Source organism: Enterococcus sp. XAF26B05_ASV22 (genome assembly GCF_056727285.1).
Genome location: NZ_CM161538.1, coordinates 1,614,329 through 1,671,999, shown reverse-complemented (window position 1 = coordinate 1,671,999; position 57,671 = coordinate 1,614,329). Strand labels below are relative to the sequence as shown.

Annotated in this window: 58 protein-coding genes, 3 pseudogenes and 1 riboswitch (2 of these 62 running past the window's edge); of the genes and pseudogenes, 14 read left to right on the top strand and 47 right to left on the bottom strand. The window is 36.4% G+C overall.

What is annotated here, in order from left to right:
• Positions 1-826, bottom strand: partial view of a ribosome biogenesis GTPase Der gene (gene der, locus AC1PU0_RS08335; protein ID WP_069654882.1) — the 5' portion only. 485 nt of this gene lie to the left of the window's left edge; the window shows 826 of its 1,311 coding nt (coding positions 1-826); it begins with the start codon at positions 824-826; the stop codon falls past the left edge of the window.
• A gap of 179 nt (positions 827-1,005) precedes the next feature.
• Positions 1,006-2,346, bottom strand: coding sequence for an aldehyde dehydrogenase family protein (locus AC1PU0_RS08330; protein WP_206850078.1), 1,341 nt, complete (start codon positions 2,344-2,346; stop codon positions 1,006-1,008).
• Positions 2,347-2,574: 228 nt separating this feature from the next.
• On the opposite strand from AC1PU0_RS08330, the gene AC1PU0_RS08325 reads away from it, so the two are divergent.
• The gene (locus tag AC1PU0_RS08325) at positions 2,575-3,351 is read left to right on the top strand and encodes a helix-turn-helix domain-containing protein (RefSeq protein ID WP_111247891.1); all 777 of its coding nucleotides are present in this window, start codon (positions 2,575-2,577) and stop codon (positions 3,349-3,351) included.
• A 98-nt stretch (positions 3,352-3,449) separates the two neighbouring features.
• On the opposite strand, the gene rpsA is transcribed toward AC1PU0_RS08325, so the two are convergent.
• The 5 genes from rpsA to AC1PU0_RS08300 form a co-directional block, all read right to left on the bottom strand.
• Positions 3,450-4,661 carry a 30S ribosomal protein S1 gene (gene rpsA / locus AC1PU0_RS08320; RefSeq protein ID WP_206850079.1) on the bottom strand — a complete coding sequence of 404 codons (1,212 nt, stop codon included), beginning with the start codon at positions 4,659-4,661 and terminating at the stop codon, positions 3,450-3,452.
• Positions 4,662-4,874: 213 nt separating this feature from the next.
• Entirely contained in the window at positions 4,875-5,543 is a 669-nt protein-coding gene (gene cmk / locus AC1PU0_RS08315) for a (d)CMP kinase (protein WP_111247893.1), read from the bottom strand.
• Positions 5,544-5,657: 114 nt separating this feature from the next.
• The gene (locus tag AC1PU0_RS08310; RefSeq protein ID WP_206850080.1) at positions 5,658-6,206 is read right to left on the bottom strand and encodes an SAG1386/EF1546 family surface-associated protein; all 549 of its coding nucleotides are present in this window, start codon (positions 6,204-6,206) and stop codon (positions 5,658-5,660) included.
• Positions 6,207-6,285: 79 nt separating this feature from the next.
• Positions 6,286-7,728, bottom strand: a complete 1,443-nt coding sequence (locus tag AC1PU0_RS08305) for a RecQ family ATP-dependent DNA helicase (RefSeq protein WP_206850081.1) — start codon at positions 7,726-7,728, stop codon at positions 6,286-6,288.
• Positions 7,725-8,756, bottom strand: a complete 1,032-nt coding sequence (locus AC1PU0_RS08300) for a YpbB family protein (protein ID WP_206850082.1) — start codon at positions 8,754-8,756, stop codon at positions 7,725-7,727. The genes AC1PU0_RS08305 and AC1PU0_RS08300 overlap by 4 nt, the downstream gene beginning before the upstream one ends.
• A gap of 39 nt (positions 8,757-8,795) precedes the next feature.
• Here AC1PU0_RS08300 and AC1PU0_RS08295 point away from each other — a divergent pair, with 39 nt between their 5' ends.
• Positions 8,796-9,008, top strand: coding sequence for a ferredoxin (locus tag AC1PU0_RS08295; protein WP_069654874.1), 213 nt, complete (start codon positions 8,796-8,798; stop codon positions 9,006-9,008).
• 81 nt (positions 9,009-9,089) lie between these two features.
• On the opposite strand, the gene AC1PU0_RS08290 is transcribed toward AC1PU0_RS08295, so the two are convergent.
• The 9 genes from AC1PU0_RS08290 to AC1PU0_RS08250 form a co-directional block, all read right to left on the bottom strand.
• Positions 9,090-9,812 (bottom strand): alpha/beta hydrolase, encoded by a 723-nt coding sequence (locus tag AC1PU0_RS08290; RefSeq protein WP_069654873.1) that lies wholly within the window; start codon positions 9,810-9,812, stop codon positions 9,090-9,092.
• 135 nt (positions 9,813-9,947) lie between these two features.
• Entirely contained in the window at positions 9,948-10,556 is a 609-nt protein-coding gene (locus AC1PU0_RS08285) for an ECF transporter S component (protein ID WP_206850084.1), read from the bottom strand.
• 501 nt (positions 10,557-11,057) lie between these two features.
• Positions 11,058-11,182: riboswitch (FMN riboswitch) on the bottom strand.
• Between the two features lie 147 nt (positions 11,183-11,329).
• A complete protein-coding gene (locus AC1PU0_RS08280; RefSeq protein ID WP_206850086.1) occupies positions 11,330-12,046 on the bottom strand; it encodes a pseudouridine synthase in 717 nt (238 codons plus the stop codon).
• Positions 12,047-12,664, bottom strand: coding sequence for an SMC-Scp complex subunit ScpB (scpB, locus tag AC1PU0_RS08275; RefSeq protein ID WP_069654870.1), 618 nt, complete (start codon positions 12,662-12,664; stop codon positions 12,047-12,049).
• Positions 12,661-13,440, bottom strand: a complete 780-nt coding sequence (locus AC1PU0_RS08270; RefSeq protein ID WP_069654869.1) for a segregation/condensation protein A — start codon at positions 13,438-13,440, stop codon at positions 12,661-12,663. Before AC1PU0_RS08270 ends, scpB begins: the two co-directional genes overlap by 4 nt.
• A gap of 44 nt (positions 13,441-13,484) precedes the next feature.
• The gene (locus AC1PU0_RS08265; protein WP_069654868.1) at positions 13,485-13,847 is read right to left on the bottom strand and encodes a GNAT family N-acetyltransferase; all 363 of its coding nucleotides are present in this window, start codon (positions 13,845-13,847) and stop codon (positions 13,485-13,487) included.
• Between the two features lie 24 nt (positions 13,848-13,871).
• Complete coding sequence (gene xerD / locus AC1PU0_RS08260; protein WP_206850088.1) at positions 13,872-14,762, bottom strand: site-specific tyrosine recombinase XerD; 891 nt, start codon at positions 14,760-14,762, stop codon at positions 13,872-13,874.
• A 160-nt stretch (positions 14,763-14,922) separates the two neighbouring features.
• Positions 14,923-15,855, bottom strand: coding sequence for an alpha/beta hydrolase (locus tag AC1PU0_RS08255; protein ID WP_206850090.1), 933 nt, complete (start codon positions 15,853-15,855; stop codon positions 14,923-14,925).
• A 263-nt stretch (positions 15,856-16,118) separates the two neighbouring features.
• Positions 16,119-17,210 (bottom strand): DUF871 domain-containing protein, encoded by a 1,092-nt coding sequence (locus tag AC1PU0_RS08250; protein ID WP_206850092.1) that lies wholly within the window; start codon positions 17,208-17,210, stop codon positions 16,119-16,121.
• Between the two features lie 177 nt (positions 17,211-17,387).
• On the opposite strand from AC1PU0_RS08250, the gene AC1PU0_RS08245 reads away from it, so the two are divergent.
• Positions 17,388-18,146, top strand: coding sequence for a peptidylprolyl isomerase (locus tag AC1PU0_RS08245; protein ID WP_069654864.1), 759 nt, complete (start codon positions 17,388-17,390; stop codon positions 18,144-18,146).
• Positions 18,147-18,353: 207 nt separating this feature from the next.
• Positions 18,354-18,569 (top strand): hypothetical protein, encoded by a 216-nt coding sequence (locus tag AC1PU0_RS08240; protein ID WP_069654863.1) that lies wholly within the window; start codon positions 18,354-18,356, stop codon positions 18,567-18,569.
• Between the two features lie 95 nt (positions 18,570-18,664).
• Here the strand turns inward: AC1PU0_RS08240 and AC1PU0_RS08235 are convergent, their stop codons facing one another.
• Both AC1PU0_RS08235 and AC1PU0_RS08230 read right to left on the bottom strand, forming a co-directional pair.
• On the bottom strand, positions 18,665-19,039 hold the full coding sequence (locus tag AC1PU0_RS08235) for a YxeA family protein (protein WP_069654862.1): 375 nt from the start codon (positions 19,037-19,039) through the stop codon (positions 18,665-18,667).
• A 124-nt stretch (positions 19,040-19,163) separates the two neighbouring features.
• Positions 19,164-19,712 (bottom strand): TetR/AcrR family transcriptional regulator, encoded by a 549-nt coding sequence (locus AC1PU0_RS08230; RefSeq protein ID WP_206850094.1) that lies wholly within the window; start codon positions 19,710-19,712, stop codon positions 19,164-19,166.
• A gap of 296 nt (positions 19,713-20,008) precedes the next feature.
• On the opposite strand from AC1PU0_RS08230, the gene AC1PU0_RS08225 reads away from it, so the two are divergent.
• Together AC1PU0_RS08225 and AC1PU0_RS08220 are read left to right on the top strand one after the other, a co-directional pair.
• Positions 20,009-21,337, top strand: coding sequence for a DUF1576 domain-containing protein (locus AC1PU0_RS08225; protein WP_206850096.1), 1,329 nt, complete (start codon positions 20,009-20,011; stop codon positions 21,335-21,337).
• A complete protein-coding gene (locus AC1PU0_RS08220; RefSeq protein WP_069654859.1) occupies positions 21,315-21,653 on the top strand; it encodes a hypothetical protein in 339 nt (112 codons plus the stop codon). The genes AC1PU0_RS08225 and AC1PU0_RS08220 overlap by 23 nt, the downstream gene beginning before the upstream one ends.
• 47 nt (positions 21,654-21,700) lie before the next feature.
• Here the strand turns inward: AC1PU0_RS08220 and AC1PU0_RS08215 are convergent, their stop codons facing one another.
• Positions 21,701-21,946: a KH domain-containing protein gene (locus AC1PU0_RS08215; protein ID WP_069654858.1), complete on the bottom strand. Its 246-nt coding sequence runs from the start codon at positions 21,944-21,946 to the stop codon at positions 21,701-21,703.
• A gap of 11 nt (positions 21,947-21,957) precedes the next feature.
• Positions 21,958-22,233 carry a 30S ribosomal protein S16 gene (gene rpsP / locus AC1PU0_RS08210; protein ID WP_010761445.1) on the bottom strand — a complete coding sequence of 92 codons (276 nt, stop codon included), beginning with the start codon at positions 22,231-22,233 and terminating at the stop codon, positions 21,958-21,960.
• A 250-nt stretch (positions 22,234-22,483) separates the two neighbouring features.
• Between rpsP and AC1PU0_RS08205 the strand changes: the two genes are divergently transcribed.
• Positions 22,484-23,035 carry an NADPH-dependent FMN reductase gene (locus AC1PU0_RS08205; RefSeq protein WP_111247906.1) on the top strand — a complete coding sequence of 184 codons (552 nt, stop codon included), beginning with the start codon at positions 22,484-22,486 and terminating at the stop codon, positions 23,033-23,035.
• Between the two features lie 57 nt (positions 23,036-23,092).
• On the opposite strand, the gene ffh is transcribed toward AC1PU0_RS08205, so the two are convergent.
• The 3 genes from ffh to AC1PU0_RS08190 all read right to left on the bottom strand — a co-directional run bounded on the left by ffh (position 23,093) and on the right by AC1PU0_RS08190 (position 25,547).
• A complete protein-coding gene (gene ffh, locus AC1PU0_RS08200; protein ID WP_206850098.1) occupies positions 23,093-24,511 on the bottom strand; it encodes a signal recognition particle protein in 1,419 nt (472 codons plus the stop codon).
• Between the two features lie 4 nt (positions 24,512-24,515).
• On the bottom strand, positions 24,516-24,854 hold the full coding sequence (locus AC1PU0_RS08195; protein ID WP_069654855.1) for a putative DNA-binding protein: 339 nt from the start codon (positions 24,852-24,854) through the stop codon (positions 24,516-24,518).
• A gap of 225 nt (positions 24,855-25,079) precedes the next feature.
• Positions 25,080-25,547 (bottom strand): 2-thiouracil desulfurase family protein, encoded by a 468-nt coding sequence (locus AC1PU0_RS08190; protein WP_206850099.1) that lies wholly within the window; start codon positions 25,545-25,547, stop codon positions 25,080-25,082.
• A 145-nt stretch (positions 25,548-25,692) separates the two neighbouring features.
• Here AC1PU0_RS08190 and AC1PU0_RS08185 point away from each other — a divergent pair, with 145 nt between their 5' ends.
• Together AC1PU0_RS08185 and AC1PU0_RS08180 are read left to right on the top strand one after the other, a co-directional pair.
• Positions 25,693-26,406, top strand: a complete 714-nt coding sequence (locus AC1PU0_RS08185) for a response regulator transcription factor (RefSeq protein WP_069654853.1) — start codon at positions 25,693-25,695, stop codon at positions 26,404-26,406.
• Entirely contained in the window at positions 26,403-28,160 is a 1,758-nt protein-coding gene (locus tag AC1PU0_RS08180) for a sensor histidine kinase (RefSeq protein WP_206850101.1), read from the top strand. The genes AC1PU0_RS08185 and AC1PU0_RS08180 overlap by 4 nt, the downstream gene beginning before the upstream one ends.
• Before the next feature lie 64 nt (positions 28,161-28,224).
• Here AC1PU0_RS08180 and AC1PU0_RS08175 read toward each other — a convergent pair whose 3' ends face one another.
• Both AC1PU0_RS08175 and AC1PU0_RS08170 read right to left on the bottom strand, forming a co-directional pair.
• Positions 28,225-29,133, bottom strand: a complete 909-nt coding sequence (locus tag AC1PU0_RS08175; protein ID WP_206850102.1) for a phosphate ABC transporter substrate-binding protein PstS family protein — start codon at positions 29,131-29,133, stop codon at positions 28,225-28,227.
• Positions 29,134-29,302: 169 nt separating this feature from the next.
• Positions 29,303-30,469 carry a pyridoxal phosphate-dependent aminotransferase gene (locus AC1PU0_RS08170; RefSeq protein WP_111247911.1) on the bottom strand — a complete coding sequence of 389 codons (1,167 nt, stop codon included), beginning with the start codon at positions 30,467-30,469 and terminating at the stop codon, positions 29,303-29,305.
• 227 nt (positions 30,470-30,696) lie between these two features.
• Here AC1PU0_RS08170 and hisC point away from each other — a divergent pair, with 227 nt between their 5' ends.
• The gene (gene hisC / locus AC1PU0_RS08165; protein WP_111247912.1) at positions 30,697-31,755 is read left to right on the top strand and encodes a histidinol-phosphate transaminase; all 1,059 of its coding nucleotides are present in this window, start codon (positions 30,697-30,699) and stop codon (positions 31,753-31,755) included.
• A 114-nt stretch (positions 31,756-31,869) separates the two neighbouring features.
• Here hisC and AC1PU0_RS08160 read toward each other — a convergent pair whose 3' ends face one another.
• From AC1PU0_RS08160 to AC1PU0_RS08085, 16 genes and pseudogenes are all read right to left on the bottom strand, one after another.
• Positions 31,870-32,760 (bottom strand): LysR family transcriptional regulator, encoded by an 891-nt coding sequence (locus AC1PU0_RS08160; protein ID WP_206850103.1) that lies wholly within the window; start codon positions 32,758-32,760, stop codon positions 31,870-31,872.
• A gap of 14 nt (positions 32,761-32,774) precedes the next feature.
• Positions 32,775-33,476: a carbonic anhydrase family protein gene (locus AC1PU0_RS08155; protein ID WP_206850104.1), complete on the bottom strand. Its 702-nt coding sequence runs from the start codon at positions 33,474-33,476 to the stop codon at positions 32,775-32,777.
• A 181-nt stretch (positions 33,477-33,657) separates the two neighbouring features.
• Complete coding sequence (pyrE, locus tag AC1PU0_RS08150; RefSeq protein ID WP_069654846.1) at positions 33,658-34,293, bottom strand: orotate phosphoribosyltransferase; 636 nt, start codon at positions 34,291-34,293, stop codon at positions 33,658-33,660.
• A complete protein-coding gene (gene pyrF, locus AC1PU0_RS08145; RefSeq protein WP_069654845.1) occupies positions 34,293-35,009 on the bottom strand; it encodes an orotidine-5'-phosphate decarboxylase in 717 nt (238 codons plus the stop codon). The genes pyrE and pyrF overlap by 1 nt, the downstream gene beginning before the upstream one ends.
• Positions 35,006-35,935 carry a dihydroorotate dehydrogenase gene (locus AC1PU0_RS08140; RefSeq protein WP_111247916.1) on the bottom strand — a complete coding sequence of 310 codons (930 nt, stop codon included), beginning with the start codon at positions 35,933-35,935 and terminating at the stop codon, positions 35,006-35,008. The genes pyrF and AC1PU0_RS08140 overlap by 4 nt, the downstream gene beginning before the upstream one ends.
• Entirely contained in the window at positions 35,932-36,714 is a 783-nt protein-coding gene (locus AC1PU0_RS08135; protein WP_206836392.1) for a dihydroorotate dehydrogenase electron transfer subunit, read from the bottom strand. The genes AC1PU0_RS08140 and AC1PU0_RS08135 overlap by 4 nt, the downstream gene beginning before the upstream one ends.
• A gap of 82 nt (positions 36,715-36,796) precedes the next feature.
• Entirely contained in the window at positions 36,797-39,976 is a 3,180-nt protein-coding gene (gene carB / locus AC1PU0_RS08130; RefSeq protein WP_206850108.1) for a carbamoyl-phosphate synthase large subunit, read from the bottom strand.
• Entirely contained in the window at positions 39,976-41,055 is a 1,080-nt protein-coding gene (locus AC1PU0_RS08125) for a carbamoyl phosphate synthase small subunit (RefSeq protein WP_206850109.1), read from the bottom strand. Before AC1PU0_RS08125 ends, carB begins: the two co-directional genes overlap by 1 nt.
• 2 nt (positions 41,056-41,057) lie before the next feature.
• Complete coding sequence (locus AC1PU0_RS08120) at positions 41,058-42,341, bottom strand: dihydroorotase (protein ID WP_206850110.1); 1,284 nt, start codon at positions 42,339-42,341, stop codon at positions 41,058-41,060.
• Positions 42,342-42,350: 9 nt separating this feature from the next.
• A complete protein-coding gene (locus tag AC1PU0_RS08115) occupies positions 42,351-43,277 on the bottom strand; it encodes an aspartate carbamoyltransferase catalytic subunit (RefSeq protein ID WP_206850111.1) in 927 nt (308 codons plus the stop codon).
• A 38-nt stretch (positions 43,278-43,315) separates the two neighbouring features.
• Complete coding sequence (locus tag AC1PU0_RS08110; protein ID WP_206850112.1) at positions 43,316-44,602, bottom strand: solute carrier family 23 protein; 1,287 nt, start codon at positions 44,600-44,602, stop codon at positions 43,316-43,318.
• Positions 44,603-44,635: 33 nt separating this feature from the next.
• Entirely contained in the window at positions 44,636-45,193 is a 558-nt protein-coding gene (gene pyrR / locus AC1PU0_RS08105; protein ID WP_069654837.1) for a bifunctional pyr operon transcriptional regulator/uracil phosphoribosyltransferase PyrR, read from the bottom strand.
• A 430-nt stretch (positions 45,194-45,623) separates the two neighbouring features.
• On the bottom strand, positions 45,624-46,529 hold the full coding sequence (locus AC1PU0_RS08100) for an RluA family pseudouridine synthase (RefSeq protein ID WP_069654836.1): 906 nt from the start codon (positions 46,527-46,529) through the stop codon (positions 45,624-45,626).
• Between the two features lie 24 nt (positions 46,530-46,553).
• Positions 46,554-46,991, bottom strand: a pseudogene (gene lspA / locus AC1PU0_RS08095) (signal peptidase II); the annotation flags it as partial.
• A gap of 6 nt (positions 46,992-46,997) precedes the next feature.
• Positions 46,998-47,699 (bottom strand): CBS domain-containing protein, encoded by a 702-nt coding sequence (locus AC1PU0_RS08090; RefSeq protein WP_069654834.1) that lies wholly within the window; start codon positions 47,697-47,699, stop codon positions 46,998-47,000.
• A 220-nt stretch (positions 47,700-47,919) separates the two neighbouring features.
• Complete coding sequence (locus AC1PU0_RS08085; RefSeq protein WP_479998800.1) at positions 47,920-48,081, bottom strand: hypothetical protein; 162 nt, start codon at positions 48,079-48,081, stop codon at positions 47,920-47,922.
• A gap of 361 nt (positions 48,082-48,442) precedes the next feature.
• Here AC1PU0_RS08085 and AC1PU0_RS08080 point away from each other — a divergent pair, with 361 nt between their 5' ends.
• Positions 48,443-48,643, top strand: coding sequence for a cold-shock protein (locus tag AC1PU0_RS08080; protein WP_206850115.1), 201 nt, complete (start codon positions 48,443-48,445; stop codon positions 48,641-48,643).
• A gap of 35 nt (positions 48,644-48,678) precedes the next feature.
• Here AC1PU0_RS08080 and AC1PU0_RS08075 read toward each other — a convergent pair whose 3' ends face one another.
• A complete protein-coding gene (locus AC1PU0_RS08075) occupies positions 48,679-49,122 on the bottom strand; it encodes an EbsA family protein (RefSeq protein WP_206850117.1) in 444 nt (147 codons plus the stop codon).
• A gap of 83 nt (positions 49,123-49,205) precedes the next feature.
• Here AC1PU0_RS08075 and AC1PU0_RS08070 point away from each other — a divergent pair.
• A pseudogene (locus AC1PU0_RS08070) lies at positions 49,206-49,602 on the top strand (ribonuclease HI family protein).
• Between the two features lie 22 nt (positions 49,603-49,624).
• Here the strand turns inward: AC1PU0_RS08070 and ybaK are convergent.
• The 5 genes and pseudogenes from ybaK to AC1PU0_RS08045 form a co-directional block, all read right to left on the bottom strand.
• Positions 49,625-50,112, bottom strand: a pseudogene (ybaK, locus tag AC1PU0_RS08065) (Cys-tRNA(Pro) deacylase).
• Positions 50,113-50,212: 100 nt separating this feature from the next.
• A complete protein-coding gene (gene aroD / locus AC1PU0_RS08060) occupies positions 50,213-50,968 on the bottom strand; it encodes a type I 3-dehydroquinate dehydratase (protein ID WP_206850119.1) in 756 nt (251 codons plus the stop codon).
• 14 nt (positions 50,969-50,982) lie between these two features.
• A complete protein-coding gene (locus AC1PU0_RS08055) occupies positions 50,983-52,185 on the bottom strand; it encodes an MFS transporter (RefSeq protein ID WP_069654828.1) in 1,203 nt (400 codons plus the stop codon).
• Positions 52,186-52,201: 16 nt separating this feature from the next.
• Positions 52,202-53,080 carry a shikimate dehydrogenase gene (locus tag AC1PU0_RS08050; RefSeq protein WP_206850120.1) on the bottom strand — a complete coding sequence of 293 codons (879 nt, stop codon included), beginning with the start codon at positions 53,078-53,080 and terminating at the stop codon, positions 52,202-52,204.
• A gap of 17 nt (positions 53,081-53,097) precedes the next feature.
• Positions 53,098-55,155, bottom strand: coding sequence for an oxidoreductase (locus AC1PU0_RS08045; protein WP_069654826.1), 2,058 nt, complete (start codon positions 55,153-55,155; stop codon positions 53,098-53,100).
• A gap of 312 nt (positions 55,156-55,467) precedes the next feature.
• Here AC1PU0_RS08045 and AC1PU0_RS08040 point away from each other — a divergent pair, with 312 nt between their 5' ends.
• A complete protein-coding gene (locus AC1PU0_RS08040; RefSeq protein ID WP_206850121.1) occupies positions 55,468-56,364 on the top strand; it encodes a LysR family transcriptional regulator in 897 nt (298 codons plus the stop codon).
• A 286-nt stretch (positions 56,365-56,650) separates the two neighbouring features.
• Positions 56,651-57,671: the 5' portion of an IS110 family RNA-guided transposase gene (locus AC1PU0_RS08035; RefSeq protein ID WP_206850122.1), read on the top strand. 164 nt of this gene lie beyond the right edge of the window; the window shows 1,021 of its 1,185 coding nt (coding positions 1-1,021); its start codon is at positions 56,651-56,653; its stop codon lies off the right edge, out of view.

Here is a 57,671-nt window from a genome sequence, read left to right as displayed (position 1 = left end):
TATCTTGTTCACGAATACCTTCTTCAGCATTTAAAACCATTAAAACAATATCTGAACGTTCAATCGCACGCATTGCACGCATAACACTGTATTTTTCAGTTGATTCGTATACTTTGCCTCGTTTGCGCATGCCAGCTGTATCGATCATCAAGAATTTTTGACCATCTTCCGATTCAAAATGTGTATCAATTGCGTCACGAGTCGTTCCTTCAATTTCTGAAACGATGACACGGTCTTCCCCAAGAATCGCATTGATCAAAGAAGATTTCCCAACATTTGGACGCCCAATCAAACTAAATTTGATTGTATCTTCATCGTCCTCTTCGATTTCAGATGAAAAATGTTTAACAGCTTCATCCAAAACATCTCCGATACCTAAACCATGACTTCCAGAGATAGGAAGTGGATCACCTAAGCCTAAAGAATAAAACTCATAAATATCATTTCTCATTTCAGGGTTATCAACTTTATTTACAGCCAGAATTACTGGTTTCTTGCTGCGATATAAAATTCTTGCTACTAATTCGTCAGCATCCGTCACACCTTCTCTGCCACTTGCGACAAAAATAATGACATCCGCTTCTTCAATAGCGATTTCAGCTTGATGCTTGATTTGATCCATAAATGGCTCGTCACTTAGATCAATACCACCTGTATCAATAATACTAAACTCACGGCCTAACCACTCTCCTGTGGTATAAATACGGTCTCTTGTTACACCTGGTGTATCTTCTACTATAGAAATTCTCTCACCAGCTATACGGTTAAAAATTGTCGATTTCCCTACGTTCGGGCGCCCGACAATTGCAATTGTTGGATTTGCCATTCAAATTACCTCCTTGACAAGTTTTCAATCCTTACTAGTTTACCTAAAGCTTGTCTAAGATGCAAGAAAAACTAGTGAAATAAGTGAATTAACCCGCTAAACAGAAAAAATACCCTGTAATTGCACGTATCATAAATCGCAATTACAGGACACTTTATTTTTAAATTAATCGTTTTCTACTATTCAACACCATAAGCAATGCGTTTTATATTCATCAAATGGTGTGCCGTTACATTATCCGTTGTACTACTGCCACCCATCGCACCACAACCTAATGTCATTGAAGGTGCTAGTTTTGTTGTCGCTCCGATTGCACCTAGTGCACCTAATGTATTGACTAAAATACGTGATGCTCTCATCTCTAATCCAAATGTTTCTGCATTAGCATCGGTTGTTGTATGGATAACTGCAGTATGACCAGTTCCTTCATTCGCCAGTAAAGCTTTACATGTTTCTACACCATTCTCAAAAGAATCAACGGTGAATAAACCTAAAATTGGCGTTAATTTTTCTCTTGAATAAGGATTGTGATGACCGATTTCTGTTTGCTCTGAGAGTAAAATCGATGTGTCGTCTGGAACAGAGATACCAACCAATTTTGCAACGTCTGATGCACTTTTACCAACGATATCTGGATTTAGGGTGCCCGTCTCTCTCAAAATAAATTGGCTAACTTTTGCAGATTCCTCTTCATTCATAAAATAAGCTTTTTTTGCTTTTAGCTGTTCGACTACTGCATCTTTCACCGTCTTATCTACAACAAGTGCTTGTTCTGATGCACAGATGATGCCGTTATCAAAGGTTTTACTACTAATGACACAATCGATTGCATGTGCCACATCAGCTGTTGCATCGATTAATACTGGTACATTACCAGGACCTACCCCAATTGCTGGGTTTCCAGAACTGTATGCAGCTTGAACCATTGCTTTACCGCCGGTAGCAAGAATAAGTGAAACATCTACATGCTTCATCAAAGCATTAGTCGCATCCAAAGTCGGTTCCTGAATCACTTGAACCAAGCCAGATGGAGCCCCAGCTTCAATAGCCGCTTTTTCAATAATATCAACTGCCATTAAAATTGATTTTAAGGCTTTTGGATGTGGTGAAAAAACGATTGCATTTCTAGTTTTTAGTGCAATCAATGCCTTGAAGATCACTGTTGCAGTCGGATTTGTTGAAGGGATTAGACCTGCTACTACCCCTAAAGGAATGCCAATTTCAATGATTTTCTCTTCTTTACGGCGGTTGATGACTCCCACTGTCGGTAACTCCTTGATGCTTTCATAGACTTGCTCACTTGCAAAAGTGTTTTTGATTATTTTATCAGAAACTTTTCCAAATCCAGTTTCTCCATGTGCTGACACTGCTAATTTTTCTGCGTTATCAAGCGTTTTTTGATAGACATTTTTCACGATAGCATCTACTTGCTCTTGCGTATAACTTTCGTATTCAGCCTGTGCTTTCTTTGCAGTTTCGACTAGTGTTTCAATTTCTTTCACTCTGATTATTTCAGTCATATTTGAACACTCCTTCTTTTTTTAACGCTTACAACTCAATTTTAATCTATTCTATTCAATTTGTTAGGTACTTTTTTAAGAAGTTTGTGGACAAAATTTACCTATTAACGTATTTTTTCACAAAGAGTTATACTTGAAAGGTTCATTTTTTCAAGGTATCATAAAGTAGTAAAGTATATTTAACAAAGAAAAAGGACATTATCTCATGAAAGAAAAGAGGGGTTATTTATGTGCCGATTATTGATTGTTAGCAATGATACAAAAGAGCAACAAACTCTTCAACACTCTATCAACGATGCATTTATGAACATAAAAGTGTTACCTCCTGCAGAAACAGAACAAGAAGCTCTAAAAATTGCTGATAAACTGCTTCCAGAAATTCTTTTGATTGCTATCGACCATTTAGAAATTGACGGATTTATCGTTAAACGTAAAATAGTACAACAACTACCCAATATTAAAGTCATTATACTGACGGAACGGAATGATTTCCAGAGTATTCATCAGGCTTTACGCGGCGGGGTGATCGACTACTTGTTAAATCCTATTGATTTTAATGAATTAAAATTTGCTATTGATCGCTGTGTTAAATCACTCAACCAGGTTTCTCTAATGGATGTTTTGAATAATAAACCTACTGTTTTAGCAAAAGAACAAATCAATACTATTTTGGATTACATCCATGACCATTATAATGAAGAAATCAATTTGACAACGTTGGCTGATATCATGCATTTAAATCGTCATTATGTCAGTCGATTTTTTAAAGAAGCTGTTGGCATGAATTTTATTGGTTATCTGACTGCTTATCGTATAGAAAAAGCAAAACAATTATTAATGAAAACAGAAAAGTCTATTTCTGAAATTTCTGGAACTGTGGGATATGTCGATTCGACTTACTTTAGTAAACTGTTCAAGAAAAAAGTAGGTCAATCCCCCCATCAATTCCGCAAACACTATCAAGGCGAACATATACCGGCAGATTTACGAATCATTTATAATTGATTGTCTATCTAAAAAGGAGACTTACCATCTCTTTAAGATAGTGAGTCTCTCTTTTTAATAAAAAAAGCGAAGGTTTCCCTCCGCTCGAATCATTATACTTATTCTGAATCAGTATCTTGTGCTTTTAGCGCGTCACCTAAGATATCCCCCATTGTGAAACCAGTATTCTCTTCTGGCAACTCATATTCTTGAACATCTTTTGGTTCTTCTTGAGATTCAGGTTTTGCTTCCAAGGCTTTGATACTTAATGCAATGCGGTGTTCGTCTGGATTAACTTCTAGTACTTTCACTTGAACTGCATCGCCTTCTTTTAATACTTCATGAGGTGTTGCAATATGTTTGTGTGAAATTTGAGAAATGTGCACTAATCCTTCAACTCCTGGGAATACTTCTACAAATGCACCAAAGCTAGTCAGGCGTTTAACCGTTCCATCAAGAACTGAACCAACAGCCGCTTTATTTTCAATATCTTCCCAAGGCCCGGCTAGTGTTTCTTTGATAGATAGAGAAACACGTTCTTCGTCTGGATTGATTGAAAGAATCTTCACTTTTACATCATCGCCAACTGTTAACACATCGCTTGGTTTCCCAACGTGTTGATGCGCAATTTCTGATACGTGAACTAATCCGTCAATTCCGCCTAAATCGATAAACGCACCAAAATCAGTTAAACGAGCAACTTTTCCTTCGACGATGTCTCCATCATGAAGCGTCGCTAAGATATCTTTTTTCTTAGAATTTTTCTCTGCTGCAACAACAGCTTTATGAGATAAAATCAAACGATTTTCAGAAGGCTCGATTTCAATGATTTTAAACGTCAAAGTTTGGCCTTTGTATTCAGAAAAATCATCAACAAAATGGTCTTCTACCATTGAAGCTGGAACAAAACCACGAACACCAACATCAACGACTAAGCCGCCTTTTACAACATTTGTAACTGGGGCTTCAATGATTTTTCCAGCTTGAAAATCTTGTTCGATTTCTTCCCAGACTTTTTTAGCGTCTAAACGACGTTTAGATAGTAAATAACTACCATTTTCTTTATCTTTGCCAATCGAAGTGATGACAACTAAATCTAAGATATCGCCTACTTTAACTAATTCATTGATATCTTCTACTTGAGTCGTAGATAATTCTTTTGCTGGTACTACACCTTCAACGCCAGCATCTTCAATACCAACAATTACTTGTTTGTCCTCGATTGCTAGCACTTCACCTTTAACGATGTCGCCAACATTTACTTCTTTGAAACTGTTCATTGCATCTTCCATTGTTTCATTGCTGTTTTCCACTTTTTTGTCTTCTGTCATGAATACTTATCCTCCTATGCCACCAAAAAATTCGTAAAATCTGACCTACTCCTTTAATAGTACGGGATTTTGCTAAAAAAATAAAGCGATTTCTCTCATTTTCTTTTATTTATTTAAGAGTGAGAAGAAATTTTCTTGTTTCAAGGCAAAGATAGCATAACTTTACCACAGTAATATTATCTTCTTATCTATGTTATGACCAAATTTGAAAGGTTAACTTTTTACTGTGATGACCTCTTCGATTGCTTTTACAACTTCTTCTATGTTCATTCCAGTTGTGTCGATTTTAACAGCATCTTTTGCTTGCTTTAACGGTGACACTTCCCTTGTTGAGTCCAGATAATCCCGGTGTTCGATTTCCTTTTTTAATGTGGTAAAATCGGTTTTAATTCCTTTTTCCTGATTTTCTTTATAACGTCTTTCAGCGCGTTCTTCCACACTTGCCACCAAAAAGATTTTAACTTCAGCATCTGGTAAGACAGCCGTTCCAATATCACGACCGTCCATAACGACACCACCTAGACGTCCGATTGTTTGTTGAAGCTCTACCATTTTTTCACGAACAGAAGCATGTTTCGCAACAATTGAAACTGCATTTGTCACATTCGGTTGTCTGATTTCTTCAGTTACTTCGTTTCCATCAATAAAAACTAATTGTTCTTTTTCTGTTTGCTTGAAAGAAATTGTGTGTGTGAGACATAGATCAACCAAACCATTTTCATTTTCAAAGTCGACATTCTTTTGAATAGCTAAATAGGTTAATGCCCGATACATTGCGCCTGTATCGCAATAAATATAATGTAATTTTTTTGCCAAAATTTTTGCTACTGTACTTTTGCCAGAAGATGCTGGTCCGTCGATCGCAATACTTATCTTTTCCATAATGAACTCCTTTGTTTGTCACATAGTAAAAGAGTCTGGTACAAAACATAAGTTGTTTTGTTTCAGACCCTTAATAACGGGGAGTAGCGCTATTGCTACACTCCGATTTTCTTGTTATTTAACGCGTAAAGATTGCTCAGGTTGTAAAACAGTATCTAAGGAAATACCATTTAATTGTAATAATTCTTCAACAGTAATACCATTTCTTTGAGCGACTTGATCTGGTCCCTCACCACTACGAACTTGATCGTACACAGCCGCTTCACTTGTCGGTGTAGTCTCTTGCGGTACACTGCTACTTTGTCCACCATCGGTTGCTACCTCAGAGGATGAAGCTGGTTGCTCTTGTGAAGAGCTAGAACTTGAAGATGATGATTCTGTCGAACTATTTTTAGTCGATGATTGAACAACCACAGAGGATGAAGGCTGACTAGTCTGCTTGTTGTCACTTGGTTTATCTCGCATCACATAAAGGTATGTTCCTACTGGTAAAGTAATGATCATTAGTAATAAGATAACTAAAATCGTTAGAAAAACTGTGTTCCCTTTTTTTTGTTGACGTTTTTCTGAGCGAGAACCTCCAGCATTCTTATCTGTCTCATAAATTGACTGCTCCCAAGGTTCACGGGCACCTGATTGTTTTTTCTTATCTTTTTTACTCACGTATCGTTCCTCCTAAAATTCTCTCGTTTGCTATTATACCACAGCTTTCTATCAACTGCAGTCTAAAAAAAGATTATTTTTATTCTTTAAATAATCTTATTAAAATGTCCTCCCATTGTTCGGAGATTTCGTTTTCTTCTGGTGATTGTACTATTTGAACTTTGTAGTTGTCAAAAGATAAGTCGCATCGATCACAACAATTTTCTTGGTTTATTTCTGCGATTGTTTCTGAAAAATACTGCTGAATAAACACCCGACGGCATTTTTCTTCATTAATATAGTTTAACATAGCATCCAACTGTTGTTGACGTTCTTTCTCTTTTCTTAATAATCTTTGTTCTAACTCTTCAATCGTGTACTCTTTTTCTAAATAACCTTGTAGCCATTTTTGCTGAATTTCATTTAGTGTAGGTAAAACATTGTTTTGATTGTCTGAGTGTATTTCAGCTAATTCGTTTAACAGCTCTCGGTCAAGCCGACTTTCTGATTGGAAATAATAGTGAATTGATTCATCACCCTTTTGATAGAGTAAAATCGCAACACTAGCCTGACCATCACGACCTGCTCGACCAATTTCTTGTACATAATTTTCTAAACTATCAGGACAATCGTAGTGAATAACAAAGCGCACATCTGGTTTATCGATTCCCATACCAAAAGCATTTGTTGCACATAAAACATCTAATTGGTTTGAGACAAATTGCTGTTGTAATAAACTGCGCTCATTGGCTGTCAGTCCCCCGTGGTAGAATGCTGATTTTAAATTTGTTTGGTCGTTGATGACACGATTCACTCTCTCAGCCATCTTTCTAGTTGCGCAGTAAACAATTCCTCCGTTTGTTAATTGTGTCAAATAGGAAATCAGTGTCTCGTCTTTTTCAGTTGTTTGATTAACAATCAAACCGATATTAGGCCGATTCACAGAAAAAATGACTTCTGAAATTGGTTCACGATGAGAAAAGATTTGTTTCATTATTTCCTTTTTTACAGCTGGTGTTGCCGTGGCAGTTAAGGCTAAGGTCAATGGATAACCACACTCTGTTTGGATTTTAGCTAATTTGGTGTATTCTGGTCTAAAATCGACACCCCACTGGGAAACGCAATGCGCTTCGTCTACCACAAACAAAGCAATAGTTAACTCAGAAATTCTTTTTCGAACCTCTTTTTGGCTTAGCGTTTCAGGACTAATTAAAATAAATTTGTAGTCACTTAGATGATTAAGTACATATTGTTTTTCCATAAAGGACAAACTACTATTCAAGGCGATAACCTTGGCTTCACCTTTTTTCTGAAGTTGGTATACTTGGTCTTCCATTAATGACAGAAGCGGGGAAACAATGATCACTGTGCCGTTAAGTAATTGTCCAACTAATTGATAGCATAATGATTTCCCTGTACCAGTTGGTAAAACAGCTAACGTATCACGTTTCTTTAAAAGCTGCTGGATTACTTCTTTTTGTCCAGGTTTAAACGTACTAAAACCAAAATTTTCCTGCAATATTTGCTCTAAATCGATTGTCATTGTCTAAAGTCTCTTTCTTCCCTAAGTTTTTGAATTTGATATAACCGAAACTCAAAGTAGTCAAGTTCTGGCATTATTTGTTTGATGGAATAATAGACCCAATCTTGATAGGGTTTTGGGTATTCAAGTAAGAATTGATTTGTCTTTTTTGATATAAACTGTTCAAACGGAAAATTTTTCGTTAAAGCTAATTCCATAAGATGATCTTTAATCGTACTTACCTTGACCCTTCTTTGCTGAGCCAATGCCTCTAAAGATAGCTGCGCTTCCAAATATGACCAAGTTTCGCTCATACTCTTATTTTCATTTTGTCTCACTAGCGGTAAAATCAGCTTCTTTAGGAAGCTATCCTCTGGCATTTGACAAATTATATCCAGTAAATGATGGAGTTTTTCTTTTTTACTCAAAAACTGCTCAAAGGGATCCGCTTGATTATCCATTAGTTGAAAAGAAGTTTTACCTATTAGTTGATAGCCGGAAAATTGTTGCGCGAAAAAATTCGCCTCATCTTTTGTTAATTGAGAAAAAAGTTGCATCCATTCTTTTTTTACAGTTCCGATCAATTGTGCTTTCGTTGTTGACTTTAGGAACAGTTTGATTTGTTTCTGATATAGTGGCGACTGTTCTAGAGGAATGTAGTTTTTATGATTGTAGGACAAGTTCGAAACCACTTGCACTGTAAACTGTAAGAATCGCCAAATTATTTCGTCTGTTTTACCAAAACGATAATGATCGATCCAAGAAAAATGATTGCCCTCTTCAAGCACAACCTGCTTCCCTTTTGCGGTTATCTGAACCCTGCTATCTGACATTAAACACAATAATTCTTGCTTAACTAATTCATCTAGTATAGTATTAAATTGCTTTTCAGATAATAATGGAAATAACTGAAAAAAACGTAAATTTTCGTATAGAAAACCATATAGCAATACGGAGCTTGTCCGTTTGCCTTTTAAAAGGTGGTACAAAGTCGAAGTTCGTACCTTGTATCCGTGCTGAAATAACGCTAAAATAAAGTAAGGTTCCATATTTCCACCTCTTTCAATGATAGAATAGGATGTGCTCTTATGTTATGTAAAATTATTCCTGAAAAATGTATCGCTTGCGGATTATGCCAAGTTTATGCACCAGAAATTTTTGATTATAATGATGATGGGATCGTCATTTTAAAGAATGATGGTCAGGCCCAACAAGAATTTGTTCCCAAAAACGAACAAAACAATGCGTTAACAGCGTACCGCAAATGTCCTGTTCGTGCAATAGAGATCATCGAAAAATAATAAATAGTTCCTCACTTTCACACTAGAAATAAAAGAAGGAGAGAATGCTTGTCTAAAGACTATATTCTCTCCTTTTATTCTTTATTTTATTGATTTTAGCCAATCAATTAGTTGATTTGCAACAGCTTCTTGTTGTTCGTCATTATTGATTCCAGCGGGTTTGTCCCCTTTTTGCTCACCGTAGCTACCAAATCCAGCATGATTTCCGCCTTTGATTTCTTGAAAAACAGTTTGTTTGGGTAAATATTTTTTCGCTTGCTCATACGCATCCCAATTTAAAACACCATCTTTAGATCCTGTCAGTGAAAGAACTTGTCCTTTAAAGGATGAAAGACTACCTTTTTCATCAGGATAACTGGCTAAGAAAAATACACCTTTTAATCCACTATTATCTTGTTCGGTTGCAAAGCGACTAGCCATAACGCCACCTAAGGAATGCCCACCGATCACGTAATCTGTTAGATCATTAGAACGTATGATTTGCTCCGCTTTATTTTGACCTAAAACAGCCAAATTTAAGGGTTCTTTTACTAGATAAACCGAATATCCAGCCTCTGCTACTTTCTCAGCCCAGATACTATAGCTGGCACTTTCAACTAAAGCTCCTTGATAAAAAATTAGTGCGGGTTTCTCTTTATCCCCTTTAAAAAACAATACATCCTTCTCATCTGTTGCTTTTTGTGATGCTTCTAAGGCCATTGTCGTCGGAGTATATGTAATGGTTTTTACATAAAATAAACCTACTAAAATCAATGCTATCAATACACCCATAAACCAAAGTAATCGTTTTTGCCATTTTTTCATCGTTGTTCTCCTCTCTTCATCTTTTCTATTTTAACAAAAATTTCCATGGGACTAGAAGAATTTGTATTGACAAACAAAAAAAACACAGAGCAAAACACGTCGTCCTACTCTATGTTTAGAGATTCTATCAATCGTTTATTTCGTTAATGTTTTTTTATCACTCAACTGATATTGTTTTCTAGACAGCCATGGCAAAAGTTTTGCATGAAGGACCAAGAAAACGGCACTCACGATTGCACCTTTTATCAAATTGAATGGAATAATGCCAATCGTAACATATTTTGCTAAAGACATTCCTAAGAATTGCCCAGCTGATACGCCAAATAATTGTAAATAAATTGGTGTGATGACAAAGTAATTCGCTACACCCATAAAAACAGTGAGCGCAATAATTCCTGTAGAAACACCTAAAATTTTGTTTGAACGTTTGTCGCTTCCTCGCTTGAAAAAATAATACATCGGCAAAGTGAAGACAGTGGTTGCAAAAAAGCTGGCGGCATCTCCCACTAAGTTTTGTGGCGATGCTCCTGTCGTAAATAGATGCAATATTGATCTTATGAAAGCAGTACTTATTCCAGCTAGTGGGCCGAACAAAAACATACTGATCATAACGGGAATATCGCTAAAGTCAATCTTTAAAAAGCCTAATGACGGTATAATTGGGAACGCCACATATTGTAAAACCACACCGATTGCTGCTAACATTGCTACACTTACCATTTTTTGTACCTTGTTGTTTCGCATATGAAATCCTCCTGTTTAAGGACCCATCTTCAAACGAACTTTTCTAAACTGACTTTTTCATCGATTACTCTTGATTTGTTGTGTAGTGGTGCTTGGCTGAACAACAGAGTTTGCATCACTATATACTGCTAGGTTATTTCCTAATTTATTGAAAATTTCTTAGCAGTTGTTGAGTGTACAGCAGTATTTCGTTTTAAAAGAGACTCACTCATATTTCATTTTGGTTAAATATAGTGTTTTACAATGAAGGTGACTTCTCTTATTTCACTCGAAAAACACTATTCACCCTCTACTCTGTTGTCCCACGATTCTTCATGGTTTACAACAATAAAACTGAATCGAAGTGTCGTGTTTCAGCATGAAGGAAACGTATCTCACCAAGTACTGTTTACATCTACGTCTGGCAAAGCCAGTCGCAGTGTTTTACAGCAAAAAACTCTATTTTCCAACAGGGAAAATAGAGTAGAGTTATCTTATCTGAAAAATGCCAATTCAAATAAGCCCTATCTTCTTTATCCAGACTTTACTGTCGGTATTGGAATTTCACCAATTCAGCCACCTCAAATGAAGTAGGTCGTGGACTATAACCACCGGTCGGGAATTTCACCCTGCCCCTGAAGACGAACCTTTATTAATTTTTTTGTACAAGTACAGTATACAACCTTTTAAAAAAAAAGCAATATATTTGTTCATAAGGTCACATATACAGCAATTGACCCATTATAAATATGAGTTAAAACTAAATTTAGTTTCAACTCATATTCCTAATAAGATTACTTTGATTGATTCATTAAGACACTGATTTCTTTTTTATTTAAGTTACGGTATTCACCTGGACGTAGTCCTTTTAAGGTCAAGTCACCGTATTTTTCTCTTTTTAATTTTTGAACTGGGTAACCAACTGCTTGCAGCATTTTTTTCACTTGGTGATTACGACCTTCATGAATCGTCAATTCAACAATACTTGTGTTCGTTTTAAGATCAACAGATATGATCTCAAAAGCAGCAGGTGCAGTCTTATAGCCTTCGATTTTCATTCCCTTAGTCAACGGAAGCAAATCATGTTTTTTAGCTAATCCTTTTACTTTTGCTACATACACCTTATCGATTTCATGACTTGGGTGAGTCAATCTTTGAGAAAATTCACCGTCATTTGTTAAAAGCAGCAATCCAGATGTATCATAATCCAATCTTCCAACAGGATAAATTCGTTCTTTGATGTGAGAAAAAAAGTCCGTCACAACTTTTCTGCCTTTGTCATCCGAAACAGCTGAAATAACACCTTTTGGTTTATAAAAAAGATAATAACCATATTCTTCTTTGTAAATCGGTACATCATCTACCTCGACTTTGTCATTTTTCCCTACTTGTGTTCCTAATTCTCGAATAATTTTTCCATTTACTTTTACTCGTCCATTGACGATATATTCTTCTGCTTTTCTGCGTGATGCAATGCCTGCATGCGCAATAACCTTTTGAAGTCTTTCCATTTAGTTTTCTTCCTCCGATTCATTTGTGTCCGTTGGTAATTCTTCTTCATTTAACTCTTTGTAACGGTCGAAAAAGAGGTCTAAAGGTAACTCTTCAGCGATTTCTTCTTCCATTTGATGAATGTCTGGCAGCTCTTCTAAGGATCTTAAACCAAAATAATCCATGAAATAAGCCGTAGTTCCATACAAAATAGCGCGACCGGGCCCGTCTACCCGTCCTTTTTCTTCGATCAATTGACGGGCAACTAGTTTTTGCATTGAACCTGCCGACTGAACACCTCTAATTTCATCTATTTCAACTCTTGAAATTGGTTGTTTATAAGCAACGATCGATAATGTTTCGAGCGCTGCTTGAGACAACGAGTTGGAGATAGGGGATTGCGCATATTTTTTTAATAATGGTGCAAAGACTTTTTTAGTTGAAAGTATGAAGTGATTGCCAACTTCTAAAATATTTAAAGCTGCTTGTTTATCTGATTCATAGCGTTCTTTTAAAGTGGTCAAGGCTTCGTATGTTTTGGCGGTAGATAATTCCAATAAATAAGATAATTCTTCTAATCCAATACCTTCTTCACCAACAACAAATAGAATCGCTTCGATTTGACTTACTGTTGTCACGCTGTTTCCTCCGTATTTGTCTCAATCTCTTCGGACGTATTATAAAGTAAAATAGTACTATAGTTATCCTCTTGTTCTACATGAACAATTCCTTTTTTCATTAATTCCAACAAAGCCATAAAAGTCGTAACGACTTCTTGTTTAGAATATGAAGTGAAAAAAGAGTCAAACTGTATCGGTGTTTTCCGGTCGATCTGACGCATTTTTTGAGTGATTGTTGCAATCTTTTCCTCAATCGAAACATCATCCCCTGCAACCGTCGTTTCAACTGGCTGACGACTTTTTTTCTTTTCTAGCATTGCATGAAAAGCTAGAAAAAGATCGATCGTATTCAATTGATTCGGTTCTAATAAAGGATTGTCTTCTTTGTATTCATCGATATCCATTGGTTCTTTTGTATAATAAAGGCTTCTTTCGGATTCTTTTTCATGCAAAAGACCTGCGGCATATTTAAATTTCCGATATTCAAGTAATTGCGCAACCAACGCGTCTCGAGGATCTTCCCCATCAAGAATCTCATCGTCTTCTGCCATTTCCAACTCTTGTTTAGGTAAAAGCATCTTACTTTTGATTGCCATCAATGTCGCTGCCATCACTAAATATTCGCCAGCAATCTCTAATTCCAAAGTTTTCATTGTATGGATATAGTTCATATACTGTTCTGTTACAGCAGCGATTGGAATATCGTAAATATCAATTTCTAATTTTTGAATCAGATGCAGTAGAAGGTCGAGCGGACCTTCAAATACATCTAATTTAACATTAATTTCCTGCAAGGTCATCCAACTTTCTTTTTCAACGCTTTAGTTTACCATAAAATTCAGGCGTTGTGTTCTTTCCACTTAGATAAATATGAAGATGTAGCTAATGTACCGTAAATTTTTGTATCAGGATACAACTCAGTTAGTTCATTTAACAAAATGAAGCCAAGATTTTCACCTCTAAAAGAAGGGTTGATCGATATATCATGTAAAATCATCCCATCAGCTGTTTCTAACTCTATCCCAATAATTCCTTGAATATTTTGTTCTCCGACTGGTGTCCAAAAAAGTAAATAAAAGTGATCATCAGTTTCATATGTATCTATTTCTTTTAGTAACGAGTGATACTCTGTTAATTTTTGATGGAAACTTAAAAGACCCATTGCAATTTTTCTTTGCTCTTTTCGATAATACGTTAACATGATCTCACCTTCTTTTTTTATTCGTTAAGCCCTTGGGAAGTGCTGCTTATAAACATCCGCCATTCGCTGTTTCGTGATATGAGTATAGATTTGAGTCGTAGAAATATCTGCATGACCTAAGAGTTCTTGTACAATTCTTAAATCAGCCCCGTTTTCTAATAAGTGTGTCGCAAAACTATGACGAAGCGTATGTGGCGTAATCGTTTTATTAATTCCAGCTTCCTGTACAATTTGTTTCAAGTTTTTCCAAACTCCTTGTCTTGACAAGGAGTTCCCGTGATGATTTACAAATAGATGTGTTTCATTTTGATTTTTTTTTATTAAGATTGGCCTAGCTTCTTCTAAATACTTTTCGATCCATTGAATCGCATAATCTCCTAAAGGTATAATCCGTTCTTTATCTCCTTTACCAATCGTCTGTAGTAAGCCGATCGACAAATGTAAATCGCCTATTTTCAAATCAACTAATTCACTTACTCGTAACCCAGTTGCGTACATGACTTCTAAGATCGTTCGGTTTCTTATCCCTAGAGGCTTGGTTGTATCAGGCGTTTCGATTAAAGTCGTCACTTCTTCAATCGACAGTGTGCTCGGAAGCTTTTGCGCTTTTTTCGGCGAATCGATATGCTGCATTGGATCATGATCTGTATAGCGTTCTTGTCTTAAAAATTGATGAAACCCTCTCAGAGTTGAAATCATTCGAATAATGGTAGCAGACGCATTATTTTCATTATGTAAGATTTGTAAATATTCCATAATTGTGTAACGATCAATTACTTGCCAAGTCTCTACCTTTTGCTCTTTTAGAAAAGCAAAATATTTATGTAAGTCACGTTCATAGCTTTTTCTTGTGTTAAGAGATAGCCCACGTTCGATTTGTAAGTTATGCAGATAGTCAATAATTTGTTCTTCCATCTATTTTACCTCATTTCTTTTTATTATCATATCAAAGAATTCTAGTAGATGTATAGTTAAAGTAGCAAGAATCACAATTAATAAGCAGTCATTCTAAATAATGACTACTTTTTGCTTTAAAAAATCGTCACCAGCTGTTCATACTGGATGACGATTTTCATTAATCTACATATTTTTTTAAAAAGCGTTCAACGTTTTCTTTGTAAGCTTTAGGGTCAGCAGAATAGGATTTAGCGTGTTCTGCACCTTTGACAACAAATTTTTCCTTTGGTGCATCTGTGGCTTTGTATACTTCATCTAGCATTTCAAAAGGCACAAATTTGTCTGCATCGCCGTGTATAAACAACATCGGTACTTTATTTTTCTTCAGTTGTGCAATCGAGCTTGCTTCACCAAAGAAATAACCAGCACGAATTTTCGTGATCAAACTTGTAACAGGTACCAACGGAAATGATGGTAAATGAAACATATCTTTTAATTGATACGCTAATTCTTCATTTACTGTGGAATAACCACAGTCTTCAACGATTGCTTTAACATTTTCTGGTAACCTTTCACCACTGGTCATCATGACTGTAGCGCCACCCATACTAATCCCGTATAAGGTGATTTGAGCATCTTTACCATTTTCAACTAATAATTTATCAATCCATTGTAAATAATCTTTTCGCTCTGGCCAACCAAAACCTATATAGTCGCCTTCACTTTCACCATGTCCTCTAGCATCTGGCACCAAAACATTATAGCCCCAATCATGGTACATTTTAGCAAAATTAGCCATCGTCTCTGCACTGCCCATGTAGCCGTGTGCCATGATAACATTTTTATCTGTTTTTCCTTCAGCCGGCAAATAGATTGCCTTTAACTTTAAACCATCTTTGGATGTTACATCCCAATAAGAACGATTACGTTTGTCTTTAAACCATTTTTCTTGAGGTGTTTTCACCTCGGTATTGGTTCCTGGTGTATCTCCAGCTAGAAAATCTTTTTTTGATGGAACAACGGCATAATTATAGAAATACATCCCTGCTCCTGTTAATACGATTACCAACAAAATTACTACAGCTATCAAAAATTTTACAATTCGATTCATCCTAATACTCCCCGTTTAAACGTATCACTCACAAAAACATCTGATTCTTAGACAAAGAATAAATAATACGATTTTTTAAATTCTTAAATAGTATAATGTTTTATTCCAATTTTCGCAATATTAATCATATACAAAAATATATCTTTCAGCTGTAAAAAACTTTCAATATTATACTGACTGGTAGAGTTTAACGAAAAAAGCTCTTTTAAGAAAAAAATAAGATCAAATGAAAGTATTTTACTTCCAGTTTGATCTTATTACTATTAGTTATGTTCAATCAGTTTAAAACTAGACCACGGTTTCAAGAAGTCTAATAGGAATAATTCGTCGTCTGAAATACGCCCAACGACATTCACTCGTCCATCGTTCTTCATTTTTTTCAGAGCAATCTGTGTTTCTCCTTTGTATTGATCATACCCCTCATTGTCGATCAACACGTCGCCTTTCGTCATATTTCTTGTGTTGTGAGCTGGAAATTCACGGTCTTTAAAGTGAATACGCGTCATTGTTGAACGTAAAATATATTCTGAACGATCTCCACGATAACTGTGAAGGCTTGTGAATAAGACTTCTCTTTCATCATCAGTGATATCTTTTTCTACGTCTACTTTTATAGAAGGATATTCTGAATTAAATGCATCCGCCATTGCCTTTAGTTCCGCTTCTGAAGCATAGGCATTCCCCACTAAGATATCATCGATCAACCCCGTCAATACGAGATGTTTCACTTGGGTAGCAATTTCTAAATCACGATGGTCTTCTAACGAACACAATCCATCTTGTGTAGGCCAAGGACCAAAAGTAGCGTCATGTGAATTTACAAAAGCCATTGTATTTAAATTATATTTTCTAAATTTTTCTGAACAAAAAACAAAATGATCATAGCCTAAACCAGAGTAACGATGCGGATAAAAATTGTGAGATCCTAATAAGTTGTCTGTGTTTGGTGAATAACTCATAATATTATCTACGTAGTTTGTTCCTGAACTCATATTGATTTCTATTTTGATTCCATATGGATTTCTTGTCATACGTGCTTCTTCCGCTCCAGTAAATCCAACATCTAAACGCACACCATAAGCACCCATCTCATCAAAAAATGATAAGTCATCATACGAAATTTCTAATTGTTCAAATAAGGCAGGATTAATGTCGACCATAACTTCCATCCCAAGACTATTTGCATAATCAACCACTTTTTTAAACTCTGCTAATACTTTTTCTTTGTCTTCTGTGATTTGAAGTAAACTTGTAAAAACACGTTTGAATCCGTATTTATTTGCTAGGTCTAGATACGCTTTATCCTTTTCAAAAGTTGATCGTTCTGGATAAATAGAAATACCTAATTTTCCCATTATTACTACCTCCTATGATTTGTATTGATTATAATGTATCCATTTTCATTATAGCAGAATAAGAAAAAGTGGTCTACACCTTTTAAGAATCTTAAAAATATTCCATTTTGACTAGCGGTTCTATAACGGATTTGTTATTATGAGATATAACGATTTTTGAAAGGAAGACTTAACTTTATGAAAACCAAAAAAATCATTGCTGCTACAGCTTTATTAACTGCTTTAGCATTGTTTGTAGCATGTGGTCCTAAAAATGAGAAAAAAACAGCAGATTCTTCTGCTACATCTTCAACAGAGACGAAATCATCTGAATCAGTAGATTTAAATTCACTAGAGCTACCTCAGTTATCTGATAAAGTCAGTGAAGATGAAGATTTAGTCGAAATGGTCACAACAGAAGGAACAATTGAAATCAAACTATTTCCTAAACAAGCACCAAAAACAGTCGAAAACTTTATGACACATGCAAAAGATGGGTATTATAATAATGTTACATTCCATCGCGTTATCAAAGATTTCATGATCCAAGGCGGAGATCCTAAAGGTGATGGTACTGGCGGTGAAAGTATCTGGGGTAAGTCGTTTGATGATGAAATCTCTAACCAATTATATAATCTGCGTGGCGCCTTATCGATGGCAAATGCTGGTACAGATGAAAAAGGCAATGGCACAAACGGCAGCCAATTCTTTATTGTTCAGAATGCTGAGGATAAGTCAGATGGCTTGCTAAAAGATGATTATCCAGAAAAAATTATCGATGCTTACAAAAAAGGTGGTACACCTTACCTAGATGGCAAACATACTGTTTTTGGTCAAGTGACTAAAGGAATGGATGTTGTTGATAAAATCGCTTCTGCTGAAACTGGAGAACAAGATAAACCTAAAAAAGACATTCGAATCGAAAAGATCAATATCTTGCAAGAAGCAAAAAAATAAATCGTTGAAAGAATGGTGATTCATCGCCATTCTTTTTTCTTTCAGATGCAAACAAATTAGTTATGTATGATGTAAAGATTTTTTACCTTTCTCGCTCTATTACACTAATATTTGATGAAAATATTTCTTTCTATATCCTCATGCATCAACGAATTACTATCTAATTTAGAAATAAAGTGGTATTGTTAACTAAAGAGGTGAAAACGAATGACGTTTAATCCACAAATCGAAACGCTCATACTTGAGGCTTCCTATCGGAAATCTCCTCATTTTGTAGCAAACGTGATCAATTTCCAGCAATATAACCAAGAAGACGTAAAAGACACTGCACAAAAATTAATTGAGGATGGACAAATTCATGCAACAATCCATTTCTATCATAATGATTTATGTACAATTGACTTTATACCTCAGGCTATTTGAATAAATTGATCAAAGAAACTGCCAGAAATCATCTGACCAAAAAGAGAACTTTACTGTTCCTCTTTTTGGTCAGATGATAATACTCTGGTAGTTTTTTATTTGTGCAGTTGCTTTAGTGCTTTTTCTGGAATATCCTGCTCTGAAACTTCTTCATAAGTCTCTATGTGTGCGCCTTTATTATAAATTTTCAAATAGCGATCTGTTTGTAATTCATGATCTGCTGTAAATATTATCTCTTTTGATTTTCCTTCTTTATCAAAAGATTGTTGTTTATATGTCGTAATGCCGTAACTATTAATACTGTCGGCCTTTTTTGTTTTCACATAAACTTCCCCTTCTGGAACTAACGGGTTTAATTGGTCAATCGTGCCAGAAAGTTCATCTGAATGATTTTGCGTATATAGTTTAGCTCCAAAAAGAGCTACTCCTCCAAGTATTGCTATTACAATGATTGTTTTGATTATTTTCACGATACTTCCTCCAACTTTCACTTGATAAAGTTAGTTTAGCATCAGAATAACAAAAAACAATCAGTCGAATAGACGAAATCAATCTAGTCCTTTTGACTGAGATAGTTCTCGGTCTCTGAATGGTTTAGCTTATTCCACTATTTTTTTCGATAGTTGTAAACAATGCAATCAATTGTCCTTCTGTTTGATTTACTATTCCAGAACCACTTAAAGAAGCGATGCCAGCTGCAACGATCCATATATTCTTATGTAACGTTTCAAGCTGTTCATTTGAAACTGTACGATAGTTGTCATCACTAAGAAGATATTTTTGAAATGAACTGAAAAATAATTTCTGTAATTCTTTCCCATATGAATGAGGTTCCACAAATAAAGAGATATATAATTTTTTGTTTGTTTTTGCTAGATCAATATAATTTAAGGCAAAATTCGCACAATTATTTGACGTTTTTATTTTAGAAAAGAATTCATTTTCTAAAAATACATGGATTGTTTTTAGTAATGTTAATTTTAACTCTTCCATATTTTTAAATTCAAGATAAATAGGTTGTGTTGAAATTTCCATGTGTTTTGCAACATTTCTCGCTGTGATAAATGAAAATCCTTTTTCTAATAATAAATCTTGTGCAGCAGCTAAGATATGTTCTTTTTTATAAATTTTTTTCCTAACCAACAATAGTCCCTCCTTAATTTTTAAAGCAAAATAAACATGTGAAACGACTTAACCTGTGACAGAAAAGAGTGTAATGTCTCACTTCTAAGCTTGATGATAATTTTTAAATTATCTAACTATTTATCTTATTAATATTACAATTTTATTTTACACTCTTTTGGCGGCTGATTTTATCAATATTTATGAATATGTCAGAAAAACATGATAATTTACTCGACTTTACTGAAATGGTATTGACCGATGAAGCTTTTACAAGCTATAGTTATGTTATTAAATAGATAATGGAGGTATTTTTTATGGCTAACAATAATGGCCAGACACTTTTTTTACACACTGATAAAAATCGTTCAGAAATGATCGATAAGAATAGAAACTATTATTTTCTGATTGGCTATTGCTTGATTTTAATTTTGATTGGCGTATTTAGTGAACCTCTTTCGTTTTTGTGGTCTGGTATGCTTCGAATCTTAACTTCACCTAGCAACTTATTAACTGATTATATTGAACTTGGAACATTTGGCAGCGCGTTTGTTAATAGTGGTTTGCTTACACTAATTAGTGTTTTACTTGCTAAAAAAGAAAATATTCCCATCAATGGTCCTATGATCGCTGCTTTGTTTACAGTTTCTGGATGCTCATTTTTCGGAAAAAATATGTATAATTCGATTCCGATCATCATTGGCGGACTTTTTTATGCAAACATTGTAAAGAAACCTTTTTCACAGTTTATCGTTGTCAGCTTATTTGGGAGTGCACTATCTCCTATTATTAGTTACCTCACTTTTGGGATCTCGTTACCTTTGATGTTTTCCATTCCGTTAGGATGTTCAGTGGGTATATTTATTGGGTTGATTTTACCACCTTTAGCCTCGCATATTCTGACCTTCCATAAAGGATTTTCATTATATAATATTGGTTTTACTTCTGGACTTATTGCTATGTTATTTACTGGTATTTTAAGGATGTTCGGCTGGAAGATTGAAGGGAAAAACTTAGTTTCAACTGATTATCATACTAAACTTCTTTTTTTTCTGCTGTTTTTATTTTTCATCATGTTTTTACTTGGGTTTATTGTCAATCATTTTTCGTTGAAGGGATTAAAAGATATCAGTAAAACATCTGGGAAATTGATCACTGATTTTATTTCTATCGCAGGTGTAGGCGCTACTATGATGAATATGGCCCTAATGGGTTTGTTGCTTGTTGGTTATACTCAAATCAGTCATTCAACACTTAATGGACCGATTGTTGGCGCTATTTTATCTGCAGTTGGTTTTAGTGCGTTCGGTAATCATCTTCTCAATAGTCTCCCTTTGTTAGTTAGCGTCTTTTTGACTGCTCAAGTGTCTTCTGTTTTCGAGGTAAACCAAACAACAGTCGTGCTTGCGGGTATTTTCGGTACTGGGTTAGCACCAATTGCTGGATATTATGGCATCACGTTTGGCTTGATCGCCGGATTTTTACATATGTCGTTGGTCACAAATGTCAGTTATCTTCACGGTGGACTAAATCTTTATAATAATGGATTTTCTACTGGTTTTGTGGCAGCGGTCATGGTACCATTACTTGATAATATTTTACAGATCAGAAAGGTGAAACAACATGCAAGAAAGAGACAAAGCTAAGAGAATCATAGATGAATTATTGACTTACTTCTTTTCGAATGACATTGAAGAAATCCGTATTAGTGTTAACTTTACGTCTGAAGGTTTTTCTATTGCTATACAAGGAAATACTGAAGAAGAACCAGAAAATGTCCTGCATTTATTGGATTTATTAAACACACCAAGAGATCTAAGTATTGAGAGTTATTATGATGAATTACTTGGTATCACTCACCATGAAGAAGAAGATTATCACCTACTGGGTCTGATGATTGATGAAGCTGAAATCATTTTTGATGCACCAATTTTTGAGATTAAAGTATTTAGAAAAAAATAATTATTCAACAAAAAAAGCACCCAAAAATTTGGGTGCTTTTTTTTGTGCTATTTGCCATCTACGATATTTAAACGAACTTTTTTAGGTCCTTCTACACGTACACTGTAAACAATTGTACGAATTGCTTTAGCAACACGTCCTTGCTTGCCAATGATACGCCCAATATCTTCAGGCGATACAGTCAAATTGTACTCTATAAAATCATCTGATTCTGCTATTTCCAAGTTGACCAGCTCAGGTTGACTGACTAATGGGCGAACGATAGTTAAGACTAACTCTTTCACATCTGTCATCATCGGTCACCTTATTTCTTTTCAAGTTTAGCTTCGTGGTGTTTTTTCATAACGCCTTCTTTTGAAAGGATGTTACGAACTGTATCTGAAGGCTGAGCGCCTTTAGACAACCAGTCTAAAACTAAATCTTCTTTTAAAACTACTTCTGCAGGATCTTTTAAAGGATTGTATGTTCCAACAGTTTCGATGAAACGTCCATCACGTGGAGAACGAGAATCTGCAACTACAATACGGTAAAAAGGACTCTTCTTAGAACCCATGCGTTTTAAGCGAATTTTAACTGACATTTTATATATTACACCTCCATTAACTTAATCACAAATGTTAGTTTACCAGATTTTCAGCAAGCTGTAAAGAGTTTTTTCTTGACACCTTTAAAAAAGCTTTAAACCGCTTATTATTGACGCTCTTAGTAGCTAGTAATGAATAATGATTGCATACAACGTGTTGATGATTAAATAGTGATTTCTTGCAAAACTACCTTTTTCGAATTAAAATAAAATAAACAATGTTATTCAATGAATGGAGGACTATTTTATGAAGAAAAAAATTGGTTTTTTTGTCGGAAGTTTGAGAAAAGATTCTTATAGTAAAATAATTGCACATGCACTTTCAAGTTTGTTCCCAAAAGAATATGAACCTGTTTTTGTCGATTTACATGAATTAGAAATGTATAATCAAGATTTTGATGATGAACGTACGCCTCCTGCTGCTTGGACGAAATTTAGAGAAGAAGTAAAGTCATTGTCTGGTCTTGTTTTCATCACACCCGAATACAATCGCTCTGTTCCAGGCGTTTTAAAAAATGCTTTAGATGTTGGTTCACGTCCTTACGGTCAAAGTGTTTGGGATGGTAAACCTGGTTTAGTTGTTAGTGTTTCCCCAGGTGCATTAAGTGCTTTCGGTGCAAATCATCATTTACGTCAATCACTTGTTTTCCTAAATGTTCCTACATTGCAACAGCCAGAAGCTTATATCGGCAATGTGGTAAATCTAATTAATGAAGATGGAACTATTGCTGAAAATACTATGAGTTTTTTCAAAACGATTGTTGATGCTTATCTTGTTTTTTTAGAGAAGAATAGTTAAACTAGCGATTTAGCTAAAAGAACTGACTCAGGTCGTCAACCTGAGTCAGTTCTTTTTTTATTTTTTCTTCTTTTTCTTCTTCTTGTTTTTTTTCACCATGCGATTCATGGCCATTTTACCTAATTTGCCCTTGATACCACCACCAAGCATTTGATCCATGCCTGGAATATCCATATTTCCTTTGGACATTTGTTGCATCATTTTTTTGGATTCTTTGAATTGTTTGATCATCCGATTGACTTCAACGACATTATTTCCTGAACCAGCTGCAATTCTGCGACGACGGCTCGGATTCAATAGGTCTGGATTCTCACGTTCGGCTGGCGTCATAGAAAGCACCATTGCTTTTTTACGAGCCACATCTTTGGGATCGACTTTGACATTTTCTAACCCAGGCATATTATTCATACCTGGAATCATTTTTAGCAAGTCCTCGATTGGACCCATACCCATTACTTGATCGAGCTGTTCGATAAAATCATTAAAGTCAAAGCTGTTTTCTTTCATTTTTGTGGCTAATTCTTCAGCTTTTTTCTCATCATAATCTTGTTGGGCTTTTTCAATCAGTGTCAGCATATCTCCCATACCTAAAATACGGCTAGACATACGATCTGGATGGAAAATTTCTAAATCAGTTAGTTTTTCACCAGAACCGATAAATTTGATCGGTGCGCCAGTGACAGAACGAATAGAAAGTGCCGCACCTCCGCGTGTGTCTCCATCAAGTTTGGTGATTACTACACCAGTTATTCCCAATTGTTGATTAAAGCTATCCGCAACATTCACTGCATCTTGCCCGGTCATTGCATCAACAACAAGCAAAATGTCATCTGGTTGCGCTACTTCTTTGATTTGTTTTAGCTCATCCATCAATGCTTCATCGACGTGCAGACGACCTGCCGTATCAATCAAGACATAATCATTTTTCTTTTCTTTAGCTAATGCCATCCCTTGACGAACGATTTCCACAGGACTTGTCTCAGTCCCCATATCGAAAACTGGTACGTCTAATTGTTGACCTAATACTTTTAATTGGTCGATCGCCGCTGGACGATAAACGTCAGCTGCAATCATTAATGGCCGTGCACTTTCAGTCTTAATCAAATGATTCGCTAATTTACCGCCAAAAGTGGTTTTACCAGCCCCTTGTAACCCAACCATCATGATAACAGTCGGAATACGCTCTGACTTATTTAAGCCAACTGTCTCAGTTCCTAATGTCGCGGTTAATTCTTCATCGACGATTTTAACGATTTGTTGGGCTGGCGACAAACTTTCAAGAACTTCCACACCAACTGCTCGGTCACGAACTCTTTTTGTAAAGTCTTTGACAACTTGTAAATTGACATCGGCTTCTAAGAGAGCCAAACGAATCTCTCTCATCATTTCTTTTACGTCAGCTTCAGATACTTTTCCTTTACGACGTAATTTGCTCATTGCCTGTTGCAGGCGGTCTGTTAAACTTTCAAAAGCCATAATCTCATTCCTCTACTTCTTGTATTTGTTCTATATACTGTATGATTGCTGTGTCTTTCGGATAGGTTTCGTTCACGTAACGTTTAAGTGTCTCAAGTAATTCCCCACGTACGATATAGTCAGAAAATAAATGAAGCTTTTTTTCATATTCTTCTAAAATCTTTTCTGTCCGTTTTATATTGTCGTAAACGGCTTGACGGCTAATATCATATTCTTCAGCAATCTCGCCTAATGAGAAATCATCCGCATAATACATCTCCATATAATTCATTTGTTTTTCTGTCAACAAAGTGGAGTAAAATTCAAACAACGCATTCATTCGATTGGTCTTTTCAATTTCCATAGTTGTTGCTCCTATCTTCAATCCCTTTTAGATTACCGATTTAAGGGTGATTAGTCAATAGTTCTTCTTTGATTTTCGAGTTTTTTTTAAGAATCGCTCAATCGTCCCAAATAACGGTGATTATTTGCGCAAAGGTCTTTTAATAAAAATGCGTTCTTCCATTATTTTTTACTACTAAACAGTTAAAATAATTTTAGAACATTATTTTAAGGTAGTCACAGGAACTTATTTGACACAATCAATCGCGGTTTCCCATTCGTTTTCTGAAACAACAATCAGCCCTCTATCAATAAAATAGGCGGTTGCAACGCCAGAACCATTACGATGATTGCCAGAAAATGTCCCATCATAAATGCTTTTACTTCCACAAGACGGACTATTTTCTTTTAAAATAATCGTGGTGATTTTCTGTTCAACTAACTTTTGATAGGCTGTGATGGCTCCTTGTTTGAATAGAGCAGTCACATCTTCCCCAGTATTCGTAAGGACTTTCGCATCACCATTCCATACATCAAATCCGTCCCCGCCTCTGATTTCAGCAGGTTCTCGAGGAATTGGTAAACCACCTAACACTTCTGGACAAACAAGTACAGCTTGACCGTTCTCTACTAATTTTTTCAAGGCAGTAATTTCTTTGGCTTGACCATCATAGCGACAGCAAACCCCTCCAAGACATGCGCTAATTCCTATCATTTGCTTCCCTCATTTCAATCTTTACTATTATACCATTTCTTTAGCTTTGAAAGTAGTTTTAGAAACATTCCATAAAGTTTTTGATAGCTCGGAATCTATGATAAAATAACCTTGTGTTTATTTCGTATTTAAAGGAGCTCAATAGATGAAGAAAATACTCGTTGTTGACGATGAGCCGTCGATCGTAACGCTGTTAACATTTAACTTAGAAAAAGACGGCTATGAAGTAATATCAGCAGAAGATGGAGCAGTCGGTTATGAGTTAGCCTTGTCCAATCAATTTGATTTTATCATTCTAGATGTTATGCTGCCGAACATGGATGGCTTAGAAATCACAAAATCACTACGTAGGGAAAAAATTGACACGCCCATTTTGATCTTGACCGCTAAAGATGATCAAGTTGATAAAATCATCGGATTGGAGATTGGTGCCGATGATTATTTAACAAAACCTTTCAGTCCTAGAGAAGTTTTGGCAAGAATGAAAGCAATCTTCCGTCGTCTAAAACCCACAGCAAATAAAACAGAAGAATTTAATGAAACGACTAAAGCCCCGTTGGTATTAGGTGAAATTAGTATCGATGAGCAAAATTATGAAGTGAGTGTTCGCGGCAAGAAAATCGAGTTAACACCGAAAGAATTTGAATTGCTTGTCTACTTCGTCAAGCGTAAAGATCGTGTCATTGATCGTGATACGTTGTTAGACCGCATTTGGAATTATGATTTTGCAGGTCAAAGTCGCATTGTAGATGTTCATGTCAGTCATCTAAGAGATAAAATTGAAATTGACCCAAAACGCCCTGCTTATTTAGTCACAGTTAGAGGATTTGGCTATCGCTTTCAGGAGCCTAAAAAATGAAAAAACGTCAGCAAATTGAATATTGGATAGTTGGAATTATGATGCTGGCCTTATTTGTGGGCAGTATTCTTTTGACAAACTACTTTTTCAAAAGGGAATTATTGTCCCAACAGGAAGAATATTTGCAAAAAAAAGGCACGTTGATTCTTGATCAACTTTCCCCAGATTTATTTTTAACGCAACAGTTTTCAGAACAAGAAAAAACGTTGATTAAACACTATTCAACTGATAAAAACGAACGTTTGACCCTCATGAATGCTAAAGGCGAGATTTTTTTCGACAGTATCGATTCGGCACTTCACCAATCAAGAAGTAGCCGACCTGAAATCAAAGCAGTTTTGTCTGGCGCTGATTTTGGTTCTGCTTTAAGAAAAAGTACTACGTTAAAGCAACAATTGCTTTATCTTGCTTTACCAGTTAAAAAAAATGGCGAACTAATCGGAATTATTCGTATGTCAGAAGAAACAGCACAGTTTTCAAATAGCATACAATCATTTCGACGTTATATTCTAATCACGTTAGGCCTTTTATTTTTGGTTATTACCGCATTTGTCTTTTCATTACTTCGCCAGAAAAATGAACCGTTGGTGACGGTTTTACCCGTTTTGAAAAAAATTGTAAAATACCCAGACGAAGCTCGTTCAATTATCCAAGATTCTCCGGAATGGAATGAACTGTATCAAACTGTTAACCTCTTGAGCCAACAAATGAGTCAAACGTATCTAGCTTATACATCAACTGACGAACAATTCCACGCATTATTAGATGAGCTGATGATTGGCGTCTTCATTATTGATATTGATGGGAAGCTTCAATTGATCAACCCTAAAATGACTGAAATTTTAATGATTGATGAAAATGATTCTGGTAAAGATTACTTTGACGTCATTAAAGAACCTGCCCTAATCCACTTGATTCATCAAGTTATCACAGAAAAAAGTTCAATACACCAAGAAATCAAACTAACTGACACATTAAATGAAACGATTTTAGACATGTCTTTACGTTTTATAGAAGAAGATGGAAATGATTACCAAGTTCTTGGAATAGCGTATGATTTAACCCGTGTTAGGCAATTGGAAAAAATCCAGAAAGATTTTGTTAGTAATGTGTCTCATGAGTTAAAAACACCTGTCACTTCTTTGCTAGGTTTTACAGAAACCTTATTAGATGGAGCAAAAGATGATCCTGAAACCTTAACGCAATTTTTAGAAATCATGCAAAAAGACGCATTGCGTTTGCAACAATTGATTCAGGAAATTTTACAACTTTCTCGTGATGGCAGAACTATTTCATACGATGATCAAGATGTTACCGTACACCCTTTCATCACAGAAATTCTGCGTTCTTACCGGAAAGTTATCACAGAAAAGAATTTATCAATTGAAATTCTTGGGGATGAAACCATTACCTATACAACAAAGTATGAACTTTTTTATCCAATCGTTAAAAATTTGATTGAAAATGCCATTCAATATTCTCAATCTAATGGAACGATCACAATTGATTTTGGTTTCGCTGAAATATTTTATTTTGTGGTCAAGGATTCGGGAATCGGGATTAGCTTAAAAGACCAAGAACGAATTTTTGAACGCTTTTACCGTGTAGATAAAGCAAGAAGTCGACATTCTGGCGGAACTGGTTTAGGCTTATCAATCGTGCATAATTATTCCGAATTATTAGGCGGAACCGTTACGATCGATAGTCATTTAGGCTTAGGCTCAACTTTTATAGTAAAACTACCTAAAAACTGATTTTATCAAAAAGAGGCAGACGTTTTCACATCTTGCCTCTTTTTGATTCTTTAAGGAGAAAAAATTATTTAGTAGTGATGGTTCCTGTTACATCTCTTTCCACTTTCATCATGGTCATCGGTAAGTAGCCCAATTCTTTCACTACACCTTCTTGAACATCATCTGTTAGCATGAAATCTAAAAATGCTTTTACATCCTCATCTGGTTGGCCTTTTGTATACATATGTTCGTAAGACCAAATTTTCCAAGAATTATCTGCAACATTTTCTTCTGTAGGTTTTACATTATCAATGCTTAATGCCTCTGTTGATTCGTCCATATATGAGAAGGCAAGATAACTGATTGCACCAGGTGTTTGAGACACAATTTGACGAACCGTACCTGAAGAGTCTTGTTCTTGAGATTGAACAGCTTTTGCACCATCCAGACCCCATTTTTCAAATGTTGCCCGCGTACCACTACCACTTGGACGATTGATGACAGCAATTTCTTGGTCTTTGCCGCCTAAATCTTTCCAATTTTTAGTTTTCCCAGAAAAAATATCAATTAATTCTTGTTTACTAATATTCTTAACACCTACATCTTTGTTAACAACTGGTCCCATTCCGACAACAGCAACACGATGGTCAACGAGTTTTGAAGCCTCTACTCCCGATTTTTCTTCGGCAAAAACATCAGAGTTTCCAATTGTTACAGCTCCGTCAGCAACTTGAGAAAGTCCAGTTCCGCTCCCTCCCCCCTGAACAGAGATTGTATAATTAACGTGCTCAGAAACAAATTGATCTTTTGCTGCATCTACTAATGGTTGTAAAGCAGTTGAGCCAACTGCTACAATTTTAACCGGTTGATTACTATTACTTCCACTGTCTTTAGCTTTATTACTACTCTCATCAGTTGCAGCTCCTTGATTGCCACAACCTGCGATTAAAAGTCCTACACTTAAAACAATTGTTGATAATAAACGTTTCTTCATTTTTACACGCCCTTTTCAATTAGTTACAAGATTAGTTTAACAGTAGAGTGTTAATTCTGTTTCAACGTTCTGTAAATAATGAGTAAAGGAATGTAAAGGTTATGTTTGCCTCATTTTTATAGCGTTCAAATTGGGATTAGATTAAATGATCACTCGAAAATAAATGCAATCACTTCGATTGGATATACTTGCCAATTCGCTTCATTGCTTCTTTTAAGGTAGCTAAATCAGCAGCATAGCTGATTCGTACATACCCTTCAGCCTCTTGACCAAAAGCAATCCCTGGAATGATGGCGATTGCTTGTTGCTGAGCTAAATCTACACAGAATTTCATCGAATCTTGTAGATATCCTGCAGGAATTTTAGCAAAAATATAGAAGGCACCATTTGGTCTGGCAACTTCAAATCCAAAAGAGGTCATTTGCTCATAAACGAAATCTCGGCGTTCACGGTATTCTTCTTTCATCACTGCAGCATCATTCATTCCTTCAATCAATGCTCTGACAGCAGCTTTTTGAGATATAGTCGAAGCCGCTGTGACTAAATATTGGTGGACTTTGATGATTTGCGCAATCAAAATTTTCGGTCCAAAAATAAATCCGATTCGCCACCCCGTCATCGCATGTGATTTTGATAGTCCGTTAATTAAAATGGTTTGGTCTGGAATAAATTCAGCAATCGATACATGTTGATCTTCATAAGTTAATTCACTATATATTTCGTCACTGATCACAAAAATTGGATAGTTTTTCAATACATCAGCGATGGCTTTGACTTCTTCACGAGTATACGTTACACCAGTCGGATTGCTTGGGTAATTTAGAATAATTGCTTTGACTTTATCTCCATGTTCTTTCATTGCACCTTCGATCATTTCAGGAGTCAATACAAAATCATTCGGTGTTGTATCGATATAAATTGGTTCTGCTTGTGCTAACGTGATTACGGGTTCATAGCCTGGATAGATTGGCGCTGGCATCAAGACTTTATCCCCGGGTTCCAAAATGGATAATAAACTTGCTGAAATAGCCTCTGTTGCTCCTACAGTGACTAAAACTTCAGACGCTGGTTGATAGCTGACACCATATTTTTCTTTCATAAAAAAAGTAGCTGCTTCACGAACATCCGTCAACCCAGACATACCTGAATAATGCGAAAAATTTTTGTCAATCGCATCATGTGCTGCTGTTTTTACGTGTCCTGGGGTATTAAAATCCGGCTCACCTAACGTTAGCTTAATGATGCCCTCAATATCTGTTACTTGTTCGTCAAATTGTCTGATCGTTGAAACAGCAATTTTATAAACTTGCTTGTTAAATCTTTTCGTTAAATCCATGAAACCATCTCCTCATACCGTAATGGTTCGACCTTCAAATCAAATTTACATCAATCGAAACGTTCGTGTGTTAATTGTACTTTCTTAATGGAATTATCATAGCATAATTTACCGTAAAATGAAATTTGTATTTCAAAACTCCGTATTTTCTTTTCAAATTCACAGATTAAACTTGCGAAACTAATGTTGCTTCTTTATAGTTAAAGGAAATGAAAGGAGCGAGTTAAATGAAAGGTATCAGAAATATCACACCGTATGTTCCAGGTGAACAACCAAATTATCCAGATATGATCAAATTGAACACAAATGAAAATCCCTATCCGCCCTCACCCACTGTTGCTACAGTCTTGAAACATTTTGATGCTGAGCAACTAAAACGATACAGTTCCGTTGATAATCTTGCTTTAAAAACAGTATTAGGGGGTAAACACGGGTTATCTCCTGATCATTTTTTAATCGGTAATGGCTCTGATGAAGTGTTAGCTTTTTGTTTTCTTGCATTTTTTAATAGTTCAGATCCTATTTTATTTCCAGATATCACTTACGGTTTTTATAAAGTTTGGGCTGAATTGTTTAAGATTCCATTTAAAGAATTACCGCTGAATAATGCTTTTGAAGTAAATTGTAACGATTATATACAATTAAACGGTGGCATAATCATCGCTAATCCCAATGCACCTACTGGGTTATTCAAACCATTGTCAGAAATTGAGAAGTTGTTACAAAAGAATCAAGACGTTATTGTGATCATTGATGAAGCCTATATTGATTTTGCGGATCAATCAGCTGTTTCACTTTTAGATAAATACCCCAATCTAATTATTATTAGAACGTTCTCTAAATCACGTTCTTTGGCTGGTTTAAGAATTGGTTATGCAATCGGTAATCCAGAGTATGTCAAAATTGTGGAAAGCATTAAATCTTCTTTTAATCCTTATTCTGTTGATATGTTGGCTGAAAATATAGCGGTTGCCGCTGTTTATGATGAGGAATATTATTTAGGAATAACAGCTGAAATTTGTAAAACCAGAGATTGGTTTTCTAAAAAAATTGAAGAAATAGGATTTCACTCTTTAGAGTCAAAAACCAATTTTCTCTTGCTCACACATCCAGAGTTGGTTATTGAAGAGCTTTATCATTATTTGGAAACGAAAGATGTTTTTGTTCGATATTTTCCAAAAATCGAACGATTGAGCAATTACTTACGAATTTCAATTGGAACGCAAGAAGATATGGAAATAGTGTATCAACTAATGGCCGATTATATATGGAAGAAAACAACATAATGGTTTATTAATCAACTGTTCATTTAAACTAAAAAATCACCCTTATTTAATAGGATGATTTTTAGTTTAAATTGTATACGTCAGTTCAATTAAGACTCTAAAGTGATTTTCTTTTTAAAACAGCTGTTTTAATTCTTTTATAAAAAATTGTCCAATCGAACTAATTGCTTTATTTTTTTGGTATAAAACACAAATCTTGTTGTTGGTACTTTCTGCCAATGGAACTAATCGGATTTCTTTTTTGGTAAATCCAGTCACTACACCAGATCCAGATGCATAAGCATCAGTCTCTACTAGTAAATTCATTAAGGTTCCACGATCATTCGTATAAATCACCGTTTCTTGTTCCTGATTCTCAATCAAATCTTCTGAAAAATAGGCAAAATTGCTTCCTTCTTGTGCAAATCGAACTTGAGGATAGTAGCATAATTGGTCCAACTCGATTTCTTTTTGTTTTGCTAACGGATGGTTTTTGCCAAGAAAAATATGTGTTTTGAAGCTGCCTACGACATCAAATGTTAAATTTGCTTGCTCTAGATATCGCTCAATCCCCGTTTGATTTTGACTATTTAAATAAATAATACCAAGTTCACTATGATAACTTTTTACATCTTCGATTACTTTCAAGGTTGTTGTCTCGAATACACGAAAATTTTTATATTGGTCTTTGAATTGCTGAATGACTTTCCCCATTACTTCTCCTAAGAAATCATAATGCTGAGATGAGATCGAAAAACGTTCACTTTTGGTCACTTCTTGATAGCGATTTTCAATGATTTCCATTTGTGTCAAAATTTTTTCCGCATGTTCTAAAAAGGTCAACCCTTCATCTGTCAAAGAAGCTCCTTTGTTGGTACGGATAAATAGAGTTACTCCAATTTCTTCTTCTAATTCACGAATCCCATTCGAAAGACTAGGTTGTGTGATAAATAATTTTTTTGCCGCTTCTCGGAAACTACCGTTATTCGCAACAGCTACAACATATTTCATTTGTTGAATATTCATAGATGTTCTCCGCCTTATTCAGAAAAATAGATTTTACGTCCATTCAATGCTTGGACTGGACGATTATTAAACGGTAGCATACCTTCGTAGATTCGTTCAAAGAAATCTTGATCCATTTTTTGGATAGAATCGAAAACAAACCAATGAACAGGCCCTTTTGTTGGAGGTGTTGTTAGCGATCCTAAATAATGGAAATGCGACTTTTGTTCCGGTAAAAAAATAGAAGGATCAAACCATTGTTGATGGGTTTCAGAGTTCCATTTAAGTGTCGTTTGTTTTTTTGAGAACCTATTTTCATCTTCAGTGATCGTAAATAAACAACCTACAACCAAATTATCACCAGAGTTATTCATATGAACTAGATGAAATTCCAACGGTGCATGTTCACCATCAAAGGTATGCTCACTCGGTGTGTGAAAATGAATATCGGTCAAATAATATTTTTCATCTTCAAAAATCACGTAACTTTCTGTATTCGGTGGAACAAAGTGAAAGGTATTTTTAAATTCTTTTTCTGTAAATTCTTCTGTTTTATAACAAAAATCGATGGCTCTACTAGCTGACGCCCCGTTGGTTACGTTTTTGGATAAATCAACGGGCGATTGATAAGGATATTTAGCACCTGTTGAAAACCAATCGCAAAGTGTATGCCAATGCTCCGGTCCAACATCGCCTTTGTATCCCCATTCTACGTCCATATTTCGAATTTTTTTCATCAAACCCCACCTTAGATTTTATCATTTGACTAACTGTATCCTAAAAAATATGAACAGTCAATTTTCAATAGCTGTTTTGCTATTTTTGTACTCAAAGTATATCATATTTGATGAATAATTCGGTCAAGAAAAAGCATAACCTTTGAATACGTAATCAAAAATCATGCTTCTTATATTATTCCTATTTATTTAACCAATTTTCCGGATCTTGTTTCCACTCTTTTAATAATGCTACATCGTTTTTTTCAATATAGTCTGATTCTAACGCCGCATCGATCAATGTTGAATAATTTGTTAGTGTTATTAAATCCATTTTTCGATGAGCAAAATTTTCTTTTCCTTTTGGTAATTCATACGTAAAGATAGCCGCCACACCTAAAACATCTGCCCCTTCACGTTCCGCCGCATCTGCCGCTTCTAAGACACTTCCGCCAGTTGAAATCAAATCTTCAATCACAACCATTTTTTGTCCTTTAAAAATTCGGCCTTCAATTTGATTGCCTTTCCCATGCTCTTTCGCTTTACTACGAACATAAACCATAGGTAAATCTAAGATGTCTGCTACCCAAGCAGCATGAGGAATCCCAGCTGTTGCAGTGCCAGCAATAACCTGGACATCAGGGTATTCTTTTTTGATTTTTTCTGCTAATCCTTTGGCAATATCTTTACGAACAATCGGATAGCTCATTGTAATCCGATTATCACAATAAATTGGGCTTTTGATTCCACTTGCCCATGTAAATGGTTCATTCGGACTTAAAAATACTGCTTCAATTTCTAATAAATCTTTCGCAATTTTTTTGGCTAATTCTGTCATTATCTTGCTCCATTCCACTCATTTTTTATTGATTGATAGGCTTCATATGGATTTTCAGCTTGTGTAATTGGTCGACCAACTACAATATAAGTTGAACCAATTTTTTTTGCCGCGATTGGTGTCACTACGCGCTGTTGATCTCCAACTTCACTGCCGCTTGGACGTATACCTGGTGTTAAGCAAACAAACGTTTCACTTGTCGCCTGATGAATGTCTTGTGCTTCTAATGCAGAACAAACCACACCGTCTAGTCCAGCTTTTTCCGTACATTTTGCATAATGCAACACGCTGTCTTTCAGAGGTACTTCGATCAATTGGTCTTCTTGCATTTCTTTTTCACTCGTTGAGGTGAGCTGTGTTACAGCAATCAAGATTGGCACTTTTGCTCCAGCTTTCGTCCCTTTTTTTAGTCCTGCTTTAGCGGCTTCCATCATCTTGACACCACCAGCAGCATGAACGTTTGTGATATCAACACCCAGTTTTGCTAAACCAATCATTGATTTCTCAACGGTGTTAGGGATGTCGTGTAACTTTAAATCAAGAAAAACAGAATGACCTAGCCCTTTCAACCAGCGGACGATTTCAGGTCCTTCTTGATAAAACAGTTCCATCCCTATCTTAACGAATAACGATTCTTCTTTGGGGAAATTGTCTAAAAACGCTTCTACTTCTGCTTTTGATGGGAAATCTAGTGCGATAATCGGTCGTTGACTCATCGATTTTTCCCCTCTCTAACTTCTTTTATTAGTTGTTCCAATGATTCGATGCCAAGTTCTGCCATTCTACTAGGTAAAGCATCAATCAATTTCGGACAGATATATGGATCGGTAAAATTAGCAGTTCCAACGGCTACCGCACTCGCTCCAGCCATAAACATCTCTAAGACATCATCCACTGTTTGGACTCCGCCCATGCCGATAATTGGTAAACTAGAAATTTGTGAAACCTGATGAATCAAACGAATGGCTACAGGTTTGATTGCTGGACCCGATAATCCTCCTGTTTGATTCGCTAAAATTGGACGACGGGTCTTTAGATCGATCCGCATGCCTAAAAGTGTATTGATCATCGAAAAACCATCTGCACCTCCAGCTTCTATTGCTTTAGCTACAGGCACAATATCTGTCACGTTCGGGGAAAGTTTTACGTAAATCGGAACTTTTGCTACTTTTTTGACAGCTTGAGTTAGTTGAAATGCCACTTCTGGATCAGTTCCAAAGGCAATCCCACCGTGTTTTACATTTGGACATGAAATATTTAGTTCTATTGCTTTGACATTTGGTGCGTCACCGATTTTAGTACACACTTCAACATAGTCTTCTTCACAAGCTCCCGCAACATTGGCAATGATTGGTATATCATACGCTTCTAATGCCGGGAGTTTCGTATTTATGACTACATCTAAACCAGGATTTTGTAGGCCTATCGCATTTAACATTCCGCTAGGTGTTTCAGCTACTCTTGGCGTAGCATTTCCAAAACGTGCTTGTGGCGTTGTCGCTTTGATCATGATGGAGCCAAGTTTGCCTAGATCATAGTATTTAGCATATTCTTCACCAAACCCAAAACAACCACTAGCAGGAATGATTGGATTTTTAAGTTCTAACCCAGGAATACTGATTGCTAACGAATTATTCATCATAAAACCACCTCGCTGGCTCTAAAAATCGGCCCTTCATCACAAACTTTGACGCTTTTTGTCCCTGTTTCATCATCTGGCACGTGACAAACACAGGCATAACAAGCTCCCATACCACAGGCCATTCGTTGCTCTAAAGAGAGAAAAACATTTGGATTATCGGAAAAAACTTGTGCCACCATTTTTAACATACCATTGGCACCACAAGCATAAACAGCATCTGGTTGCTCTTTTTCAACTGCATCTAACAACAAATTACCAACATTTCCTTGAACACCGAACGAACCGTCGTCAGTCGCAAAACGTGTATCACCTAGAGCGATAAATTCATCCTGAAAGTAAGCAACCTCTTTAGAGGCATAACCAAGAAAATGTACAACGTCAACCCCTCTTTGCTTCAATTGTTTTGACAGCTCATACATCGGTGGAATACCGATCCCACCACCAATTACATAGGCTTTTTGACCTACCGTTAAACAGTCAACATCGAAGCCATTTCCCAAAGGACCCATCACATCTAGAGAATCTCCTGATGTGAGTTCAGAAAAAATTTTAGTCCCATCCCCTTCAGTTCTGTAGATGATTGTACAAGTTTTCGCTTTTTTATCAATTTGGTTGAGGCTGATTGGTCTTCTTAAAAGCATATCTGCTCTAGGGACTTTTATATGGATAAACTGCCCAGGTTTTTCCATTTCATTGACTAAATCACCCGTCAATGTCATTTGGAAAATTCTAGGTGCTAATTGTTTTTGAGAGAGGATGGTCATTAGTTCCTGTTTCATTTATGATACTCCTTTACAACTTTTTATTGTACTAGAATAGGTTAGGATGTGACTCACAACGTGATGACCCAACCTCAAGAAATTAGATTGATTTAGTTGAAAATGCTCGTGATTCTAAGACTTTTAAAATGGCTTCTGCCGTATCAAGAGAGGTGAAAAGTGGAACCCCGTGTTCTATCGCTTCTCGACGAATCAAAAATCCATCTTGATTTAGATCCGAGCGATTTTTATCCATCGTATTAACAACTACTTGTGCTTCACCATTACGAATCAAGTCAAGAACTGTCTCTCCCCCTTGATTTATTTTAAGAACCGTCTTCACTAGTAGGCCATATTCCGCAAAAAATTCTGCCGTCCCTTTGGTTGCAATCAAGCTATAACCAATCTCATTGAAACGCTTCGCTAATGCCAATGATTCTTCTTTCGTTTCATCCCCTATAGTAAATAATACAGCTCCAAAACTTGGCAAGTGAAGTCCAGAAGCCTCAAAAGCTTTATATAATGCTTTTTCTAAACTGTAATCTGATCCCATCACTTCGCCCGTTGATTTCATTTCAGGTCCTAAGTACGTGTCTACTTTTTGAAGTTTCGTAAAAGAAAATACGGGCGCTTTAATGTGTACTTGTTGGCTTTCAGGATATAAACCATCTTTATAGCCTAAATCTGTTAGTTTTTCACCAAGAATTACTTTTGTTGCTACTTGAGCCATCGGAATTCCAGTAATTTTGCTTAAGAATGGCGCTGTTCGACTAGCTCGAGGGTTGACTTCAATTACGTAAACTTTTTCTTCATGAATAACGAATTGACTATTCATCATACCGACACAATTTAGTCCAATTGCCAATTTTCTTGTGTAATCAGAAATTGTTTGTTGAATTTCTTTGGATAAAGTTTGCGGAGGATAGACTGCCATAGAATCACCGGAATGAACTCCTGCGCGCTCTATATGTTCCATTATTCCTGGAATCAACACTGTTTGACCATCACAAATTGCATCAACTTCGCATTCTTTACCTATTAAATAACTATCGACTAGTACAGGATGTTCTGGAGAAGCTTTTACAGCATTGCTCATGTAATCTTCTAAATCAGTTTGATTCTCAACAATCTCCATCGCCCGACCACCAAGAACATAACTTGGGCGAACTAAAACAGGATAACCAATTTTATTTGCCACTGCCACCGCCTCTGCAGCACTGGTCGCAGTATCACCAGGCGGTTGCGGAATATCTAGTTCTTGTAATGCTTGTTCAAACAAATCACGATTTTCAGCTCGATCTAGATCATCTATTGACGTTCCAAGAATCTTCACCCCTTGTCTTACTAAAGGTTCCGCTAGGTTGATTGCGGTTTGGCCGCCGAACTGAACAATAACACCCATTGGTTGCTCTAGTTCGATTACATTCATCACATCTTCTAGTGTTAATGGCTCAAAATAAAGTTTATCTGAAATTGAGAAATCTGTTGAAACAGTTTCAGGATTACTATTCATAATAATTGCTTCAAAGCCTGCTTCCTGAATCGCTTTTACAGAGTGAACCGTTGCATAGTCAAACTCTACTCCTTGACCAATTCTGATAGGACCTGAACCCAGAACTAATACAGAAGGTTTTTCAGAGGGAATACTTTCATTTTCAGATTCATAAGTGCTGTAAAAGTAAGGCGTTTGAGATTCAAACTCTGCAGCACAAGTATCGACCATTTTATAAATAGGGAGAATCTTTTGTTCATGACGAAACTTCCTAACCGTCTGTTCTGTGACTTCCCATAATTCAGCAATTTTTCGATCGGTAAAACCGTTTTGTTTTGCTTCTTTCAAACGTTCGACATCGTTGATATTCTCTTGTAATGCCGTTTCTAATTCAAAAATGTGCAGCAGTTTATCTAAGAAGAATAAATCAATCTTGGTAAGCATGGCCAGATCCTCAATCGTAAATCCTCTTCGAATAGCTTCTGATAGGTAGAATAATCGGTCATCTTGAGCTTTCACAATTTTTTCAGTCAATAGCTCATCGCTAACGTTTTCGATTTCTGTTAATTCGTTATGGTATGCGCCGATTTCAAGCGAACGAACCGCTTTTAATAACGACTCTTCGATGTTTCGTCCTATCGCCATCACTTCGCCAGTCGCCTTCATTTGTGTTCCTAAGCGTCGTTCCCCTTTTTCAAATTTGTCAAAGGGCCAACGAGGAATCTTTGCAACAACGTAATCCAACGCTGGTTCAAATTCAGCATAAGTTGTTTCTGTAACTGGATTTTTCATTTCATCTAAAGTTAAGCCTACAGCGATTTTCGCAGCTAGTTTCGCAATTGGGTACCCGGTTGCTTTACTAGCTAAGGCTGAGGACCGAGAGACGCGAGGATTTACTTCAATCACATAATAGTTGAAACTGTGAGGGTCTAACGCTAATTGAACATTGCAGCCTCCTTCTATTTTCAAAGCTCTAATGATTTTAAGGGATGCATCACGGAGCATTTGATATTCATAATCAGATAAGGTTTGGCTTGGTGCAAAAACGATTGAGTCTCCTGTATGGATTCCAACTGGATCGAAGTTTTCCATGTTACACACAACAATCGCATTATCCGCTGAATCGCGCATTACTTCATATTCAATTTCCTTAAAACCGGCGATACTTTTTTCAATCAAGCATTGTGTTGCAGGAGATAATTTCAGACCATTTTCAGCAATGATCCGCAATTCTTCTTCGTTATCACACATTCCACCGCCAGTTCCACCTAAAGTGAATGCAGGACGTACGATAATTGGATAGCCAATTGTATTAGCAAATGCTACTGCTTGTTCAACAGTGTTGACAATTTCACTTTCAGGAATAGGTTGATTTAACTCTTCCATCAGTTGCTTAAATAGATCGCGGTCTTCAGCTTGGTCAATTGCCTCTAATTTTGTTCCTAATAATTCCACTTTCAGTTCGTCTAAAATACCAGAAGCCGCTAGTTCCATTGCCATATTCAGACCCGTTTGTCCACCTAAAGTAGGCAATAATGCATCTGGACGTTCTTTTCTCAAAATACGTGAGACAAATTCTAATGTGATAGGTTCGATATAAACGTGATCCGCAATTTCTTTGTCCGTCATAATGGTCGCTGGATTTGAATTGACCAAAACGACTTCGTATCCTTCTTCTTTTAAAGCAAGACATGCCTGTGTGCCGGCATAATCAAATTCTGCGGCTTGGCCGATAATAATTGGCCCCGAACCAATAACCATGATTTTTTTGATATCTGATCTTTTTGGCATTAGTCTTGCTCCTTCCATGCATCCATTAATTCCATAAATTCGTCAAATAAATGAAGCCCGTCATGAGGTCCTGGAGCCGCATCTGGATGATATTGCACTGTGAAGGCTGGGTATTGGCGATGTCTGACTCCTTCAACAGAACCATCATTTACTTCAACGTGAGTAATGAATAATTTTTCAGGATCAACGGTTGTTTCATCTACTGCATAACCGTGATTTTGAGAAGTAAAGTCGATTCTTCCTGTTGCAATTTCTTTAACTGGATGGTTTAATCCTCGATGACCAAATTTCATCTTGTAGGTATCGGCTCCGTTCGCTAAGGCAAACAGCTGATGACCTAGACAAATGCCAAAAATCGGTACTTTCCCTTGAATCGCTTGAATCATTTCAAGTGCTTCTGGTACATCTTTTGGATCTCCAGGTCCATTTGTCAGCATGACACCATCTGGTGAAAGCTCTAAAATTGTTTCAGCAGTGGTATTATACGGTAAAACAGTTAAGTTGCACTGACGTTTGGATAACTCACGTAATATACTATGTTTTAACCCAAAATCAACCACGACAACATTTCGACCGATACCTGGACTTGGATATGGTTTTGTTGTAGATACTTGAGCGACTTGATTCTTTGGTAAAACCGTTGCCTTTAACTGATCAAATTCATGTGTCAAGTCGTCATCTGCATCAACAAAAGCAGCTTTCATTGTCCCGACTGAGCGAAGTTTTCGTGTTAGAGCTCGAGTATCAATTCCAGAAATCCCAGGAATTCCTTTTCTTTTTAAAAATTCATCCAATGTCATTTGAGCACGCCAATTTGAAGCAAGTCTTGCATGTTCTTTAACGACTACTCCTTTACATGTTGGCGAAATCGATTCATAATCATCACGATTAACACCATAATTTCCAACCATCGGATAGGTAAATGTAATAATTTGACCATTGAAACTTTGATCAGTGATTGTTTCTTGATAGCCTGTCATGCTTGTTGTAAATACAACTTCGCCAACAACATTAACAGCTGCACCAAACGCTTTTCCTTCAAAAACAGTTCCGTCTTCTAGTATCAATAGTCGTTTCAAATTTATGCATCTCCCTTAGACCAAGCTGATTGTCCATCAACAAAGGTCATTAATGTGTTCCCTTTTACTTTCCAGCCAACAAATGGAGTATTGATTCCCATCGACTCAAAATCTTTATCATCAATTGCTTCTTCCAACTCTAAATCGAAAACGGCAATGTCTGCTTGAGCACCTATTGTGAGTGTCCCTGCGTCTATACCGAAAATTTCAGCAGGCTTGGTTGCCATCCAGTTGATCACTTGTTCTAAGGTAAATTTTCCTGTTTCAACAAAGTGGGTATAAATTAATTGAAATGCAGTCTCACTTCCAACAATGCCAAATGGTGCTTTTAGAAACGTTTGATTTTTTTCTTCTAAGCCATGGGGGGCGTGGTCTGTTGCAATGCAGTCAATCGTGCCATCCAATAATCCTTCGATTAAAGCATCTCGATCTGAGATTGCTCTAAGTGGCGGATTCATTTTCCAAAAACCATTGTCTTCTGGGATATCTTCATCAACTAAAATCAAATGGTGCGGAGCAACTTCTGCTGTTACGTGAATTCCAGCTTTCTTTGCATCGCGAATTACACGAACACTTTCTTGTGTAGAGACGTGACAGACATGGTAGTGAACACCTGTTTCTCCTGCTAAAACGACGTCTCGAGCAATCTGTGAAGCTTCAGTAGAGCTTAAAATCCCAGGTAACCCCAGTTTTTTTGAGATTTCTCCTTCGTGCATTACCCCACCAAAAAGAAGTGATTCATCTTCTGTATGAGCCACGATCGCCATATCGTTCGCTGCCGCTTCTTTCATTGCAAGATACATTGTCCCAGCTGTTTGTACCCCTACGCCATCATTTGTAAATGCAAAAGCCCCAACTTCTTTTAACGCTTTTTGATCAGTCAATATTTCGCTGCGTAATTCTTCTGTAATTGGTGCATACTGTAGAACTTTTACTACCGCATTTTCTTCAATGATTTTGTATACTTCTTTTAATTTTTCCACAGTATCAGGGACAGGATTTAAGTTAGGCATCGCGCAAACGGTTGTATATCCACCTCTTGCAGCTGATTTACTACCTGTTTCGATTGTTTCTTTGTACGTAAAGCCCGGCTCTCTTAGATGCACATGTACATCAACTAATCCAGGTGTCATCAATTGTCCTTTAGCATCATAAACTTTTTCAAAGGTACTTTCTTCAAAAGATGTTCCGATTGCTTTGATCTTGCCATCTTCAATCCAAATTTCTGCTGGTATAAATTGATTGTCTTTTTTTACGATTCTGCCATTTTTGATAAGTGTTTTCATTTTGTTTACCTATGCCTTTCCGTGTAATACTGCCTCTAAAATTGCCATTCTCATATAAACGCCGTTACTCATCTGTTGGATGATTCTGGATTGAATCCCTTCAACTAAAGAATCTGAAAGCTCTACGTCACGATTGACAGGCGCTGGATGCATGATAACCGCATGTTTTTGTAATTGTTTTGCTCGTTCAACCGTTAAACCGTATTGCTGATGATACTCCTCTTTCGAAAACAGTTCTGATCCATCATGACGCTCATGTTGTACTCTAAGTAGCATCATAACATCTACTGTTTCGATCACTTCATCTAATGGCATATAATGTCCATACGCTTCAAATTGCTTATCGTACCACTCTTCTGGCCCTGAGAAAAAGATTGTTGCTCCTAATCGTTTTAGCATCTGCATGTTGGATTTTGCAACTCGGGAATGAGTGATATCGCCCACGATTGCGATTTTTAATCCTTCAAAGTGTTTAAATTCTTCATAAATTGTCATTAAATCTAGTAGACATTGAGTAGGATGCTGTCCACTACCATCTCCACCATTGATAATGGAACACTGGATTGTTTTACTTTGGATCAGTTCATCGTAATAATTTTCTTCCCCGTGACGAATGACTGCCACATCCACTCCGATTGCCGACATAGTCAGCACTGTATCATAAAGCGTCTCACCTTTTTTTACCGAGCTCATACTTTCTTCGAACTCGATGACTTCGATGCCTAATTTTTTCTCTGCAACATCGAAGCTCTTGTGCGTCCGTGTACTATTTTCAAAGAATAAATTTGTCGCAAAATATTGCTTTTTCTCCGGTTGCCAAGTCGCTCCTTGTTTAAACTCTTGCGCACGGTGAATCAAGCCCATTACTTCTTGATCACTTAATGCTTCTACTGTTAAAAGATGTTTTAAACTGATACGTTCAGATGTGATGATCATTCGTTTTCCTCCTTATTAACAAAGCTGAAAGAGCTTGGTTAGACAGATTTTTCTTCGCTACGTGCTGTTTCAGGTAAAATTAAGTTCAAAATAATGCCTAAAACTGTTGCTAAAGCCATTGATGATAACTCAAAAGTATCCAATTTAAAGACTAAACCGCCGATACCGATAACTAGAATCACTGAGGCAATCAGTAAATTCTTTTTCTTATCAAAATTAATTTGATTATCAATCAAGATTTTCAACCCACTAGCAGCAATAACTCCGAATAAAACAAAGCTGATTCCTGAAATGACTGGACCGGGGATACTTAAAATGATTGCACTTAATTTCCCTACAAAACCAAGCCCAACAGCGAAGACTGCGGCACCTGCAATAACGAACACACTGTGTACTCGCGTAATGGCTAACACTCCGATGTTTTCTCCATAACTTGTGACTGGAGGTCCGCCAACTAAACCAGCAACGATTTGAGCAGCACCATCACCCATCAAGGTTTTTGATAAACCTGGATCTTGGAAAAAATTCCGTTTAGTCAGTTTGTTTAAAACCATTAAATGTCCGATATGCTCTGTCATCGTAACAAAGGCGATGGGTGCCATTGTTGTGATTGCGTTTAAATGTAGTTTTGGTTGATATTGAACAAAAGGGACTTCAAAATTGGGCATAGCAATCCATGCTGCATTTTTAATTGGTTCGACATCTACGATACCGAACAATAACGCAACGAGGTAGCCACTTACGATGCCAAGTAAAATAGGAATCAACCCCAGAAATCCTTTGAAAAACATGTTATAGAAAATTGTTAAACCAAGTGTGATCAGTGCGACTGCAATGAATTTAAAATCATATTCGCCTTTGTTAAACATCGCATTATTTGCAGCATTGGAGGCAAGCCCTAATCCGATGACCATCACGACTGGACCGACTACAATTGGTGGTAAAATTTTGTCCAGCCAAGCTGATCCGATTTTACTGATTATAATAGAAACGATTAGGTACACTAATCCTGTTGTGATAGCCCCTTGTGCGATTGCTGGGTAGCCATCGCTTTTCATCAGCATCTGCATAGCTGCGATAAACGCAAAGCTACTTCCTAAATAAGCAGGAATTTTTCCTTTTGTTACGAATAAATAGACTATTGTTCCAAGTCCTGAACTTACTAACGCAATTCCAGGATCGATTCCTACTAATATTGGCACTAAAACTGTTGCACCAAACATTGTGAATAAATGCTGTAAACTTAAACCGACCCAATGTGTTGCCTTTGGTCTATCATGAATATCTAAAACTGCTTCATCATTACGAAATTCTTTTTCTGTCATCTTAACCTACCCTATCTTTGCTATTGTATTTGACTACTCTTCTGTGCTTGCGATCAGAATTCGATCTGCGCCATCTTTTTCTTCTACTTCAACAATGATTTCTTCTGCCATTGAAGTTGGTATATTTTTCCCAACGTAATCTGCTCGAATTGGAAGTTCTCTATGCCCTCTATCCACTAGGACTGCCAATGAAATCTTTCTTGGTCGACCAAGATCCATCACTGCATCCATCGCTGCTCGAATCGTCCGACCAGTAAAGAGTACATCATCGATCAAAATCACTTCTTTCCCTTCTAATGAAACTGGAATATCAGACGAGTGTAGTTCTGGTTCTTCTAATGAACGTTCTTTCATAGATTGTCCGTCCATATCGTCGCGATACAAGGTAATATCCAATTCACCTACTGGAACTTCAGTGTGCTCCAATTGCTTCAAGCGTTCAGCTATTCTTTGAGCGATATAAATACCACGTGTTTTGATGCCCACCAATACGATATCTTGGATTCCTTTGTTTCTTTCGATAATTTCATAAGTGATTCTTGTTAACGCTCGTTTCATCGTTACTGCATCAACGACTTCTTTTCCTTGCATTTTTTCTCCTCCTAAAAATATAGTTTTTACCGATGCCTTATGAGCTTCCTGTTTCAGTGTAAAGGCGTTACACTTGCTCTTTTTCATGTGTATCTGTTTTTCCTAATTTTAAGTAGTTGAGGATATTTGGGAATGCAGTACTTATGGTAGCTTCGCTCACTTCGTTCGCCAAGTACTGTTCGTCATCTGTTCTGCAAAGCAGTCGCAATGATTCACAGCAATTCACACCAAACAAAAAATCCTCCCACCCGCGTTCGGATAGGAGGATTGAATTATCTATACAAAGATACCATTCAATTCACACAGATTTTTTCTAAGCGCACCTAGAAATTGTTCTGCATGTCTCCTTCTTAGCCTCACGGGACTACTCTTAAAGGATTACTTATTTAATTTTCTTTCTAAAACAGTGTACCTTTTCTTTTAAAATAAATCAATCATTATTTCTTAATTGGTCTAAAGTTTTTTCGAAAAGTTCAGGTAAAGGTGCTTCAAAGACCATCATTTGGCCAGTTGTAGGATGTTTGAACCCTAAAACTTCAGCATGTAAAAATTGTCCATTGCCTTTTAACGTTTTTCTTGGACCGTATAATGGATCACCAGCCACTGGATAGCCGATGTATTTCATATGCACACGAATTTGATGTGTGCGTCCAGTTTCTAATTGTAGTTGAAGTAACGTAAAACCTTCAAACCGTTCTAAGACTTCAAAATGTGTCACCGCAGGTTTTCCGCCTTCTATAACAGCTTGCATCTTCCGATCATTTTTTGAACGACCGATTGGGGCATTGATTTCACCTTTATCATGTGATATTTCACCATGAACCAAGGCAATATATTTTCTAAGTGACGTTTTATCCTTTAGTTGTTCTGCTAAAGCAATATGTGCTTTATCATTTTTGGCAACCATCAATAAGCCTGAGGTGTCTTTATCGATACGGTGAACAATACCAGGACGAATGATTCCATTGATTGAAGACAAGTCCTTTATGTGGTATAACAAAGCATTTACAAGCGTCCCATTCTGATGTCCTGCCGATGGGTGAACGACCATCCCTTGTGGTTTATTAACGACTAATACATCATCATCTTCATACACGATTTCAATTGGAATATTTTCTGCAACAACATCAAGTTCTTCTGGTTCAGGCACATTGATACTGATCTCGTCGTTTTCTTTTACTTTATAATTTGAGCGAGTAATATCACCATTGACGGTTATATTTTGGTCTTTTAACCACTGCTGAATTTGCGAACGGGAGTGATTTTTCAATAAATCACTTAGAACTTTATCAATCCGTCCTTTTTCTTGTTTTATTTTTACATTAATTTGTTCCATTTTTTCCATCCTTCGCTCTTTTTCGTCTAAAACCAAATAAATAAAAATACATATCACGCCAACTACTAGCGCAGAGTCAGCAACATTGAATATAGGAAAGCTAATAAATTCTGTTTGGAACATATCAACAACAAAACCTAGACGAATGCGATCGATAAAATTACCGATAGCGCCCGCTAAGACTAAACTCAAACCGACTGTAAACCATTTACTTCCATTAATATTTTTTACTAAGATATACAACACTACGGCTACCACAATTACCGTAACAATATAGAAAAACCACATTTTCCCTTCTAAAAGGCTCCAAGCGGCACCTGTATTTCGAAGGTAAGTAAACGATAATACCCCTGGGATAAACTCTTTTGTTTCGCCCAATGGAATATTGGCTACCGTTAAATATTTGACCCACTGATCTAAACCGACCAATACTGCACTGATAATTAAATAAACTGCTAACAACGGCTTTCATTCCTTCTCTAAATTATTATATAGGTCTCTTGGACGGATAATACCAAGCAAACTGCCATTTGGATTGCCATCTTTAGTAATCAAGATGGCTTCTAATCTGATTTGACTCACAAACATTTCTTCAACTTGAAACACCGTTGTTTCTTTACTGACAAATTGGTAATTGTTCTCTTTATAATTACTTACCAAAAGTTCAGAAGCGTTTCTTCCTTCTAATTGGATATCTCCTTTTGAACTTTCGATCGCTAACCAAATTCCTAATCCTCGAACAGTTATCAACCCTTTAAATATCCCACTGTCATAGATTGGAAATTGCGAATACTGTTTACGAGCTACAATTGATAAAATTTCTTTAACCGAAATAGTTAAATCGAATCCAGTTACCTTTTTTGCAAAACGTGGTAAAACTTTTTCAGGACTAAGCAGAGATTTCTCAATTTCCAGCATGCGATTAACTGCCCATTCATTCGGTTCGGCTATTACAAAATCAGTTGAAATCTGTTCATGAACAATCGCATTTCGCAGTTGAGCCATCTGCAATAAATCATCTTGAAAAAGCGGGACTTGACTGTCTTTTTTTCTTGATAGTCTACGAACCATTTCGCTGAACCCCATATTTGTTGGATTATTTAATTGTTCACGAAACCACTTTTCAATGCGGTTAAAACTGCTTAAAAACTCTTCAGCTCTATCGCCCATCATATTTTCTCCTTGATTACATATGCTTTATTTAATATTGACAATACATAAATAAAATACACCACAAGTAACAGTATGATTCCAAAGATGTTTAAATGTAGCACTGGAACCAATAACATGCCAGTGAAGAGTATAACATAAATTGAGATCAGTGTTGGGTTCATCGTAACTTCTAACTCTACTGTCTGACCCAAATCTCGCACCGTTATGGGGGTACTTTTCATAAAGAAAAAGCAGCCTGAATTGTGCATTCCGTTTCATTTGTTTCAACTTGTTTTGTTTCGTTATGGCTTAAATAAAACCATTTTATGTCATTTCTTCTTATCTCGATTGGACTGCCCATCCCATAAAATCCGGTATTTCTAGTACAACGAATATTCATGTTGATTCCTCCTCGAGCTTTAGTTTAAAGTATATAACAAAAATCCGCGTACTGGAAGAAGGAAGTTAATTTTATGTGAATTAAATAGAAAGGCTTTGCAACCAAACCAATTGATTTACTGCTTTTATTATAAAAATTAATTAAACATTTTGAACAGTTTTTACATGTGTTTTCCCATAATCCGTCGACTTTCCCGAACATTATTCAATTAAAACAAGCTCTTCGATGTGTTATCTCACAATATACTGTATCTTTTAAACCATTTCCGTCAAAAAGATGACTTTTTTGCAAAAGATTGACGGCTTCCTTTTTTCACTTTATAATGATGAAAGACTTTAGAAAATAAAGGAGCGTGATTTGAATGGAAAAAGGGTTCGTCAAGTGGTTCGATAATAGAAAAGGTTATGGCTTTATTGGTTACAATGAAGACGAGGAAATCTTTGTTCATTTCACAGCAATCGAAGAAGATGGCTTTAAGTCTTTAGAAGAAAATCAAGCTGTTGAATTTCAAGTAATGGAAGGTACACGTGGCTTGCAAGCCGCTCATGTGAAGAAAATATAGAAAAAACAGCACTCTGCTAAGCAGAATGCTGTTTTTTAATAGTGTTTACTAATAGTTAAATCTGGGTCCTCAATAATTTGTGCCTTAAACAACGTTTGGTTCTTGATAGCTTCTATAAAAGTTGTCTTATTTTTTTTTGTCATAATAAACATCTGTGTCTCTTCTTTAAACCCAGGAGCTTTTATTTCAATACATTTAGATCCCACTCGAATTATTTCAATTGCTGATAATGGTATTTTTTTACGTCTTACTGGTAAGATTGCATGAATGATCAAGTACTCGTCTTCTACAATAAAATAACGATTATGCCCCAGTAATACAAAGAAAAAGAAAATACCTAACACAACGTTACTAATCAAATAAGGACGAGTGTGTTCCAATGTCAAAATCAAACTTAAAAATAAAATGCCAAATGTACAGGACCAATAAATTATCGCTGATGATAATTCTGGTTGCCAATGATAGACTCTTTTCTTCATGTAGCGACCCCTTAATAGAAATTCAGTATGTTATAATAGTACCACATTTCAACTTTTAACAAAAAGAAAATAAGGAGACTTTTATGTTACGAATATATGTCGATGCTGGCAACAAAAGGAAATCCAGGTCCTAGTGGTGGCGGTATCGTTATTGTAGGTGATGCACTACACGAGCAAATCCACACCTTTCTTGGAGAGTGTTCCAACCATGAAGCTGAATTTAAAGTTTTTATTAACGCTCTACAATTGATCATTGAAAAAAGACAAAACAATCAAACTGTGTTGATCCATTCCGATAGTAAAATCGTTGTACAAACGATTGAAAAAAAACATGCTAAAAACCCATTATTCCAACCTTATCTATATACTTTTCAAGAATTAGAAAGTCAGTTCCCACTATTATTGGTAAAATGGCTACCTGAAAGCCAGAATAAAGGTGCAGATACTCTAGCAAAACAGGCGCTACAAAAATACTCGTAATATTTTAGAAAAACACATTATTTTACGTAGTTAAATCAGCCATTCTTCCATTTGTTGCTTGAAGAATCGACAATGGAGACAACTCTATCTGCAGCCCTCTTTACCAGCCGATATTATAATCGTGTCAAAGTGATTAGCTTCTTCAGCCAGATAAGTTGGAAACAGTTTTTTCATTCCAATTGGAGAACAGCCACCTCTAATATAGCCGGTTGTTTCTTCTAAATCTTTTAAATGTAACATATCTACTTTTTTATTGCCGCTTGCAGTTGCTAATTTTTTTAAATCTAATTCTTTATTACCTGGAATTACAGCTACAACAGGTCCCGTTTTATTTCCTATAGTGACCAATGTTTTAAAGATTTTTCCATCTTCTATTCCTATTTTTTTGGCAACACTATCCGCACTTAAATGGTCTTCACTCCATTCAAACTCATATTCGTTGTATGTAAGTTTATGTTGTTCGACAATTCTCATTGCATTTGTCTTTTGTATTTTCTTTTTCTTAGCCATCTTTGTTCACCTCAAGATTAAGTTTATCAAAGAAATCCATGGATGCAAGAAAAAAAGACTAGTTAGAAATGAGCACTCTCGTTTCCAACTAGTCTTTTGATTATAATGCTAACGTTTTTAGCACTTCACGAAGTTCTTCCACTGGAACTTGACCTGGAGCGGATGCCTTTTTAGCAGCTCCAAAAGTCATTGCGGAACCAAAAGTCTCTCCACACATCCGACTAACCATCCCTAATTGTCCCATAGACATGGTAACGATTGGTCGATCTGCATGTACCGACTTCATTTCGTTTGTGGCTGCCAAAAGAGTCAATACATCATCTGACGATTGTGGCATTACAGCGATTTTACAAATATCAGCATTTTTTTCTTGCATGCGACATAATCTTGAAACGATTTCTTCTTTAGTAGGTGTCTTATCAAAATCATGATTACACATCACGATTTTAATGTTTTTTTCGTGCGCTGCTTTGATCGTTTCTTGAACATATGTTTCATCCATAAACAATTCAACATCCAATAAATCAATAATACCATTTTCAATAACTGTTTTGTACAAACCAAAATATTGTTCATCTGAAAATGCAATTTCTCCGCCTTCTTGTTTTGTTCGGAACGTGAAAAGTACGGGTTTATCTGTTAAGATTTCTGCGATTTTTTTTGACATATTAGCAGCTGCTTGAAAATCAGCTACTTGATCAAAAAAATCAACACGCCACTCAACTAAATCGCAATCGATTGTTACTAAATGTTTGGCTTCTTCAATTAGTTCTACTTCATTTTTACCTACTAGAGGAACGATGATTTTAGGACTCCCACTTCCGAGAGTCACGTTTTTAACTGTAACTGTACTCATATTTTTGTATCCTCCTATTTAGATGTATCGACCGTTTGGCGATAACGAATAAAAATAATTACGGCTAAAACAAAACCAATTCCTGCAATGATTGTATCGAATAACATGATACCCCGAACATTGGTTTTAGCAATTTGAGCTGCTGCTACTGGAATAACAAATGAAGCAATACTTCCAAATGTATAATAAATCCCTGTGATTGTTCCTTTACCAGCTGGGAACATTTCACCCATAACAGTCAACCCTAATTGTAACACGCCACCTGCGGCAAAGAAACCGACTAGGGCTGCACCAATCATACAAACGAGTGGTGTTGGGAATAACCACATAATAGCAATCGTCAAAAATGAAACGAATGTATAAATCACAACTAAATAAACTGAACGAACTTTAGAAGCCATAATTGCAGTAAAAGCTACACATAATAATGAGCCAATAGAATAATAAGAAACTAACACGCCCGCATCTGTTTGTGCCATACCAGCGACTTGTTCACCATAGGTTCCAATAAATTGACTAATGAGATAGAACGTTGCCTGTGCAATAAAACCATAGATTACAAAAGCAACCCCTTCAATAGCCATCTTAGGTTTTGACTTAAATTTAACGGTTGGTGCTTGCTCAACGGCTTCTTCCGTTTCTTCCGCTAGTTTTGCATCTGCATCTGGAAATGGTTGTTTCCATAAGAAAATGGCATTCACACCAAGTAAAATGGCAGCAATCATAAATGACCAACCAAACCATAAGTGATTTGAAGCTAAAAATTTAATGATCAATGGAAGAGCAAATTGTCCACCTTGAATAAAGGCTTTCAACAGTACAGTTGCAGTCCCAGCTGTTTTAGGAAATGATTCCATCAAAGCAGGATATGTTCCAGAATCTAGGAATGAATTAGAAATTCCGGCAACTACTGCAAAAAACATCGCCAATTCAACACTTGGACTATATAATATTCCAAAGAAATAAGCTGCATAGGTAATCATTCCTAAATAAATAAATGGTTTACGTCCGAATTTATCCGATAAACGTCCCGAAATCATGATGGCAATCAGACGTCCGATTCCTAACATTGAAATAACTTTAGCGATCCCCATCAAGTCTGTATCCCATTGGGTCATCAATGAATTTTGATTTTGTGAAATAATGATAACGCCCATACCGTGGACAATATAATTGATATATAGACCGATAGCGGTCGGTGTGTATTTGTTTTTCATCGTTTTCTCCTAACTGTTAGTCCTTAAATAGTAATTCTTTAATATAATCAACAGGCATATCTTCCCCAGTGAAATGCTTGAATGCTTCAGCGCCTTGATAAAGCATCATCCCTAAACCGTTCATGGTTTTCTTTGCACCATGTTCGCGCGCAAATTTTAATAGTTTTGTTTCTTTTGGCATATAGACAACATCAAAAACAACTAAATCTGGACGAATCACTTCGGGGTCATTAATCAAGCTCTCTTCTTGCAATGGTTTCATGCCAACACCTGTTGCATCGATATAAATAGCACTTTCACTGATTGATTGTTTGAATGACACTTGATCAGCTAAATCCGTTAAAGTAGCTTTACACTCAGTGTTTTCATTAATTTTTTTCACAGTTTCTTCAGCATTTTTGTAATGTTGATCGTTGATATTAAAAATACGTAGTTCCTTTGCGCCATCTAATGCTGCTTGGATTGCAATTGCGGTTCCAGCACCTCCAGCACCAGTCATCGTAATAATTTGATTTTTAACTTCTACGCCTTCTTCTTTTAATGCACGCATTGCGCCTGTCCCATCAGTCACGTGTCCGACTAAATGCCCTTTTCCATCTTTATTCGTCACAGTGTTTACTGCGCCGACTAATTTTGCAGCAGGTGAAAGCTCATCTAAATAAGGAATGATAGCTTGCTTATTTGGCATTGAAACATTCGAACCGCGAATGCCTAACGCACGAATCCCTTGAACGGCATCTTTTAATTCTTCATTTCCTACTTCGAAAGCCATATATGCATAGTCTAAACCTAACTTGGCAAACGCCTCATTATGCATAGTTGGTGATAAACTATGGCGTATTGGTTTTGCAATCAAACTGATCAATAGTGTGTGTCCGTCAATTCTTTCTGTCATTTTTAAGTTCCCTCACTTTATATAGTTTTTGTTGCTTGTAAACTTTTTGTTTGTTCAAATAACATCTTTTGTGTTCGAGTGTTTTCTAGCACTTCGATTGTTTTAAGGATATCACGCGCTTCTCTCGTTCCTTCCATGATTCGTCTAGCAACTTTACTATCCCCCATATTTAAAAGTACAGCGCCATTACTTCTAGCATACTGATCCAATTCACGAATCATTGGTGCTTCTGCGCGCATGCCAAGACATACGAAACCTAAATCAAATGGTAATTCCATCATTTCTCCATCTTTTTCAACTAAAAAACTATTTTCTCTAACTTCCGTCAATTTTGTTTCTACATGCACTTCTACTCCAAATTTTTCAACGATTTCCATCATTGCAAGCTTTGTAATCAAGTCAAGATCTTTTCCGATCTCCCCTTGCATTTCAACGATGCTGACTTTTTTAGCACCACGTTCAGCGTAATATTCTACAACATCTAAACCAACTGCACCGCCGCCGATTACAACAACTTCTTTTCCTTCAAATTCTTGGAATTTCGTCATATCATCTAAAATATCAAAAATAGAAAAGATCTTTCTGTTTGGATTATCTAATTGTTCTTTTAATCCATTGATTGGTGGTAATAATGGTTTTGCTCCAGTAGCATTCACGATAATGTCTGGTCCAATTGCTTGTATATCTTCTAAAGTTGCTGCATGATTTAAATGAATCGCTAAGTTATCCAATTCTTTGCAACGATTGATTTCATACGTAATAAAATCATCGATTCTTTTCTTATCTGGGAACCGAGCGATTTCATGCCCTAATCCACCTAAATAATTTTTTTGTTCAAAAAGCTCTACGCTCACACCAACTTCAGCCGCTGTTGCCGCAGCTTCAAGTCCAGTCGTACCACCACCGATAACGACCATTTTTGTTGGATGTAAAACTGGTTTCATTTTATACTCATCTTCATAATGTAGGTCTGGATTGACAGTACAACGCATCGGACGTGCTTTTGCGATCCGATGATCCGCACAACCAATATTGCAAGAGATACATTTTCTTAGTAAATCTTCTTGTCCGTTAGCCACTTTATTGACCCAATTAGGTTCAGCAATCAACCCTCGGCCCATTGCCAACAAATCCGCATCTCCTGATTCTAGAATTTCTGTCGCCCGTTTAGGACTGCGGATATTTCCAGACGTTACTGTTACTTTATCTGGAAAACGTTCTTTGACCGCTTTTGACATGTAAGCACGCCATCCATCCTCTAAATTCATTTTATCGATTTGATATTGTAAACTGTCATTCAATGCAGCAGATACGTTCAAAATATCCACTTCATCTGCAAAATAGCTTAAAATCTCGATTGTATCTTCTAATGTATTACCGCCTTCTAATAATTCATCCGCACTAAAACGAAGCGAAATTGGGAAAAATGGTCCTACAGCTTTTCTAACAGCTTCAACCACTAATTTTGTAAAACGTGCACGATTTTCAGGACTTCCGCCAAATTTATCCGTTCGTTTATTATACAATGGAGATAAGAATTGACTTAAGAGATACGAGTGTCCTGCGTGAATTTCTACACAATCAAATCCAGCACGTTGCGCTCTTAGCGCACCATCAGCATAACGATCCACAATACCATATATTTCTTCTTCGGTCAGTGGTCGTGGTATCGGATTGCCTTTTTTAGAAGGAATGTTCGATGCCGAAACGGGTTGCTCTCCATCTAAACGTAATCCGTATGCAGAGGCTCCCGCATGATTGATTTGAACTGAAGTACAGGCACCATATGCGTGCATTTTTTCATTGAAATGCCATAAACCTGAAATGTATTGATCATTGTCCATTCTTAATTGACGAGCACCATTAGTCCCCATCGGATAATCAATACATACGTTTTCTAGCGTGATCAATCCTGTTCCGCCTTTGGCACGTTGTTCATAGTATGAAACATGTTGCATACTGAACGTTCCGTCCATGTTAGCGAAGTTTGTTCCCATTGGTGGCATAACAACACGATTTTTTAAAGTCATTCGTTTTACAGTTAAAGGTTCAAAGATTGCTTGATAATTATTCATGGTTACCTCCTAAATTTAAATGTGAAGGGAGCTTTTTTAGCCTCGATAGAGAAATAGGGAAAAAGAAATGACGACACTTTTTATTGTCTTCGTTTTTCCTGAAAAATACTTAACTCAACCTCACATTGTTAAACAATTCACAATTACTATGAATTTATTTTAATCCATAAAACCAATAAATTCCAATGAATGTTTTTCATGTTTTGTATAAACCAAATTTATAGATAAAGGTGGATTGTTTTTTAATGCATCTTTATCTATTTATTGATAAACTATACTTATGTATGAATGATTGATAAGGAGTTTTTATAAATGAATTTGCGACAACTAGAATTTTTTAGAATGTTAGCTGATACCCAACATATGACCCATGCAGCTAAATTATTAAATACGACTCAGCCAAATTTAAGTCACTCAATGTCCGAATTGGAAAAAGAGCTTGACGCCCAGCTATTTGAAAAAAAAGGGCGAAATATCCAACTAACAAAATATGGAAAATTTTTCTATACATATGTTTCTACTGCTTTAGAAGAATTAGCTAAAGGGGAACGTGCGTTAAAAGAATTAGTCAGTCCAGAAAAAGGGCTGATTGATTTTGGTTTTATTTATACTGCTGGTTCGTTTTTAGCACCGATGTTAATGAAAGAATTTTCAGCTTATCCTGGCAACGAGCAAATTCGTTTTAATTTATTTCAAGGTAATTCTTCTGATATGACCGATCTACTCCTGAAAGAAGATGTTGATATTGCCATTACTTCTAAGCTAAAAGAAGATGAACAACTTAATTATGAGATTTTGACAGAACAAGAAATCGTACTAGTTGTTCCTTCAGAACATCCCTTGGCTACTTATGATCGTATTTCGTTAAAAGAAACGAGTGATTACCCATTTGTTTATTTTAATGACCGAAGCGGTTTGCGTCCTTATATTGATAAAATGCTAACAGCTGCTTCTGTTACACCAACTATTGTATGTGAAGTAGAAGAAGACCATACAATGTTAGGGTTCGTTGCTTATGATTACGGGATTGCTTTAATGCCAAAAATCCCTTCGATTTCAGCTTATGACGTTAAAACGATTGCTCTTGAAGACAATTTCTTTCCCCGTTATATCTATTTGGCAACAAAAAAAGATCATTTTCTGTCACCTGCTGCCTTACGGTTCAAAGAATTTATTGTGCCGTGTGCACAAAATATGTTCTATCAGTAAAAAAAGGATGTGGGACAAACACTCATGAGGGCTACCGCCCTCACCAAACAGAATGAAAATAAAGTGATCGACCTACAGGCTATTTCCTGTCATACTAGAGATGACAGAAGTAGCCTGTAGGTCGATCGCTTATTGAGGTTCTTCTCCAAGTAACCTTGAGGGACAAACTAGATCATTCTACTTATTTGCACCAATCATTAGGTCGTAGAACCTGCGTATAAAAATAAATTGTTTCTATAAGTAGGATAGCCTCTTCTGTACTTTTTTTCAAGGAGGAATGTTGAAAATGGAAGATGTACTTCGTTCTTGTTGTGCTGGATTAGACATCCATCAAAAAGTAATTGTTGCGTGTATTATTCGTTCTGCTGAAGGAAAAAAACGCCCAGAAAAATTCTTTGGTAGTCTTGATACGACAACTCGTGGTCTTTTTGACTTATCTGATTGGTTGACTTCTTACGAAGTCACACACATAAGCATGGAAAGCACGGGTGTTTATTGGAAATGTGTCTGGCGAATTTTACAAAATCATTTTGATTTACAGTTGGCGAATCCTCGCCACATCAAAAATATTCCAGGAAAAAAAACGGATATGAAAGATGCGGAATGGATTGCTCGTCTCACTCGATTAGGAGTCGTTCCTACAAGTTTTGTTCCACCAGAACCTATTCAGGAATTGAGAGACTTAACACGTTATCGCAAGCACTTAGTAGAAGATCTGAATCGAGAAAAAAATAGGGGGCACATGGTCCTGCAGAATGCTGGAATCAAATTAACCTCAGTGATTAAAGATATATATGGAAAATCTGGCAGAGCCTTACTCTATGCCTTAATTGAAAATAAACCAATCACAGAGTCACTCATTCTCGAGTGTGTGTACACTACCTTACGCAGAAAAGTGCCTCAATTGCTTGAATCCCTAGAAGGATTTATGACACCTCATTATCGTAAAATGTTAGCTCTTCATCTCACCCAAATTGAGTGCTTAGAAAAACAACTAGTAGAAGTCGAAGAAACAATCAACGACTATCTCGTTCCTTATGAAGAATACGTAGAACGTTTGGAGGAAATCCCGGGAATCAATCGAAGAACAGCGGCAGTTGTACTCGCAGAAGTGGGGGTAGATATGACTGTTTTCCCGACATCTGGACATTTGGCTTCATGGGCAGGAGCGAGTCCAGGAAACAATCAAAGTGCTGGAAAGAATCGAAGTAAACGGGTAGGAAAAGGAAATTCTTATCTAAAGAAGGTCTTAGCGCAAGGAGCACTAGCGGTTTCCCAAGGGAAACCCAATCGAATACAAGCATTTT

Excerpts from the sequence above, each read along its gene's own strand:
- rpsA (WP_206850079.1), bottom strand. The coding sequence starts at position 4,661 with ATGACAGAAGACAAAAAAGTGGAAAACAGCAATGAAACAATGGAAGAT.
- AC1PU0_RS08140 (WP_111247916.1), bottom strand. The coding sequence starts at position 35,935 with ATGATGAATAATTCGTTAGCAATCAGTATTCCTGGGTTAGAACTTAAA.
- AC1PU0_RS08120 (WP_206850110.1), bottom strand. The coding sequence starts at position 42,341 with ATGAAAACACTTATCAAAAATGGCAGAATCGTAAAAAAAGACAATCAA.
- AC1PU0_RS08050 (WP_206850120.1), bottom strand. The coding sequence starts at position 53,080 with ATGACAGAAAGAATTGACGGACACACACTATTGATCAGTTTGATTGCA.
- AC1PU0_RS08255 (WP_206850090.1), bottom strand. The coding sequence starts at position 15,855 with ATGAATCGAATTGTAAAATTTTTGATAGCTGTAGTAATTTTGTTGGTA.
- rpsP (WP_010761445.1), bottom strand. The coding sequence starts at position 22,233 with ATGTCAGTTAAAATTCGCTTAAAACGCATGGGTTCTAAGAAGAGTCCT.
- AC1PU0_RS08195 (WP_069654855.1), bottom strand. The coding sequence starts at position 24,854 with ATGGAAATTGAAAAGACCAATCGAATGAATGCGTTGTTTGAATTTTAC.
- AC1PU0_RS08180 (WP_206850101.1), top strand. The coding sequence starts at position 26,403 with ATGAAAAAACGTCAGCAAATTGAATATTGGATAGTTGGAATTATGATG.
- AC1PU0_RS08135 (WP_206836392.1), bottom strand. The coding sequence starts at position 36,714 with ATGAAACAGGAACTAATGACCATCCTCTCTCAAAAACAATTAGCACCT.
- AC1PU0_RS08250 (WP_206850092.1), bottom strand. The coding sequence starts at position 17,210 with ATGGGAAAATTAGGTATTTCTATTTATCCAGAACGATCAACTTTTGAA.
- AC1PU0_RS08295 (WP_069654874.1), top strand. The coding sequence starts at position 8,796 with ATGTTATGTAAAATTATTCCTGAAAAATGTATCGCTTGCGGATTATGC.
- AC1PU0_RS08240 (WP_069654863.1), top strand. The coding sequence starts at position 18,354 with ATGACGTTTAATCCACAAATCGAAACGCTCATACTTGAGGCTTCCTAT.
- AC1PU0_RS08160 (WP_206850103.1), bottom strand. The coding sequence starts at position 32,760 with ATGAATATTCAACAAATGAAATATGTTGTAGCTGTTGCGAATAACGGT.
- AC1PU0_RS08085 (WP_479998800.1), bottom strand. The coding sequence starts at position 48,081 with ATGAATATTCGTTGTACTAGAAATACCGGATTTTATGGGATGGGCAGT.
- AC1PU0_RS08090 (WP_069654834.1), bottom strand. The coding sequence starts at position 47,699 with ATGGGCGATAGAGCTGAAGAGTTTTTAAGCAGTTTTAACCGCATTGAA.
- AC1PU0_RS08215 (WP_069654858.1), bottom strand. The coding sequence starts at position 21,946 with ATGACAGATGTGAAAGAGTTAGTCTTAACTATCGTTCGCCCATTAGTC.
- AC1PU0_RS08290 (WP_069654873.1), bottom strand. The coding sequence starts at position 9,812 with ATGAAAAAATGGCAAAAACGATTACTTTGGTTTATGGGTGTATTGATA.
- AC1PU0_RS08330 (WP_206850078.1), bottom strand. The coding sequence starts at position 2,346 with ATGACTGAAATAATCAGAGTGAAAGAAATTGAAACACTAGTCGAAACT.
- AC1PU0_RS08110 (WP_206850112.1), bottom strand. The coding sequence starts at position 44,602 with ATGACAGAAAAAGAATTTCGTAATGATGAAGCAGTTTTAGATATTCAT.
- pyrR (WP_069654837.1), bottom strand. The coding sequence starts at position 45,193 with ATGCAAGGAAAAGAAGTCGTTGATGCAGTAACGATGAAACGAGCGTTA.
- hisC (WP_111247912.1), top strand. The coding sequence starts at position 30,697 with ATGAAAGGTATCAGAAATATCACACCGTATGTTCCAGGTGAACAACCA.
- AC1PU0_RS08185 (WP_069654853.1), top strand. The coding sequence starts at position 25,693 with ATGAAGAAAATACTCGTTGTTGACGATGAGCCGTCGATCGTAACGCTG.
- pyrF (WP_069654845.1), bottom strand. The coding sequence starts at position 35,009 with ATGAGTCAACGACCGATTATCGCACTAGATTTCCCATCAAAAGCAGAA.
- AC1PU0_RS08040 (WP_206850121.1), top strand. The coding sequence starts at position 55,468 with ATGAATTTGCGACAACTAGAATTTTTTAGAATGTTAGCTGATACCCAA.
- AC1PU0_RS08325 (WP_111247891.1), top strand. The coding sequence starts at position 2,575 with ATGTGCCGATTATTGATTGTTAGCAATGATACAAAAGAGCAACAAACT.
- AC1PU0_RS08190 (WP_206850099.1), bottom strand. The coding sequence starts at position 25,547 with ATGATAGGAATTAGCGCATGTCTTGGAGGGGTTTGCTGTCGCTATGAT.
- AC1PU0_RS08175 (WP_206850102.1), bottom strand. The coding sequence starts at position 29,133 with ATGAAGAAACGTTTATTATCAACAATTGTTTTAAGTGTAGGACTTTTA.
- AC1PU0_RS08305 (WP_206850081.1), bottom strand. The coding sequence starts at position 7,728 with ATGACAATCGATTTAGAGCAAATATTGCAGGAAAATTTTGGTTTTAGT.
- AC1PU0_RS08265 (WP_069654868.1), bottom strand. The coding sequence starts at position 13,847 with ATGTTAACGTATTATCGAAAAGAGCAAAGAAAAATTGCAATGGGTCTT.
- AC1PU0_RS08280 (WP_206850086.1), bottom strand. The coding sequence starts at position 12,046 with ATGGAAAGACTTCAAAAGGTTATTGCGCATGCAGGCATTGCATCACGC.
- AC1PU0_RS08245 (WP_069654864.1), top strand. The coding sequence starts at position 17,388 with ATGAAAACCAAAAAAATCATTGCTGCTACAGCTTTATTAACTGCTTTA.
- AC1PU0_RS08285 (WP_206850084.1), bottom strand. The coding sequence starts at position 10,556 with ATGCGAAACAACAAGGTACAAAAAATGGTAAGTGTAGCAATGTTAGCA.
- AC1PU0_RS08155 (WP_206850104.1), bottom strand. The coding sequence starts at position 33,476 with ATGAAAAAAATTCGAAATATGGACGTAGAATGGGGATACAAAGGCGAT.
- aroD (WP_206850119.1), bottom strand. The coding sequence starts at position 50,968 with ATGAGTACAGTTACAGTTAAAAACGTGACTCTCGGAAGTGGGAGTCCT.
- AC1PU0_RS08170 (WP_111247911.1), bottom strand. The coding sequence starts at position 30,469 with ATGGATTTAACGAAAAGATTTAACAAGCAAGTTTATAAAATTGCTGTT.
- AC1PU0_RS08075 (WP_206850117.1), bottom strand. The coding sequence starts at position 49,122 with ATGAAGAAAAGAGTCTATCATTGGCAACCAGAATTATCATCAGCGATA.
- xerD (WP_206850088.1), bottom strand. The coding sequence starts at position 14,762 with ATGGAAGAACAAATTATTGACTATCTGCATAACTTACAAATCGAACGT.
- AC1PU0_RS08225 (WP_206850096.1), top strand. The coding sequence starts at position 20,009 with ATGGCTAACAATAATGGCCAGACACTTTTTTTACACACTGATAAAAAT.
- AC1PU0_RS08220 (WP_069654859.1), top strand. The coding sequence starts at position 21,315 with ATGCAAGAAAGAGACAAAGCTAAGAGAATCATAGATGAATTATTGACT.
- AC1PU0_RS08205 (WP_111247906.1), top strand. The coding sequence starts at position 22,484 with ATGAAGAAAAAAATTGGTTTTTTTGTCGGAAGTTTGAGAAAAGATTCT.
- AC1PU0_RS08045 (WP_069654826.1), bottom strand. The coding sequence starts at position 55,155 with ATGAATAATTATCAAGCAATCTTTGAACCTTTAACTGTAAAACGAATG.
- AC1PU0_RS08100 (WP_069654836.1), bottom strand. The coding sequence starts at position 46,529 with ATGGAACAAATTAATGTAAAAATAAAACAAGAAAAAGGACGGATTGAT.
- AC1PU0_RS08055 (WP_069654828.1), bottom strand. The coding sequence starts at position 52,185 with ATGAAAAACAAATACACACCGACCGCTATCGGTCTATATATCAATTAT.
- pyrE (WP_069654846.1), bottom strand. The coding sequence starts at position 34,293 with ATGACAGAATTAGCCAAAAAAATTGCGAAAGATTTATTAGAAATTGAA.
- cmk (WP_111247893.1), bottom strand. The coding sequence starts at position 5,543 with ATGGAAAAGATAAGTATTGCGATCGACGGACCAGCATCTTCTGGCAAA.
- AC1PU0_RS08300 (WP_206850082.1), bottom strand. The coding sequence starts at position 8,756 with ATGGAACCTTACTTTATTTTAGCGTTATTTCAGCACGGATACAAGGTA.
- AC1PU0_RS08115 (WP_206850111.1), bottom strand. The coding sequence starts at position 43,277 with ATGATCATCACATCTGAACGTATCAGTTTAAAACATCTTTTAACAGTA.
- AC1PU0_RS08080 (WP_206850115.1), top strand. The coding sequence starts at position 48,443 with ATGGAAAAAGGGTTCGTCAAGTGGTTCGATAATAGAAAAGGTTATGGC.
- carB (WP_206850108.1), bottom strand. The coding sequence starts at position 39,976 with ATGCCAAAAAGATCAGATATCAAAAAAATCATGGTTATTGGTTCGGGG.
- ffh (WP_206850098.1), bottom strand. The coding sequence starts at position 24,511 with ATGGCTTTTGAAAGTTTAACAGACCGCCTGCAACAGGCAATGAGCAAA.